51 protein-coding genes and 1 pseudogene (2 of these 52 running past the window's edge) are annotated in these 56,110 nt (G+C 63.6%); 24 read left to right on the top strand and 28 right to left on the bottom strand.

What is annotated here, in order from left to right:
* Positions 1-1,391 carry the 5' portion of an EAL and GGDEF domain-containing protein gene (locus N5C28_RS11010; protein WP_279822221.1) on the bottom strand. The gene continues 385 nt to the left of window position 1, outside the view, so the window shows 1,391 of its 1,776 coding nt (coding positions 1-1,391); the start codon lies at positions 1,389-1,391; its stop codon lies beyond the left edge, outside the window.
* Between the two features lie 97 nt (positions 1,392-1,488).
* Positions 1,489-3,570: a carboxy terminal-processing peptidase gene (locus N5C28_RS11005; protein WP_279822218.1), complete on the bottom strand. Its 2,082-nt coding sequence runs from the start codon at positions 3,568-3,570 to the stop codon at positions 1,489-1,491.
* Positions 3,571-3,698: 128 nt separating this feature from the next.
* Between N5C28_RS11005 and N5C28_RS11000 the strand changes: the two genes are divergently transcribed.
* From N5C28_RS11000 to N5C28_RS10985, 4 genes are all read left to right on the top strand, one after another.
* Positions 3,699-4,661 (top strand): zinc-binding dehydrogenase, encoded by a 963-nt coding sequence (locus N5C28_RS11000; protein ID WP_279822216.1) that lies wholly within the window; start codon positions 3,699-3,701, stop codon positions 4,659-4,661.
* A gap of 207 nt (positions 4,662-4,868) precedes the next feature.
* A complete protein-coding gene (gene ahpC, locus N5C28_RS10995; protein WP_279822214.1) occupies positions 4,869-5,432 on the top strand; it encodes an alkyl hydroperoxide reductase subunit C in 564 nt (187 codons plus the stop codon).
* 131 nt (positions 5,433-5,563) lie between these two features.
* A complete protein-coding gene (gene ahpF / locus N5C28_RS10990) occupies positions 5,564-7,117 on the top strand; it encodes an alkyl hydroperoxide reductase subunit F (RefSeq protein ID WP_279822213.1) in 1,554 nt (517 codons plus the stop codon).
* A gap of 248 nt (positions 7,118-7,365) precedes the next feature.
* A complete protein-coding gene (locus N5C28_RS10985; RefSeq protein ID WP_279822212.1) occupies positions 7,366-8,160 on the top strand; it encodes an SDR family oxidoreductase in 795 nt (264 codons plus the stop codon).
* Between the two features lie 168 nt (positions 8,161-8,328).
* Here N5C28_RS10985 and N5C28_RS10980 read toward each other — a convergent pair whose 3' ends face one another.
* The 3 genes from N5C28_RS10980 to N5C28_RS10970 form a co-directional block, all read right to left on the bottom strand.
* Positions 8,329-8,907 carry a TetR/AcrR family transcriptional regulator gene (locus tag N5C28_RS10980; RefSeq protein WP_279822211.1) on the bottom strand — a complete coding sequence of 193 codons (579 nt, stop codon included), beginning with the start codon at positions 8,905-8,907 and terminating at the stop codon, positions 8,329-8,331.
* Between the two features lie 111 nt (positions 8,908-9,018).
* Positions 9,019-10,155, bottom strand: coding sequence for a thiolase family protein (locus N5C28_RS10975; protein WP_279822210.1), 1,137 nt, complete (start codon positions 10,153-10,155; stop codon positions 9,019-9,021).
* Between the two features lie 39 nt (positions 10,156-10,194).
* The gene (locus tag N5C28_RS10970) at positions 10,195-10,734 is read right to left on the bottom strand and encodes a PaaI family thioesterase (RefSeq protein WP_279822209.1); all 540 of its coding nucleotides are present in this window, start codon (positions 10,732-10,734) and stop codon (positions 10,195-10,197) included.
* Between the two features lie 123 nt (positions 10,735-10,857).
* On the opposite strand from N5C28_RS10970, the gene N5C28_RS10965 reads away from it, so the two are divergent.
* From N5C28_RS10965 to N5C28_RS10930, 8 genes are all read left to right on the top strand, one after another.
* On the top strand, positions 10,858-12,078 hold the full coding sequence (locus N5C28_RS10965; protein ID WP_279822208.1) for an MFS transporter: 1,221 nt from the start codon (positions 10,858-10,860) through the stop codon (positions 12,076-12,078).
* A 16-nt stretch (positions 12,079-12,094) separates the two neighbouring features.
* Positions 12,095-13,495, top strand: a complete 1,401-nt coding sequence (lpdA, locus tag N5C28_RS10960; protein WP_279822206.1) for a dihydrolipoyl dehydrogenase — start codon at positions 12,095-12,097, stop codon at positions 13,493-13,495.
* A gap of 181 nt (positions 13,496-13,676) precedes the next feature.
* Entirely contained in the window at positions 13,677-14,636 is a 960-nt protein-coding gene (locus N5C28_RS10955) for a hypothetical protein (RefSeq protein ID WP_279822205.1), read from the top strand.
* A gap of 18 nt (positions 14,637-14,654) precedes the next feature.
* Positions 14,655-15,599 carry a hypothetical protein gene (locus N5C28_RS10950; protein WP_279822204.1) on the top strand — a complete coding sequence of 315 codons (945 nt, stop codon included), beginning with the start codon at positions 14,655-14,657 and terminating at the stop codon, positions 15,597-15,599.
* On the top strand, positions 15,586-16,494 hold the full coding sequence (locus tag N5C28_RS10945; protein ID WP_279822203.1) for a hypothetical protein: 909 nt from the start codon (positions 15,586-15,588) through the stop codon (positions 16,492-16,494). Before N5C28_RS10950 ends, N5C28_RS10945 begins: the two co-directional genes overlap by 14 nt.
* A 40-nt stretch (positions 16,495-16,534) precedes the next feature.
* Entirely contained in the window at positions 16,535-17,452 is a 918-nt protein-coding gene (locus N5C28_RS10940) for a hypothetical protein (protein WP_279822202.1), read from the top strand.
* Complete coding sequence (locus tag N5C28_RS10935; protein WP_279822201.1) at positions 17,449-18,351, top strand: hypothetical protein; 903 nt, start codon at positions 17,449-17,451, stop codon at positions 18,349-18,351. The genes N5C28_RS10940 and N5C28_RS10935 overlap by 4 nt, the downstream gene beginning before the upstream one ends.
* A gap of 104 nt (positions 18,352-18,455) precedes the next feature.
* The gene (locus N5C28_RS10930; protein ID WP_279822199.1) at positions 18,456-18,866 is read left to right on the top strand and encodes a DUF6795 domain-containing protein; all 411 of its coding nucleotides are present in this window, start codon (positions 18,456-18,458) and stop codon (positions 18,864-18,866) included.
* A 27-nt stretch (positions 18,867-18,893) separates the two neighbouring features.
* On the opposite strand, the gene tauD is transcribed toward N5C28_RS10930, so the two are convergent.
* The 16 genes and pseudogenes from tauD to N5C28_RS10855 all read right to left on the bottom strand — a co-directional run bounded on the left by tauD (position 18,894) and on the right by N5C28_RS10855 (position 34,920).
* Positions 18,894-19,727 carry a taurine dioxygenase gene (gene tauD, locus N5C28_RS10925; protein WP_279822198.1) on the bottom strand — a complete coding sequence of 278 codons (834 nt, stop codon included), beginning with the start codon at positions 19,725-19,727 and terminating at the stop codon, positions 18,894-18,896.
* Positions 19,728-19,742: 15 nt separating this feature from the next.
* A complete protein-coding gene (gene tauC, locus N5C28_RS10920; protein WP_279822197.1) occupies positions 19,743-20,576 on the bottom strand; it encodes a taurine ABC transporter permease TauC in 834 nt (277 codons plus the stop codon).
* On the bottom strand, positions 20,573-21,355 hold the full coding sequence (gene tauB / locus N5C28_RS10915) for a taurine ABC transporter ATP-binding subunit (protein WP_279822195.1): 783 nt from the start codon (positions 21,353-21,355) through the stop codon (positions 20,573-20,575). Before tauB ends, tauC begins: the two co-directional genes overlap by 4 nt.
* A gap of 54 nt (positions 21,356-21,409) precedes the next feature.
* Positions 21,410-22,384 (bottom strand): taurine ABC transporter substrate-binding protein, encoded by a 975-nt coding sequence (tauA, locus tag N5C28_RS10910; RefSeq protein WP_279822194.1) that lies wholly within the window; start codon positions 22,382-22,384, stop codon positions 21,410-21,412.
* Between the two features lie 67 nt (positions 22,385-22,451).
* Entirely contained in the window at positions 22,452-23,432 is a 981-nt protein-coding gene (tauA, locus tag N5C28_RS10905; RefSeq protein ID WP_279822193.1) for a taurine ABC transporter substrate-binding protein, read from the bottom strand.
* A 136-nt stretch (positions 23,433-23,568) separates the two neighbouring features.
* Positions 23,569-24,051 (bottom strand): hypothetical protein, encoded by a 483-nt coding sequence (locus N5C28_RS10900; protein ID WP_279822192.1) that lies wholly within the window; start codon positions 24,049-24,051, stop codon positions 23,569-23,571.
* A gap of 185 nt (positions 24,052-24,236) precedes the next feature.
* Positions 24,237-25,193, bottom strand: coding sequence for a hypothetical protein (locus N5C28_RS10895; protein WP_279822191.1), 957 nt, complete (start codon positions 25,191-25,193; stop codon positions 24,237-24,239).
* Between the two features lie 3 nt (positions 25,194-25,196).
* Positions 25,197-25,472 carry a hypothetical protein gene (locus N5C28_RS10890; protein WP_279822190.1) on the bottom strand — a complete coding sequence of 92 codons (276 nt, stop codon included), beginning with the start codon at positions 25,470-25,472 and terminating at the stop codon, positions 25,197-25,199.
* A 65-nt stretch (positions 25,473-25,537) separates the two neighbouring features.
* Positions 25,538-26,480: pseudogene (locus N5C28_RS10885) on the bottom strand (hypothetical protein).
* Positions 26,477-26,686, bottom strand: a complete 210-nt coding sequence (locus tag N5C28_RS10880; protein ID WP_279822189.1) for a hypothetical protein — start codon at positions 26,684-26,686, stop codon at positions 26,477-26,479. Before N5C28_RS10880 ends, N5C28_RS10885 begins: the two are co-directional and overlap by 4 nt.
* An 86-nt stretch (positions 26,687-26,772) precedes the next feature.
* Positions 26,773-27,741, bottom strand: coding sequence for a hypothetical protein (locus N5C28_RS10875; RefSeq protein WP_279822188.1), 969 nt, complete (start codon positions 27,739-27,741; stop codon positions 26,773-26,775).
* Positions 27,738-30,992 (bottom strand): toxin VasX, encoded by a 3,255-nt coding sequence (locus tag N5C28_RS23860; RefSeq protein ID WP_347881263.1) that lies wholly within the window; start codon positions 30,990-30,992, stop codon positions 27,738-27,740. The genes N5C28_RS10875 and N5C28_RS23860 overlap by 4 nt, the downstream gene beginning before the upstream one ends.
* Entirely contained in the window at positions 30,989-31,849 is an 861-nt protein-coding gene (locus N5C28_RS10870; protein ID WP_279822187.1) for a DUF4123 domain-containing protein, read from the bottom strand. Before N5C28_RS10870 ends, N5C28_RS23860 begins: the two co-directional genes overlap by 4 nt.
* Positions 31,846-33,882 (bottom strand): type VI secretion system tip protein VgrG, encoded by a 2,037-nt coding sequence (locus N5C28_RS10865; protein WP_279822186.1) that lies wholly within the window; start codon positions 33,880-33,882, stop codon positions 31,846-31,848. Before N5C28_RS10865 ends, N5C28_RS10870 begins: the two co-directional genes overlap by 4 nt.
* Before the next feature lie 257 nt (positions 33,883-34,139).
* A complete protein-coding gene (locus N5C28_RS10860) occupies positions 34,140-34,316 on the bottom strand; it encodes a hypothetical protein (RefSeq protein WP_279822185.1) in 177 nt (58 codons plus the stop codon).
* 13 nt (positions 34,317-34,329) lie between these two features.
* Positions 34,330-34,920 carry a GNAT family protein gene (locus tag N5C28_RS10855; RefSeq protein ID WP_279822184.1) on the bottom strand — a complete coding sequence of 197 codons (591 nt, stop codon included), beginning with the start codon at positions 34,918-34,920 and terminating at the stop codon, positions 34,330-34,332.
* Between the two features lie 155 nt (positions 34,921-35,075).
* Here N5C28_RS10855 and N5C28_RS10850 point away from each other — a divergent pair, with 155 nt between their 5' ends.
* The 3 genes from N5C28_RS10850 to N5C28_RS10840 all read left to right on the top strand — a co-directional run bounded on the left by N5C28_RS10850 (position 35,076) and on the right by N5C28_RS10840 (position 37,892).
* The gene (locus tag N5C28_RS10850) at positions 35,076-35,915 is read left to right on the top strand and encodes an AraC family transcriptional regulator (protein ID WP_279822183.1); all 840 of its coding nucleotides are present in this window, start codon (positions 35,076-35,078) and stop codon (positions 35,913-35,915) included.
* 118 nt (positions 35,916-36,033) lie between these two features.
* Complete coding sequence (locus N5C28_RS10845; protein WP_279822182.1) at positions 36,034-36,627, top strand: LysE family translocator; 594 nt, start codon at positions 36,034-36,036, stop codon at positions 36,625-36,627.
* A gap of 287 nt (positions 36,628-36,914) precedes the next feature.
* Positions 36,915-37,892, top strand: a complete 978-nt coding sequence (locus N5C28_RS10840) for a GntR family transcriptional regulator (RefSeq protein WP_279822181.1) — start codon at positions 36,915-36,917, stop codon at positions 37,890-37,892.
* A 10-nt stretch (positions 37,893-37,902) separates the two neighbouring features.
* Here the strand turns inward: N5C28_RS10840 and N5C28_RS10835 are convergent, their stop codons facing one another.
* Positions 37,903-39,438, bottom strand: coding sequence for an altronate dehydratase family protein (locus tag N5C28_RS10835; protein WP_279822180.1), 1,536 nt, complete (start codon positions 39,436-39,438; stop codon positions 37,903-37,905).
* 213 nt (positions 39,439-39,651) lie between these two features.
* Between N5C28_RS10835 and N5C28_RS10830 the strand changes: the two genes are divergently transcribed.
* From N5C28_RS10830 to N5C28_RS10805, 6 genes are all read left to right on the top strand, one after another.
* Complete coding sequence (locus N5C28_RS10830) at positions 39,652-40,155, top strand: TRAP transporter small permease (RefSeq protein ID WP_279822178.1); 504 nt, start codon at positions 39,652-39,654, stop codon at positions 40,153-40,155.
* Between the two features lie 69 nt (positions 40,156-40,224).
* Entirely contained in the window at positions 40,225-41,502 is a 1,278-nt protein-coding gene (locus N5C28_RS10825) for a TRAP transporter large permease subunit (protein ID WP_279822265.1), read from the top strand.
* Between the two features lie 102 nt (positions 41,503-41,604).
* Positions 41,605-42,624, top strand: coding sequence for a TRAP transporter substrate-binding protein (locus N5C28_RS10820; protein WP_279822177.1), 1,020 nt, complete (start codon positions 41,605-41,607; stop codon positions 42,622-42,624).
* Positions 42,625-42,689: 65 nt separating this feature from the next.
* Entirely contained in the window at positions 42,690-43,604 is a 915-nt protein-coding gene (locus N5C28_RS10815; RefSeq protein WP_279822176.1) for an NAD(P)-dependent oxidoreductase, read from the top strand.
* Positions 43,601-44,449: a fumarylacetoacetate hydrolase family protein gene (locus N5C28_RS10810; RefSeq protein ID WP_279822174.1), complete on the top strand. Its 849-nt coding sequence runs from the start codon at positions 43,601-43,603 to the stop codon at positions 44,447-44,449. Before N5C28_RS10815 ends, N5C28_RS10810 begins: the two co-directional genes overlap by 4 nt.
* Positions 44,450-44,508: 59 nt before the next feature.
* Positions 44,509-45,717 (top strand): alpha-hydroxy acid oxidase, encoded by a 1,209-nt coding sequence (locus N5C28_RS10805; protein WP_279822173.1) that lies wholly within the window; start codon positions 44,509-44,511, stop codon positions 45,715-45,717.
* A 184-nt stretch (positions 45,718-45,901) separates the two neighbouring features.
* Here the strand turns inward: N5C28_RS10805 and N5C28_RS10800 are convergent, their stop codons facing one another.
* The 5 genes from N5C28_RS10800 to N5C28_RS10780 all read right to left on the bottom strand — a co-directional run bounded on the left by N5C28_RS10800 (position 45,902) and on the right by N5C28_RS10780 (position 51,097).
* Positions 45,902-46,948: an Ldh family oxidoreductase gene (locus tag N5C28_RS10800; protein ID WP_279822172.1), complete on the bottom strand. Its 1,047-nt coding sequence runs from the start codon at positions 46,946-46,948 to the stop codon at positions 45,902-45,904.
* Position 46,949: 1 nt separating this feature from the next.
* Positions 46,950-48,470: a tripartite tricarboxylate transporter permease gene (locus tag N5C28_RS10795; RefSeq protein ID WP_279822171.1), complete on the bottom strand. Its 1,521-nt coding sequence runs from the start codon at positions 48,468-48,470 to the stop codon at positions 46,950-46,952.
* A 10-nt stretch (positions 48,471-48,480) separates the two neighbouring features.
* Positions 48,481-48,936 carry a tripartite tricarboxylate transporter TctB family protein gene (locus N5C28_RS10790; protein WP_279822170.1) on the bottom strand — a complete coding sequence of 152 codons (456 nt, stop codon included), beginning with the start codon at positions 48,934-48,936 and terminating at the stop codon, positions 48,481-48,483.
* A gap of 69 nt (positions 48,937-49,005) precedes the next feature.
* Positions 49,006-49,995, bottom strand: a complete 990-nt coding sequence (locus tag N5C28_RS10785) for a tripartite tricarboxylate transporter substrate binding protein (RefSeq protein WP_279822169.1) — start codon at positions 49,993-49,995, stop codon at positions 49,006-49,008.
* Positions 49,996-50,152: 157 nt separating this feature from the next.
* Positions 50,153-51,097 (bottom strand): LysR family transcriptional regulator, encoded by a 945-nt coding sequence (locus N5C28_RS10780; RefSeq protein ID WP_279822168.1) that lies wholly within the window; start codon positions 51,095-51,097, stop codon positions 50,153-50,155.
* A gap of 166 nt (positions 51,098-51,263) precedes the next feature.
* Here N5C28_RS10780 and N5C28_RS10775 point away from each other — a divergent pair, with 166 nt between their 5' ends.
* The gene (locus tag N5C28_RS10775; protein ID WP_279822167.1) at positions 51,264-52,445 is read left to right on the top strand and encodes a fumarylacetoacetate hydrolase family protein; all 1,182 of its coding nucleotides are present in this window, start codon (positions 51,264-51,266) and stop codon (positions 52,443-52,445) included.
* Here N5C28_RS10775 and N5C28_RS10770 read toward each other — a convergent pair.
* A complete protein-coding gene (locus N5C28_RS10770; protein ID WP_279822166.1) occupies positions 52,442-53,383 on the bottom strand; it encodes a LysR family transcriptional regulator in 942 nt (313 codons plus the stop codon). The genes N5C28_RS10775 and N5C28_RS10770 overlap by 4 nt on opposite strands.
* A 130-nt stretch (positions 53,384-53,513) precedes the next feature.
* Here N5C28_RS10770 and araD1 point away from each other — a divergent pair, with 130 nt between their 5' ends.
* Both araD1 and N5C28_RS10760 read left to right on the top strand, forming a co-directional pair.
* Entirely contained in the window at positions 53,514-54,515 is a 1,002-nt protein-coding gene (gene araD1 / locus N5C28_RS10765; RefSeq protein ID WP_279822165.1) for an AraD1 family protein, read from the top strand.
* A gap of 202 nt (positions 54,516-54,717) precedes the next feature.
* Positions 54,718-56,110, top strand: partial view of an aldehyde dehydrogenase (NADP(+)) gene (locus N5C28_RS10760; RefSeq protein ID WP_279822163.1) — the 5' portion only. Its footprint extends 191 nt past the window's final position; 1,393 of the gene's 1,584 nt are visible here — the first part of the coding sequence; it begins with the start codon at positions 54,718-54,720; the stop codon falls past the right edge of the window.

Here is a 56,110-nt window from a genome sequence, read left to right as displayed (position 1 = left end):
TTCAGGCACTGGGCCAGGCACAGCAGTACCTCGTCGCCCTTGGCGTAGCCGTAGAGGTCGTTGAAGGGTTTGAAACTGTCGATGTCCACGTAGCACACCACCGCCTCGCGGGACTGTTGCAGCAGGCGCGCCAGGCACTGCTGGATCGGCACGTTGCCGGGCAGCAGGGTCAGCGGGTTGGCGTAGCGCGCTTGCTGGATCTTCAGCTCGGTGATCAGCTTGAGGACGTCGATGACCCGCCCGAGGCCCTGGTAGCGGCCATCCAGGGTGATGATGAAGTCTTCTTCGATGCGTTGGCGGGCGCGACTGGTCAGCAGGCGGCTGACCTTCTGCAGCGACTGGCCCAGCTCCACGGCAAGAAAGTCATCGCTCATCAGGCGGCTGATGGGCTTGCGGGCGAACAGCTCGGTGGCGAAGGGCTTGAGCAGCGCGTCGGACAGCGAATGACGGTGCACGATCCCCACCGGTTGCTGCTGCTCGTTGAGCACCGCCAGGGAGTTGAGGTTGGCCTGGGCGCGGAAGGCTTCCAGCACTTCGGCGATGGGAGTGTTCAGGCCCACGGCGATCTGTTCGTTGAGCAGCGCGGACAGGTCACTGCCTTCGTCGTTGAGGCTGGCCGGCGCGCTCTCCAGCTTGGGCAGCAGGGCGCGGGCGTCCTTGGGCGGGTTTTCCTGGGGGCGGCACAGCAGGTAGCCCTGCAGCAGGTCGATGCCCATCTCCGACAGCACGGCCAGCTCTTCGGCGCGTTCGATGCCTTCGGCGATCACCTCGGCGCGCGACGCCTTGGCCATCTGCAGGATCGAACCGACGAACTCGCGCTTGACCGCATCCTGGTGGATGCCGTCGATGAAGTGCCGGTCGATCTTCACGTAATCCGGACGCAGCTCCGACCACAGGCGCAGGCTGGAATAGCCGGCTCCCAGGTCATCCAGGGCAATGGAAAAACCCATGGCGCGGTAGTGGTGCAGGGCGGTGTCGAGCAGGGCGAAATCTTCGGTGGGCGCCTGCTCGGTCAGTTCGATCACCACCTGGCTCGGCGGGATGCCATAGGCCTGCAGCAGTTGCAGGGTGCGCCCGGGCTGGTGGTTGGGTTCCAGCAGCGATTCCGGCGAGACGTTGAGGAACAGCTTGCCCTCCAGTTTCAACTCGCTGAAGCGGCGACAGGCGCTCTTGCGGCAGGCGAGTTCCAGCTCGCTGAGGCGTCCGGCATGGCGGGCGACGGCGAACAGGTTGATCGGGGAGTGCAGCGGGCTGTTGGACGGGCCGCGGGTCAGGGCTTCATAGCCGAGAATGCGCCGTTCGGACTGGCACACGATAGGCTGGAAGAGGCTATGCAGGTCGCCGTGAGCGAGGATGTGGCCCAGCGCGCTCAACTGCTCGGTGACGGTCATGAGTGGGTCTCTATATCCAGAAAAAGCAAAGGGCTGATATCGCTATCAGCCCCTGCATTTCACGACAGATTGGTGACCGTTTGATGACTGTCCGGCGTTAGTGTTTCGCCACCTTGGCATTGAGGCCCAGGTAATCGAGGAGAATGCGCCCGGTTTCCGCCAGGAAGGCATCGTCCTCGGGCTTGGTTTTCTCCGGCTCGACCGGCGCGGCGTCTTCGTCTTCTTCCTTCAGCTCGGTCAGCAGGGTTTCGCCCTTGGCCTTGCGGCGGCTGTTCTCGATCGCCAGTTGCTGGGCTTCGATATCGGCCTGCTGGGCGCGGCGCTTGGCTTCGTTGAGGCTGACGGTCTTCTCGTTCAGCAGCTTCTGGGCCAGGGCCAGGCGTTCACGGGCGAAGGTGAAGTCCGGGTTGTTGGCGGTGCGGGTGTCGTAGCGCGACTGCAGGTCGGCGAGGAACGGCTTGATCGGGTCGAGCTCGGGCTTGATTGCCGGGCGGATGCTGTCCCACGGCAGGGCCTCGGGCAGGGCGCTTTCGCCGATGTCCTTGGTGTCCATCACGTCGGGGTACTTGATATCCGGGATCACGCCCTGGTGCTGGGTGCTCTGGCCGGAAACCCGGTAGAACTTGGCCAGGGTCAGCTTCAGTTCGCCATGGTTGAGCGGCTGGATGGTCTGCACCGTGCCCTTGCCGAAGGTCTGGCCACCGATGATCAGTGCACGGTGGTAGTCCTGCATGGCGCCAGCGAAGATTTCCGAGGCCGAGGCAGACAGGCGGTTCACCAGAACGGCCATCGGGCCCTTGTAGAACACGCCGGTGTTCTCGTCCGCCAGCACGTCCACGCGGCCGTCGCTGTTGCGCACCAGCACGGTGGGGCCCTGGTCGATGAACAGGCCGGTCAGTTCGGTGGCTTCCTGCAAAGAGCCGCCGCCGTTGTTGCGCAGGTCGATGACCACGCCGTCGACTTTTTCCTTCTCCAGCTCACCCAGCAGGCGTTTCACGTCGCGGGTGGTGCTCTTGTAGTTCGGGTCGCCGGCACGGAAGGCCTTGAAGTCCAGGTAGAACGCCGGGATCTCGATCACGCCGAGCTTGTAGTCGCGGCCTTCGTGCTCGAGTTGCAGGACGCTTTTCTTGGCGGCCTGTTCTTCCAGCTTCACCGCTTCACGGGTAATGACCACGACCTTGCTGGTCTGGTCGTTCGGCGCGTTGCTGGCCGGGATCACTTCCAGGCGAACCTTGGAACCTTTCGGACCGCGGATCAGCTTGACCACTTCATCCAGGCGCCAGCCGATCACGTCGACCATCTCGTCGTCGCCCTGGGCCACGCCGGTGATCTTGTCGGCCGGTGCGATCTGCTTGGTCTTCTCGGCAGGGCCGGCCGGTACCAGGCGCACGACCTTGACGTGCTCGTTGTCGCTCTGCAACACGGCGCCGATGCCTTCCAGCGACAGGCTCATGTTGATGTCGAAGTTTTCCGCGTTGTCCGGGGACAGGTAGGTGGTGTGCGGGTCGTAGGACATGGCGAAGGCGTTGATGTACGCCTGGAAGATGTCCTCGCCGCGGGTCTGCTCCAGTCGCGCCAGCTGGTTCTTGTAGCGCTTGGTCAGCAGCTCCTGGATCGCCTTGGATTCCTTGCCGGCGATCTTCAGGCGCAGCACTTCATCCTTCAGGCGCTTGCGCCACAGGTCGTCCAGTTCGGCGACGTCCTTGGCCCAGGGCGCGTTCTCGCGGTCGATCAGCAGTTCTTCGTCGACGGTGAAGTCGATGGCGTCGACGCCTTTCTCGAGCTTCGCGAGGGCGAACTGCAGACGGCCCTGCAGGCGCTCCAGGTGACGCTTGTAAATGATGAAGCCCGGCTCCAGGTTGCCGTTCTTCAGGAAGTCATCGAACTTGTCGTGCCACTGGTCGAACTCGGCGATGTCGCCGGCGGTGAAATAGCTGCGCGCCGGGTCGAGCATCTTCAGGTAGCCCTGGTAGATCTTTTCCGAGCGTTCGTCATTGAGTGGCGGCTTGTTGTAGTGGTGACGCTTCAACAGCTCCACGACGTTGAGGCTGGCGATGACCTGCTCACGATCCGGCTGCAGGTATTCCCAGTGATCGTCACCCGTGGTCTTGGCGGCCAGGGGCAGGGCACCCAGACCGAGGGCAAGGGCGAGGGTGGCGCTGAGTAAAGAACGCTTCATGCTGATTCGACGCGGGGACTGTTGATAACGCATATTAGGCCGTCTTTAAGGGCGCCAGGTTCCATCGGCGCAATGCAAAAGCCCGGCGCTTACCGCCGGGCTCGGTTCAAATGCACTATGGAGGCAGCGTGAAGGCATTGCAAGGCGTGGAAGGCCGTGTGGAGTGGGTAGAACAGCCCGCATTGGCCTGTGATGTGGGGGAGGTTCGCATTCGTGTGGCGGCGGCGGGCCTCAATCGGGCTGACCTGTTGCAGCGTGCGGGCCTGTATCCGCCTCCGCCCGGCGCGAGCGAGATGCTCGGCCTGGAATGTGCGGGCGTTATCACTGAGGTCGGTCCGGGTAGCGACTGGCAGGTGGGCGATCGGGTCTGTGCCCTGCTGGCCGGTGGCGGCATGGCGCAGGAAGTGGTGGTCGATGCCCGTCACGTTCTGCCGGTGCCGGAAGGGCTGTCCCTGGCGCAAGCAGCGGCACTGCCGGAGGTCTACGCGACTGCCTGGCTCAACCTGTTCCAGCTGGCCAGTCTCAAGCCCGGTGAAAAGGTGCTGCTGCATGCGGGCGCCAGCGGCGTCGGTTCTGCCGCGATCCAGCTGTGCAAGGCCTTCGGCAGCCCGGTCTGGGTGAGTGTCGGCTCGGCCGAACGCCTGGCCTATTGCGAGGCCCTGGGGGCCCAGGGCGGCGTGTTGCGTGGCGATGACCTGTCGGCGCTGCGCGACTTCGGGCCATTCGATGTGATTCTCGACCCGGTGGGCGGCAACTATGCAGCGCTCAACCTCGACCTGCTGGCCCGCGACGGGCGCTGGGTGAATATAGGACTCATGGGGGGGCGCAAGGCGGAACTGGACCTGGCCCTGGTGCTGGGCAAGCGCATCCAGTTGACCGGCTCGACCCTGCGCAACCGCGACGATGCGTTCAAGGCCGACCTGATGCGCGACCTGCTGGCCACGGTGTGGCCGCTGTTCGTCGAAGGGCGTTTAAAACCGCAACTGGAGCGTGGATTCCCGGTCAAAGATGCAGAAGCCGCATTTGCCGCCCTGGCCGATAACACGGTCAACGGCAAACTGGTGCTTGTCATCGACGATAGCCTGGTCTAATCACTAGGGCTGGATCGCGTGAAAGGGAGGCGAAAAGCGGCGCTGTCGCGTTCTTTTCGATCTTCTTATCTTATTGTTTCCAAATGAATTTCTTATCCATTGATTGAGCTGCTCAATCAGCTTCATGGGTTCAATCAATAGGATTTTTAGCTCGTATGGGAATAAGATTCGTCTTGTAAATTTCCTAACCCTCGAAGGAGTTCACTGATGTCTTTGATTAACACTCAAGTTCAGCCGTTCAAGGTCAACGCTTTTCACAATGGCAAATTCATCGAAGTCACCGAGCAGAGCCTGAAAGGCAAGTGGTCGGTACTCATCTTCATGCCGGCAGCTTTCACCTTCAACTGCCCGACCGAGATCGAAGACGCTGCCAACAGCTACGCCGAGTTCCAGAAGGCTGGCACTGAAGTGTACATCGTCACCACCGACACCCACTTCTCGCACAAGGTATGGCACGAGACTTCCCCTGCCGTTGGCAAGGCTCAGTTCCCGCTGATCGGCGACCCGACTCACCAGCTGACCAACGCGTTCGGCGTGCACATCGCTGAAGAAGGCCTGGCACTGCGCGGCACCTTCGTGATCAACCCGGAAGGCGTGATCAAGACCGTCGAAATCCACTCCAACGAGATCGCTCGTGACGTGGGCGAGACCCTGCGCAAGCTGAAAGCTGCCCAGTACACCGCTTCCCACCCGGGCGAAGTCTGCCCGGCCAAGTGGAAAGAAGGTGAGAAGACCCTGGCTCCTTCCCTGGACCTGGTCGGCAAGATCTAAAACACGACCCGGAAGCCTCGGCTTCCCGATGGTCAGCTCCGGGGGATGCAACCCATCCCCTGGGGCCCGGCGCCCGGGCGTAACCCGTCCGGGCGTTTTATTGCCCGAATTTTGTCATTGAGGACACGCATATGTTGGACGCCACGCTCAAAACCCAGTTGAAGGCTTACCTGGAAAAAGTCAGCCAGCCGTTCGAAATAGTCGCGTCCCTCGATGACAGCGACAAATCCCAGGAACTGCGCGGCCTGCTCGACGACATCGTCAGCCTGACCGACAAGATCACCCTGAAGACCGACGGCACCGATGCCCGCGTCCCGTCGTTCAGCCTGAACCGCCCGAACGGCAACATCAGCCTGCGCTTCGCCGGTCTGCCGATGGGCCACGAATTCACCTCGCTGGTGCTGGCCCTGCTGCAAGTCGGTGGCCACCCGTCGAAGCTGGCGGCCGAGGTCATCGAGCAGATCAGCAGCCTCGAAGGCGAATTCAACTTCGAGACCTACTACTCGCTGTCCTGCCAGAACTGCCCGGACGTGGTGCAGGCGCTGAATCTGATGGCCGTGCTCAACCCGAACATCCGCCACGTTGCCATCGACGGCGCGCTGTTCCAGGACGAAGTCGAGTCCCGCCAGATCATGTCGGTACCGAGCATCTACCTGAACGGCGAGCTGTTCGGCCAGGGCCGCATGGACGCCGAGCAGATCCTGGCGAAGATCGACACCGGTGCCTCGGCCCGCGATGCCTCCAAGCTGAACGCCAAGGACGCCTTCGACGTGCTGGTCATCGGGGGTGGCCCGGCCGGTGCCGCGGCAGCCATCTACGCCGCCCGCAAAGGCATTCGTACCGGTGTCGCGGCCGAGCGTTTCGGCGGCCAGGTGCTGGACACCATGGCCATCGAGAACTTCATCTCGGTGCAGGAAACCGAAGGCCCGAAACTGGCCCGTGCCCTGGAAGAGCACGTCAAGCAGTACGACGTCGACATCATGAACCTGCAGCGCGCCAGCGCCCTGATCCCGGCGACCGGCGAAGGCGGCCTGCACGAAGTGAAGTTCGAGAGCGGTGCGAGCCTGAAAGCCAAGACCGTGATCCTGTCCACCGGCGCCCGCTGGAGAGAGATGAACGTGCCCGGCGAGAAGGAATACCGCAACAAGGGCGTGGCCTACTGCCCGCACTGCGACGGCCCGCTGTTCAAGGGCAAGCGCGTGGCAGTGATCGGCGGCGGCAACTCCGGCGTGGAAGCGGCCATCGACCTGGCGGGCATCGTCGCCCATGTCACCCTGCTGGAATTCGACAGCAAGCTGCGCGCCGATGCCGTGCTGCAGAAGAAGCTGTACAGCCTGCCCAACGTCAAGGTGATCACCAGCGCCCTGACCAGTGAAGTGAAAGGCGATGGCCAGAAGGTCACCGGCCTGGTCTACAAGGACCGCAACTCCGACGAGTTCGTCCCGGTTGAGCTGGAAGGCATCTTCGTGCAGATCGGCCTGCTGCCGAACTCCGAGTGGCTGAAAGGCTCGGTGGAGCTGTCGGACCGCGGCGAGATCATCGTCGACGCCCGTGGCGAAACCTCGCTGCCGGGGATCTTCGCGGCGGGTGACGTGACCACGGTGCCGTACAAGCAGATCGTGATCGCCATGGGGGAAGGGTCGAAAGCGTCGCTGAGCGCATTCGATCACCTGATCCGCAGCTGATCCAGGGGGCTGTCACCAAGCCCTGCAGCAGCGTCAAACCAAGCGGACAACCCTCCAGGGTTGTCCGCTTTTTTTATGCCTGTCGTTCGTGGGCAGGCAGCGTGATCGCTGGCGTTTCGGTGGTGGAAAGGGTGTTGATAGTTTTTATTATGATCGACATATGATTTTTATATTATGTATGTAATTCTATTGGCCGCACTATACCTCCACACACGGTCCATCACGCTGAACCCCCGAGGAAACACGCAATGAGCACACAGAACGAAAAAGGTACTGCCCTGATTACTGGCGCATCGTCGGGCATCGGCGCGACCTATGCCGAGCGCCTGGCCCGCCGCGGCCATGATCTGCTGCTGGTGGCCCGCGACCTGCCGCGCCTGGAAGCACTCGCCGCGCGCCTGAGCCAGGAGTTCGGGGTGAAGGTCGAGGTCCTGAAAGCCGACTTGACCGACGCGGCGGACCTGCAGGCAGTCAGCCAGCGGCTGCGCGGCGACAAATCCATCAGCCTGCTGGTCAACAACGCGGGCATGGCCATGAACGGCAAACTGGCGGAGGCCGACCTGGCGACGGTGGACCGCATGATCCTGCTCAACGTCGTGTCCCTGACCCACCTGTCCGCCGCGGCTGCCGCCAATTTCAGCGGGGCAGGGCGGGGCGCGATCATCAACATCGCCTCGGTGGTGGCCCTGGCACCGGAAATGTTCAACGCCGTCTACAGCGCCACCAAGGCTTACGTACTGAGCCTGAGCCAGACCTTGCATGGCGAGGTGAAGGCGCAGGGTGTCCAGGTGCAGGCCGTGCTGCCGGGCATCACCCGCACGGAAATCTGGGAACGCAGTGGCATGGACGAGTCGGCCCTGCCGGCGAGCATGATCATGGAAGTGGGGGAAATGGTGGACGCGGCCCTGGCCGGCTTCGACCAGCGCGAGCTGGTCACCATCCCCTCGTTGCCGGATGCCGCCGACTGGCAGGCCCTGGTCGGCGCCCGCGGCAAGCTGGGGCCGAATCTGTCCCACAGCAGTGCGGCGGCCCGCTACAAGTAAGCGTCACGCCCATGAAAAAGCCCCGGATGGAAACAGCCGGGGCTTTTTGGTTTAGTGTTTGCCAGGAAAGGGGGCAGCCTAGATCGAGCAGGGAAAGGCTCGCGGCTGAAGCCCCTCCCACAGAGCGGTCCTGTCCGTGGGAGGGGCTTTAGCCGCGACAGTCATCGATCACTGTTTTGCCACCTCGTCGGTGTTCTGCTCGATCAACAGGCGCCGGGTGGTTTTCAGCAGGCGGTCGGACAGCTCCGAATCGCTGACGCTGCGCGACAGCAGCAGGGCGCCGACCATGGCGCTGAGGATCAGCACGCTCTGGTCCGCTGCCCCCTCATCGCCCCCCAGGCCGGCCTCGATGGAGGCCAGGCGGTTGCGCACCATCTCGTCGGTGGTCGGGCTGGGCTCGCCACGCTGGCCGAGCTCGGCGGACATGGTGGGCAGTGGGCAGCCTTCGCCCGGGTTCGCTCGGTGGGCAGACGACAGGTACTGGCGGATCAGGGTGGCGAGCGGCTTTTCGCCTTCGGCGATCGCCCTGGTCGAGGCGCCGAGTTTCTCGACGCTGTGACGCAGGGCGGTTTCCACCAGCTCGTCCTTGGACTTGAAGTGGGCGTAGAAGCCGCCATGGGTCAGGCCCAGGGTCTTCATCAGCGGCTGCAGGCCGGTGGCGCCGACGCCGTCGCGGCGGAACAGCCGCGCGGCTTCTTCGATGATGCGTTGGTGGGTCTGGGCTTTGTGGTCTTCTGAGTAGCGCATGGTGTTTTCGCCCGTTCGATTTCAGATGTCGGATAGCATCTTACGCCCTTCGTCCCGCTCTTTCAGCGCCGGATGCAGGCGTGCGGCCGGCGCACGACAGGAAGCGCACTGTCAGTGGTCCACCGCCTCCAGCAGGGTGGCGACACCCTGGCCGCCGGCGATGCATTGTGTGGCGATGGCGTAGCGGCCACCGGTGCGGTGCAGCAGGCTGGCGGCCTTGCCGGTGATGCGCGCGCCGGTAGCGCCTAGCGGGTGCCCCATGGCCAGGGCGCCGCCGTCGAGGTTGACCTTGGCCATGTCCAGCCCCAGCTCGCGCACGCAGGCCAGGGACTGGCTGGCGAACGCCTCGTTGAGTTCCACCAGGTCGATGTCGGCGATGCCCAGGCCGGCGCGTTCCAGCACCTTGCGGGTCGCCACCACCGGGCCCATGCCCATGATGTCCGGTGCGCAACCGCCCACGGCCACGGCCTTGATGCGGGCGAAAATGGTCAGGCCGTGTCGCCGGGCGAATGCCTCGGTGCACACCAGTACCGCGGCGCTGCCGTCGGTGAGCGGGGAGGCTGTACCGGCGGTGACCGAGCCGCCGAAGGCTGGCTTGAGCTGGGCCAGCGCCTCCAGGTTGGTGGCGGGGCGGATGCAGCCGTCGCTTTCGACCAGGCCGTCGGGCGTGTTGACCGGCACGATTTCATCGGCAAACAGCTCCTGCGCCTGGGCACGGCTGGCCTTGGCATGGGACTCCACGGCCATGGCGTCCTGGTCGGCACGGCTGATGTCGAAGCGTTTGGCCACTTCTTCGGCCGTCTGGCCCATGCTCGCGTACACCTCGGGGAAGTCGCGCAGCAGCGTCGGGTTGGGGGACAGGTTGAAGCCGCCCATGGGCACGCGGGTCATCGACTCGACCCCGGCGCAGATGAAGGCGTCGCCAGCGCCGAGCATGATCTGCCCGGCCGCGAAGTGCACGGCGGTCATGGACGAACCGCAGAAACGGTTGACCGTCGCCCCACCCAGGGTCTCCGGGAAGCCGGCGCGGAAACTGGCGATGCGGGCGATGTTCATGCCTTGCTCGGCTTCCGGGTAGGCGCAGCCCATGATCACGTCTTCGATGCTGGCGGGGTCGAGGTCGAGGTTGTCCACCAACCCCTTGAGGACCTGGGCAGCCAGATCATCCGGGCGCAGATTGATCAGGGCGCCTTTCTTCGCGAAGTGAAAAGGCGAACGGGCGAAACCGGCGATAACGATGGCGTGCATGGTGGTCATCCTGTGTGGGTTAGGGCACGAGGCGGGTGATCAACTGGGTGTCCCGAGGATCAGGCAGGTGGTCGAGCCGACGGCGTACAGGCGGTCGTCCACGTCGTAGATCCGGCCTTCGGCCAGGGCGGTGGAACGGCCGAGGTGGACGATGCGGCCTTCGGCGCGAACCGGCCCGACCTTGCTGGTCAGGGCGCGCACGTAGCTGATGCGCAGGTCGGTGGTGGTGTAGCCCTGGCCGCGCTTGAGCTGGGTGTGAATGGCGCAGCCCATGCAGGAGTCGAGCAGCGTCGCGGCGTAGCCCCCGTGGATGCTGCCCAGCGGGTTGTAGTGACGCGCATCCGGCGTGCCCTGGAACACGAAGCGGCCGGACTCCCACTCCAGCGGAATGAAATCGACCAGGTGGCCGAACGGCGGGCAGGGCAGGTCGCCATTGCCGATGCCGTCGAAGAATTCCTGGGGTTGCAGTTCACTGACCTGGGCCAGGGTCAGGGTGCCGGGTTGGGCCAGCCTGGCTCGCATGGCCTGTTCCGCTGCCAGCCAGGCAGCCAGTTTCTCGTCGCGGGTCGGGGTGTTCATGGCATCGATCTCCTTGATGGACAGCATTGTTTAAATGATTGGCAACATTTAATGAATTGAATTATGGTCGAAATATAAATGGCTGGCGAGCCCCTTCGTCGGCTCGCTCTGCAGGATCTGATCATGCCAACCTACCCATCGCCGTCACGGGCGCTGTTACTGATGCTGGTGGCCCTGACCGCCCTCGGCGAAATCTCCACCCAGCTGATCATTCCCAGTTTAGGTGCCATCGAGCTGTTCATGGCGGCGCGTTCGGGCAGTGGTGTGCTGGCGCTGTCGGCATTCGTGGCCGCGTTCGGCCTGGGGCAGTTGCTGCTCGGGCCGTTGTCCGATCGCGTTGGCCGGCGTCCGGTGTTGATCGCCGGCCTGCTGGTCTACCTGCTGGCGACCTTGTGGATGCTGCTGGCCAGCAGCATGGAGGTATTCATCGCGGCCCGGGTGCTGCAGGGCCTCGGTGCCTGCGCGGCGCTGGTCGTGGCGCGCGCCATCGTGCGTGATGTGTGGCAGGCCCAGGCCGCCCCCGCCCTGGCATTGACGGTGGTCGGCATGCTCTGCGCCATCGTCGTTTCGCCGATCATCGGCGGCCTGCTGACGGCGCGCCTGGGCTGGCACGCGCCCGTCGTCCTGGCCCTTCAGGTTGGCGGCGGGGCACTGTTGGCGGTGCTGGTGCTGTACCGCGAAAGCAACCGTCACCTCGACCCGCAGGCGGGCCAGTTGCGCAGCCTGGCTGGTAACTATGCCGATTTACTCAGGGCGCGCTCCTTCAAGATGTTTGCCCTGGTGCTGGCGTGCACCTACGGCGCCATGTTCGCCGTGATCGCCGGTTCCTCGGCGGTGTACATCGGCCTGCTGCACCTGAGCGCCGCCGAATACGGCCTGACCTTCGGCGGTATCGTGTCCGGGTTGATCGCCGGGGCCATCTTCACCCAGCGCAGCGTCATGCGCCTGGGCCCGCAGAGGATCGCCGGCATTGGCGTGGCCCTGGTGGCCACTGGAGCACTGAGCACGTTGCTGGTGTATCAACTGGCTGGGCTGTCGGTGCTGGGGCTGTCGCTGCCCCAGGTGCTGGTGACCCTGGGCGGCGGCATGTTGCTGCCGGCCTCGGTGGCCGGCGCGGTCATGCCCAATGCCCAGCGGGCCGGGCTGGCGGCCGGGTTCATGGGCTTTGCGCAGATGGCCGGGGCGACCTGCAGCGGCGTGCTGCTGGGTGTGCTGCAAGATGGCAGCGCGTGGCCTATGGTGATTCTGCACGGCGCATTCGCCTGTGCGGCTTTCGCTGCCTTTCACCTGCTGCGCCCTCGGCCGTCCATTACGGCGGGCCTGGCGGCACAGAAACTTCCCTAGAACATCGGAGTGCTTCATGAGCAGCTATGACGTCGTGATAATCGGTGGTGGACCAGGCGGCTACAACGCGGCCATTCGTGCCGGCCAACTGGGTCTGAAAGTGGCCTGCGTGGAGGGCCGCGACACCCTGGGCGGTACCTGCCTGAATGTCGGCTGCATGCCGTCCAAGGCCCTGCTGCATGCTTCCGAGCTCTACGAGGCGGCGGTGGGCGGCGAACTCGCCACCCTGGGCATTGAGGTCACGCCGACGCTCAACCTGCCGCAGATGATGAAGCAGAAGGACGACAGCGTGGGCGCCCTGACCAAGGGCATCGAGTTTCTCTTTCGCAAGAACAAGGTCGAGTGGATCAAGGGTTGGGGCCGCCTCGACGGGGTGGGCAAGGTCAGCGTGACCCAGGCCGACGGCAGCCAGCGCGAGCTGAGCGCCAAGGACATCGTCATCGCCACCGGTTCCGAACCGACGCCGCTGCCAGGCGTGACGATCGATAACACGCGCATCCTCGATTCCACCGGCGCCTTGTCGCTGCCGGAAGTGCCCAAGCACCTGGTGGTCATCGGCGCTGGGGTCATCGGCCTGGAGCTGGGCTCGGTATGGCGCCGCCTCGGCAGTCAGGTCACGGTGGTGGAATACCTGGACCGCATCTGCCCGGGCCTGGATGACGAGACCGCCAGGACCCTGCAACGCACCCTGACCAAACAGGGCATGAGCTTCAAGCTGGCGACCAAGGTCACCGGCGCCAAGGCCAGCGCCAAAGGCGTCACCCTGTCCCTGGAGCCCGCCGCCGGTGGCGCCAGCGAGGAGCTGAAGGCCGACTACGTGTTGGTTGCCATTGGACGCCGTCCCTACACCGAAGGCCTGGGCCTGGAGACCGTCGGCATTACCCCGGACAAGCGCGGCATGCTGGACAACCAGCAGCACCGCAGCGGTGTGCCGGGCATCTGGGTCATTGGTGACGTCACCTCCGGCCCGATGCTGGCACACAAGGCCGAAGACGAGGCGATCGCCTGCATCGAACGCATCGCCGGGCATGCGGCGGAGGTCAATTACGGGGTGATTCCCGGCGTCATCTACACCAAGCCGGAAGTCGCCACCGTCGGCCAGAGCGAGGAGCAGTTGAAGGCGCAGGGGCGGGCCTACAAGGTTGGCAAGTTCCCCTTCACGGCCAACAGCCGGGCCAAGATCAACCACGAGGCGGAAGGCTTCGTCAAAGTCCTGGCCGACGAGCGCACCGACCAGATTCTCGGCGTGCACATCATCGGCCCCAGTGCTGGTGAGCTGATCGGCGAATACTGCGTGGCCATGGAGTTCTCTGCTTCGGCCGAGGACATCGCGCTGATCTGCCACCCGCACCCGACCCGTTCGGAAGCCCTGCGCCAGGCCGCCATGAACGTCCACGGCTGGGCCATGCAAGCCTGAGTGACGGCGCGAGGCCGCGGCGCCGCCGCACGGCTTTGCGACACCGGTGGCAAAACAGGCACGGCCGGAGTGACCCATTGCTCATTCCGGCCGATGCCCGGGCTATGGCCGTAGGCCAGCAGGGTAGGATTCCTGGCTCGGGCAGCACATGCCCGTTGTCACGGACGCAGAGCTTACCCTTATGGACATGTCTTACATCTACCACTTCGCCTACGTGCAGGACCGCAACACCCTCCGCTCCATCGCCCAGGTCACTTTCGCCGCGAAACTGGGCGCGAAAAACAGCAGCACCCTCAAGTGCGTGCGCTCGGTCGAAACCGGCGAATGGCAATGGCAGCCGCCTTACCATTCCGAGCGGTTGATGACGCGGATGTGTCACACCTTGGATCCGGAGCTCCTGCTGTTCCTGATCACTCCCGATGGGATCTGCTCAATCGGCTCGCTCGCCGGGCAGTTCGATGAAGTGATCGACGACTCCAGGGACGGCCCGGCCGGCCGCGGCGAGCTGCGTGATATTCAGATGATCGGTGGCGTGCCCTATGTGGTCGGTATGAGTCGCCAGGTCTATCGCCGTGATGGTCCCGGCAGCTGGAGTCGCCAGGACGACGGCGTGGTCACGCCCCGTGGCGCCAAAGTGATGTGCGGCTTCAACGCGATCCATGGCCTGAGCGAGGCCAACCTCTATGCAGTCGGTTTCAACGGTGAAATCTGGCAGCGCCTCGGCGGGCAGTGGCACCAGCAGGTGCAACCCAAATGGTGCGTTCTGCATCACGTGCGGATGGTGCGTGAGGACCTGATCTACGCCTGCGGCCAGCTCGGCACGCTGCTGCGTTCGACCGGCTCGACCTGGGAGGAAATCCCCCACGGCGTGACCGACAAGGATTTCTGGAGCATGGCCTGGTTCAACGACGCGCTGTACCTGGCCTGTGATGATGGCGTCTTCCGCCTCGGTGCCGATGACCGCCTGGTGAAGGTCGACATGGGCCAGGACTTCGAACCGACCTGCCGTCACCTGCATGCCAATGACGGCGTCCTGCTGTCCGTCGGGCCGAAGCACCTGATGCGCACCGAAGACGGTGAAACCTGGTACCCGGAAGACCCCGAGGCCGACGAAAAGCGAGCGCTGGCGGCTCAGTCGTAGCACGCGAACATTCGATTCATGGAGAGCGACACAGTGTCCACGGAAAGGACGACCTCCCCCCTCGAGGGGCTGGTCATTCGAACGGCAGCCGTCCGCGATGGCGGCGTCGGTTACCTCTACTGCGGCGATCCCGTGCTGGAAAAGCAGGGTCGACCGCACGCCATCTCGTTTCGCGTACAGTCCGGCGAATTCGCCCGGGGCGACGCGAATTTTGATGTCAGCACCTGCTGCATCATCTCGACGCCTTGCCCTGGCCTGATGTCGGTGGCGGGTGCCGGCTACTACTCGGTGCTGACCGTTCAGGGCAATGACACCGGCGATATGTTCGCTGACAGCAACCCGAGGCCGGAGACGCCGCGAACGGGGGGCATCCGCCAGGTCGCCGAGATCGACGGCATGGCCTATGCGGTTGGCTTGCGAGGCTGCGTCTACCGCTATGAGGCGCGCAAGACCTGGCGACGTATCGACGAGGGCCTGCCGTCGTCCTTCGACGGGCAGGCCATTCACGGTTTTTCTGCCGACGACCTGTACGCCGTCGGCCGCAGCGGTGCGATCTGGCACCGCGACGCCACAGGCTGGCACCACTCCCAATCACCGACCAACGCCACCCTGACCTCCGTGATCTGCGCCGGGGATGGCCGGGTGTATGCCGCCGGGCATCACGGTGTGCTGTTGCAGGGTGGCACTGATGGCTGGGCGCTCATCGAGCACACCGCCACCGATGACACGGTCTGGGACCTGGCGTGGTTCCAGGGCGCGCTCTACGCGTCGACGCTGAACACGGTCTACCGCCTGCAGGACGGCAGGCTCGTGGCGGTCGATTTCGGCGCGGACCGTCCGGCGTCCTGTTACCAGCTCAGCACCTGCGGCGAGGCGATGTGGTCGAGCGGTGAGTTCGATGTGATGCGTTTCGATGGCCAACGCTGGACGCGGATCGCGGGAGTTCAGCATGCCGGCGCCTGACGCATTCCCCTGGCGGTTCATCGATGCCGTGGCGGTACGCCAGGACCGGGCCTTCTTCGCCGCGTGCCATGAGGCCGGGGAGGCCTCGGACGCTGCCGTCAGCGGTGTGCTCAGCTGGGATGGCGACTGGACCCGCAAGGCCTTCGACCTGCAGGCGGTTTCCCTGTGCCTGCTGACGGAATCCGAACGTGCGCTGTTGCTGCTGGGCCGCGATGGCCAGGTGGCGTGTTGGGGGAGTGACGGCTTCAGCAGCGAACGGATCGAGTCGGGCGAGATGCCGCTGATCCTGCGCGAGGTCCGTTCGATTGCCGGGCAGGCCTATGCCGTCGGCATGGGGCGTCGGGTATTCCGCCGCGATAGCGCTGCCAGCTGGCGAGCTATCGACCACGACCTGCGGGCGGACCTGGCGCTCGATACGGAGTCGGGCCTGAACAGCATCGACGGTTTCGCGCCTGACGACCTGTACGCCGTGGGTTGGCAAGGTGAAGTCTGGCACCACGACGGCGCGACCTGGCAGCGCAGGAACAGCCCGGTCGCCCTGGCCCTGAACAAGGTGATCTGCGCGCCCGATGGCTTGGTCTACATCGTCGGGCAGGCGGGCCTGATCCTGCAGGGCCGGGCAGACCACTGGCGGGTGATCGACAACGACCTGACCCGCCGCACCTTCACCAGCGCCTGCTGGTTCAACGGTCACCTGTACGTGCTGAGTTCCCACGGCCTGTTCCGCCTGGAAGGCGAGCGATTGCGAGCCATGCAGACTGTGCCCCATCTCGATACGCAGCAGGGTCGGCTGTCGGCGCTCTCGGCCTCGGAGGAGGCGATGTGGCTGATCAGCGACCGGATGGCTGTCGTCACCGTCGATGGCCTGACCTGGCACGAAGTGACCTACCCATGACCCCTTTTTCCCCTTACCTGATGATTCTTCAAGGATGAGCATGACAACGACGTTATCCCCCCTCGACACGGTTGTGACCGGCGTCGTGCGTTACCGCGACCTGGCCTACGTATCGATCCTGAACGATGAAAACCTACCCGCCACCGAGTACACCTACCTCTACGGCTGGGATCTCACCATGGAGGGCGGGCCCTGGGGAGCCTGGACACTGCAGTGGCCAACCGCGTCGATGACCGTGAGTCTCTACCCGGTCGAGCAGGCCTGCGTGGTGAGTCCCCATGGCGATGCGTTCTTCGTCGGCAGCCACCAGGAGAACGAAGAACGCATCTGCACGCCGGACAGCGATCCCCTCGACCGTGGTCATATTCGCCATGTACGCACCATCGGCGACCGGACCTTCGCGGTCGGCATGGGCCGGCAGGTGTACCGCCGCGAAGGCCTCGGCCAGTGGATCTGCCTGGACCAGGCGATTCGCCCGGCCATCGGCGAAACCAAAGGCTTCGAGTCGATTGACGGCTTCAGCCCCTCGGACCTCTACGCCGTTGGCTGGGACGGCGAGATCTGGCACTACGACGGTGCCGCCTGGAGCCAGAAGAACAGCCCCACGGACCGGGTCCTGACCGGCGTGCTGTGCACCGAGGAGGGCGTCGTCTACGCCTGGGGGCGTCGTGGCCTGCTGCTGCGCGGGCGCGGCGATGACTGGGAGCACGTCACCGGTGAGGACTTCATCTGGTCGATCAGCGACCTGTGCGCTTTCGAGGGTGAGCTCTATGTGGCCACCGCCAGCGATCTGTACCGGCTCGAAGACCGCACGCTCACGGCGCTGACGGAGGCCGACTTCGGCGGTGAGAAGCCCGGCGCTTTCGGCGCGCTCAGTGCCCGTGACGGCATGCTGTGGTCGATGGCCGGCAAGCACATCTTCGCCTTGGAAGATGGCACCTGGAGGCGCATCGAATGAGCTTCGTGTTCAAGGACATCGGCTACCGCTACCGCAGCGGCGCCGTTCGCCTGAACGACCTGTGCTACGTGCTGTGCATCGACCCCGGTCTGCAGGAGGCCGGCCTGCCGCACACCAGTTTCTATGCCTACGACTGCGGGCTGTGGGGCATGTACGACATCGGCCGGTTCGATGCCCATTCGCTGTGTGTGGTGCAGCAGCCGAAGCAGCAGGCGATTGGCCTGGGGGCGTGCGGCACGGTTCGGGTCATGGGCAACAACGATGACTATGACGAGTACATCAGCGTCTCCGGGGTGAGCCTGAGCACCCTGCGCAGCATCAACTGCATCGGCGGTTATGCCTATGTGTGCGGCATGGACCGCCAGGTGTTCAAGCGCCTGGCACCCGGCGAGTGGGTCGCCCTGCACGGTGATATGCCCGAGCAACCGGCCGACGACCTGGTGTTCGGTTTCGAGGCCATTCACGGGTTCAGCGAAAGCGACCTGTACGCGGTGGGCTGGCACGGTGAAATCTGGCACCGCGACGGCAAACGCTGGCACCGCTGCGCCAGCCCGGTCTCTTCCATCCTCAGCGATGTGCATTGCGCGGGGGATGGCTGGGCCTACGCCTGTGGCCGGAACGGCGTCCTGCTGAAGGGGCGGGCAGGGCAGTGGACGACGATCGAGCATGACAGGGACGGCACCGACTTCTGGAGCCTCAACTGGTTCCAGGGGCAGCTCTATGTCGCCTCCATCACGGCCCTGTACGTGCTGGACGGCGAGGCCCTGCGGCTGGTCGACACCGGAGACGTCACGCCGCGCAGTTGCCACCGGCTCAGCTCGGCCGACGGCCTGCTGTGGTCCGTCGGTGTTGACGATATTCTCAGCTTCGACGGTGTGAGCTGGAGCCGCGTCGAGTGAATGCGGCAGCGGCGCGCCAGATACCCGGGGACTTTGCCATGACACGACGCAGTCGGCTGTGCCTCGCGCTGCTTCTCGGGCTTCTCGCACACGGGCAATCCGCCATGGCATTTTCCAACACGCTGCACCTGTTCTCGGCCGTCGAGGGCACCGTCTACCTGAACGGCCAACCGGTCTCGGGCGTCGAGGTGGAGCAGGCCTACCACTGGCACTGGAAGAACGAGCAGCGCACGGTCTCGACCCGCACCGACGCGAATGGCACCTTCAGCCTGCCGGCGATTACCGGCCAGTCCCTCACCTCGCGCTTCCTGCCCCACGAGCCGGTGATCGGCCAGCGCATCACCCTTCGCTACCAGGGGCGCGAGCACAAGGCCTGGGTGTTCACCCGACACAACTACGACGCGCTTGGCGAAGTGGCCGGTCGCGAGCTGGTGTTCAGCTGCGAACTGAGCGACGAGCCGGTTGCCCATCCTGAGACCGAAACCTTCGGCATCTGCAGGCTGCTGCCTCGCTGATGTTCAACTGGCGCAGGCGCGCGTCGTTCAGACCGGGACATCACCGAGAATGGTCGCCCGGTGCATCACCCGGCGTTGCGGGCGGTAATCGTCCACGGCGTAGTGCTGGGTAATGCGGTTGTCCCAGAAGGCGACGTCGTTCTCCTGCCAGCGCCAGCGCACGGTGAACTCCGGGCGGGTGCTGTGGGCGAACAGGAAGCGCAGCAGCGCATCGCTTTCCCCGTCCTGCAGTTCATTGATGCGCGTGGTGAAGCCGTCGTTGACGAACAGCCCCTTGCGCCCGGTCACCGGGTGCGTACGCACCACCGGGTGGGAGAGCGGCGGGTGCTTGCGCTGGGCCTCGTGGTAGCGCGTCAGGGCGTCCGGCGTGTTGCCGTAGCGCTCCAGCGGGAACGAGTGGGTGAAGTCATGGGTGGCGGTCAGGCCGTCGAGCAATACCTGCAGCGGCCTGGACAGCGCCTCGAAGGCCGCGCTGCTGCTGGCCCACAGGGTATCGCCGCCGAGGGGCGGCAACTGCTTGGCCGCCAGCACGGCACCCAGCGCCGGGGTCGGCAGGAAGGTCACGTCGGTGTGCCAGATGGCGTTGTCGCGCACGTCGGTGACGGCGGTGTCGAGTACCAGAACTTCCGGTTGTTCGGGGATGTTCGGGTAGATCGGGTGGATGTGCAGATCGCCGAAGCGCGCGGCAAAGCGCGCCTGCTGTTGTGGCTCGATCGGTTGGTTGCGGAAGAACAGCACCTGGTGCTGGAGCAGGGCCTGTTCGATCTGCTGGTGCTGGTCGTCACTCAGGGGCTCGCGCAGGTCGATGCCTTCGATCTGCGCACCCAGTGCCGGGCTCAATGGCGTGATGCGAATACTCATGGCGGGATACCCGACTCAATGGGCCTGGCCGTGCCAAGGCACCAGCTTGCGTTGCAGGGCGCGCAGGCCCATTTCCAGGGAAAAGGCGATCAGGGCGATGACCAGGATGCCGAGGATCACCACGTCGGTGACCAGGAACTGAGCGGCCGATTGCACCATGAAGCCCAGGCCGCTGGTGGCGGCGATCAGCTCGGCGGCGACCAGGGTCGACCAGCCGACGCCAAGGCCGATGCGGATGCCGATGAGGATTTCCGGCAGGGCGCTGGGCAGGATCACGTAGCGGATCAGTTGGGCCTGGGTGGCACCCAGGGACTGGGCGGCGTGGATTCTGGTCGGATCGACGTTGCGCACCCCAGTGGCGGTGGCGATGGCGATCGGGGCGAAGATCGCCAGGAAGATCAGCAGCACCTTGGACAGCTCACCGATGCCGCACCAGATGACGATCAGCGGCAGGTAGGCCAGCGGTGGAATAGGGCGGTAGAACTCGATCAGCGGGTCGAAGAGGCCGCGCGCCAGGCGGTAGCGGCCAATGGCGATGCCCAGCGGGATGGCCGTCAGTACCGCGGCGATCAGGCCCAGGCCGATGCGCTGCAGGCTGGCCGCCAGGTGCTGCCACAGGCTGGCATCCATGTAGCCTTGGGTCAGTACCAGCCAGCCGCGCTTGGCCACGGCCTGTGGGCTGGGCAGGAACAGTGGCTCTATCAGGCCAGCGCTGGTCACCGCCCACCAGACCAGCAGCAGGCTGAGCACGCTGAGGCTGCTGATCGCCCCCAGGCTCAGTTCGCGCCGTGCCTTGGGGACGGGGGCGGTTGCCCGTTTTTCCGGCAGGGTAATCTCCAGGCTGCTCATGCAATTCTCCTGTGCCGCTCGGCGAACACCTGGCTCAGCACGTGTTCGCGGGTGTCGATGAAGTCGGGGTCCGATTTGATGGCGCGGGCGCTTTCGCCGGCCGCATACCGCTGGCCGAAATCCAGGCGCAGGCGTTCGCTGATGCGCCCCGGGTTGGGCGACAGCAGGATCAGGTCGGTGGCGAGGAACACCGCCTCTTCGATGTCGTGGGTGATCAGGAACATCGGCTTGGCGGTGCGCTGCCAGACCTGCAGCAGCAATTCCTGCATCTGCTCGCGGGTGAAGGCGTCCAGGGCGCCGAAGGGTTCGTCCATCAGCAGTACCCGGGGTTCTGCCGCCAGGGCGCGGGCCAGGCCGACGCGCTGGCGCTGACCGCCGGACAGCTCCCAGATGCGCCGCTGGTCGAAGCCGGCCAGGTCCACCAGGCTCAGCAACTCGCGGGCCTTGGCTTCACGCACATCGCGCGGGACGCCCGCCAGTTGCAGGCCGAAGGCGACGTTCTCCAGCACGGTCTGCCAGGGCAGCAGCGCGTCGTCCTGAAAAACCACGCCGCGCTCGGCACCGGGGCCAATGACTGGGTGCTGGTCGAGGCTGATGCGCCCGACGCTGGGCGCGACGAAGCCCGCAATCAGGTTGAGCAGGGTGGTTTTGCCGCTGCCCGATGGTCCCAGCGCCACCAGCAGTTGCTGAGGACCGAGGCTCAGGGAGATATCCGCCAGTACCGGCTCGGCCGCGCCGGGGTACTGTGCGCTGATGCGCTCCAGTTCAAGTAAGGCCATGGGTGTGCTTCTCGTCTGGGGCGCCCGTTCGCCAACGAATGGGCGCCGGGCGGATTAAGGGAGGTAGGCGTCGCTGACGTAGGGCGAGTAGTCGCTCAGCACGCCGTCGGCCTTGCCTTGTTCCTTGAGGAAGACCGCCGTGGCGGCGATGTCCTGGGCGGTCTTGCCACGCAGCAACTGCGCTTGCTGGCTGGCGTCCGGGAAGGCTGAACCGGCCAGCAGTTCTGGAACGTCCTGCGGGGCAGCGCCGGTCAGCCTGGCGATCTTCTGCACCGGCTCGGAATCGGCGTTCCAGCTGTCCTTGTGCGCGGCGTAGTCGGCGAAGGCGTCGAGGCTGACCTGGGCGAATTTGCTCAGCAGCTCGGGGTGTTTATCGGCGAAGTCCTTGCGCGCGACCCAGACCTCGAAGGTCGGTGCGCCCCAGGTGCCGACCTGCTCGGCATCGGTCAGCACCTTGCCTTCCTTCTTGATCTCGCCCAGGGCAGGGGACCAGACGAAGGCGCCGTCGATGTTGCCGCGCTTCCAGGCGGCGGCGATCTCGGTCGGGTTGAGGTTGACGATCTTCACCGTGCTCGGGTCGAGCTGCCAGTGCTTCAACGCGCCCAGCAGGCTGTAGTGCGAGGTGGACACGAACGGCGTGGCGATGGTCTTGCCCACCAGGTCCTGGGGGCCGTTGATGCCACTGCCGTTGCGCACCACCAGGGCTTCGGCGGCGTTGATCTGGGCGGCGACGAAGAAGGTCACGATCGGCAGGCCACGGGTGGTGGCGGTAGCCAGCGGGCTGCTGCCGAGGTTGCCGATCTGCACGTCGCCCGAGGCGATGGCGGTGACCACTTCGGCGCCACTGTTGAAACGGCGCCAGTCGATCTTCTGGCCCAGGGCCTTGTCGTAGGTGCCATCGGCCTGAGGGATCTTGGTGGGGTCGATACCGGTCTGGTAGCCGATGATCAGGTCATCGGCCTGGGCTGCTGCACTGAGGCCAGCCACGACCACGGCCGCCAGCAGCCGGCGAAGGAAAGGGTGCGTCATGTTGCGAACTCCGAAGGGGCTTGCGGCCGCGGTCGCCTGGGCGTCGGTCACAGCCGCCTGAAAGGGATCAGTTGCTCAGGTACTGCTTGCTGACATAGGGCGCGTAGTCCGGCAGCACCGCGTCGACCTTGCCCTGCTCCTTGAGGAAAGTGGCGGTGTCGGTGATCGCCTGGGTGGTCGGCGCATCGAGCGCGGTCACCTGATCAGCCGCCAGCGGGAAGACGTTGCCCTGCAACAGCAGCGGGATGTCCTGGGCCTTGGCGCCAGAGAGCTTCACCACCTTGTCGATGTTGGCGCTGTTGGCCAGCCAGGCTTTCGGGTCCTTGCGGTAGTCGGCGTAGGCATCCAGGGTGACCTTGGCGAAGGCCCGAACCACCTCGGGGTGCTTCTCGGCGAAGTCCTTGCGCACGATCCAGGCATCGAAGGTCGGTGCGCCGAGGTCGCTCAACTCGCCGGAGGTGATCAGCACCTTGCCGCTCTCCTTGGCCACGCCCAGGGCCGGGTCCCACACGTACGTCGCGTCGATGTCGCCACGCTGCCAGGCAGCAATGATCGCCGGCGGCGCGAGGTTGATGATCTGCACCTTGGATGGGTCAATCTGCCAGTGCTTCAGCGCCGCCAGCAGGCTGTAGTGACCGGTGGACACGAACGGCACCGCAATCTTCTTGCCGACCAGATCGGACGGGCCCTGGATACCACTGCCCTCGCGTGCCACCAGCGCTTCGGCGGCACCGATCTGGGTGGCGATCAGGAAGGTCTGGATCGGCAACTGGCGGGTGGCCGCCGCAGCCAGCGGGCTGGAGCCCACATAACCGATCTGCACATCGCCCGACGCCACAGCGGTGATGACCTCCGCACCCCCATCGAACTTGCGCCAGTTGATCTTGGCGTTACTGGCTTTCTCATACGCACCATTGGCCTGCGCCACCTTGGCCGGATCGACGGTAGTCTGGTACGCCACCGTGAAATCGACGGCCTGGGCACCCAGGGCAAAACCACTCAAGGCGATGGCCGCCAACAGACGTTGCGGCAGGAACTTGCTGAGCATGACGTGACACTCCTGGACAGCCGGCCGGCTGCAAACGCAGGAGGGCCGGATCACGGACGAAAAATCGGGGGTTCAATCAGAAGTCCGGTGATCCGGTGGAAGCAAGTTAATCGATCTAAAAAACAGCTAACAAATACTATTTGGGAATATGTATATGAGGGTTGGAGAGGGTGAATGTGCTGTGGGGGAGAGGCTTCAAGGTGGGGTATTGGCGGGGTAGGGAAGGGGTGATAGAGCCGTTGTGCCAGGTGGCCTGGCACCCCTGTGGACGCGCTCGGGCCAGTGGATTGAAACCGAAGTGAATCTTGAGTTGGCCGATCACCATGCTGATCCAGAAGACGGTCAGGCTGAAGCACGTGAAGTACAGCCACACGGCCAGGGAGCTGCTGATGGTCGAACGGCTCAGGCCCAGGGTGTAGAGAAAACTGTAGCGATGCATCCGGCAGAAACGGTCGAACGGGCTGTATGACTCCTGCTCGAAATCCGGCAGCGTTGAGAAGTATCGATCGAAGCGGCGAATACCGTGGAAGCGGAGGTAGATACCGTTGAAGCCTCCCGCTACGAACAGGGATACCCAACTGAACACCAGAGTTCGCTCCAATAGCGAGGCGTCACTCATCGTTGATCAGATTGTGCATTTGCAATGCCTCTTGCAGCTCTTCACCGCTAGCCAAAGGCTGCAGTGTGCCCCACCAAGCTAATGTCGCGAATATCAAAAAGGCGAAGCGCTGCCGATGGTGGGGACTTTCTTTATGTCTGGGTTGCCTTGCAGGCGTTGGGCGAAGGGGTGAACAGTGGCTTGCTTCATACCAGCCTTTGCTCCCGTTCCAGATCAACCAGCCGACTATTCGGACCGTTCGGGCGCGGGCGCTCTTTTACCAGTGCCGGCCATTGGTTACGGGCACGACGCTTGGCGATAGTGTATGTGAAGTTTTGCAGGGTATTGAGCGGTGCTAAAAGCAAGCTACATAGCAACATCATGACGCGGGAGAAAGTAAGAAAATTACGGCCATTGTTCTCTCGGTACTCCTCTATCAACCGTCCCCAATGTAGGCGGGACCATTGCCCTTTGCTTTTACGTCCCTCCAGCAGGCTCTGAATAAACGCATCCGATTCACTGTGATTACCCTGTTCGTCAAACCAGGGGCCTTTGTCCATATAAGTACGCAGGTACTCCCAGAAGCCCAGCTGCATGTCCAGACTTTTGCTAATGGGACTGCCCAGGTTGATCACCACCTGCTCCTGAGGATGGCCATAGCGATGTAGCAGCGCTTCAAGGGCCGCGTGGCGCATGCCGGCGGTATAGGGGCCAATGGTGGCAAAGCTGTAGGCGGCCGCAGCGATCCCATCCCAAGGCGTGTGGTACAGCTCGCCGTCCTGCTCGAAGTAAAGCTCGCGGGTGCGGCGATTGAGCAGAATGGGCAGTGGTATGGGGCGCAGAACTTCCCAGAGAAAGGGAAGGATAAAAGCGGCTAGAGCAATCAATAAACAGTAAAGCACCCATTCCATATCACGATCTGCATAAGCCATAAGCCCCATTGCAAGGCTAAAAAATCCTAGCCCTCCCCCCAAGGCACCGGTCAACATTCCGCGATCCGCGCTATCGCCGTGCTCGATTACCAGGTAATGCTGGGTTTGTTCCTCGACTTCGGGGATGCACAGCAGCTCCGCGCCCGTTGATTGGTCGGCACGGAGCAAGCAGCTCTCCGGGCTGCCTTGCAAGCGCTGGGCAAAGGGGTGCGGTGCGGTTGTTTCGGTCATGGCTCAACTCAACTTGATATCGATGGGTGGCAGGTAGAGGTTCTCAATAGGCTGATAAGTCAGTCTGCCCTCCACGCGTGTCAGCGTGCTGAGTCCGTCGTCATGGTAAGCGCGGCGCAGGCGCACGCTGCCATCCGGCTCCGGGACTGAGCGGGTGCCGTTATCCAAGTCGAAGGTGATGGTGTCTTCGTCGCTCCAGACCAGTGGAATGCAGCGGCTGGCTAAAGCGAACAGCACGGTCTTTTGCGTCCATTCCTTGTGTCCCTCGAAGCTGATCATGACTTCATGGTAAGGAAGTCGCGGTCCTCACGCTGGCTATTACATGGTGCAGGCTTCGGCTTGATTCATACGGCAGCCCGCTCGCTGGTCAGTTCAGCCTCGCGTTTGGCAATGGCGCGTTCCAGCTCAGGCGAGCGCTTGGCCCATTGCTCCGGCGGCAAGGGTTGCGACCATTCAATGATTTCGGGGGCGCTCAGGTCGGGAGGGGGGGGCCAGTTTTTGAACCTGGAGGTAAACGGCCAAAGGCGCGCCCAGGCAGACAATGAAGAACAGATCGTAAAGGACTCCGGGGACATCCCCCCCTCTTAGCTTGCTTCCAACCTGCTTCAGAGTCATCCACAGCACTAAGAGAAAACCCTGGCGCTTCGTTTCATCGTAAGTGCAGTCAGGAACTGCATCTGGCCCTGCCTCCATATAACTGCGGATGCATTCCCACATGACCATCGCAGTCCTTCCGCCACCACAGCTCAGTGCCAGGGAATATTCCTTGTTCTCGCTGGAATTGCCGTCCCAGTGCGGATTGGGAAAGCCAATGATCAGCAGGCCTTGAGTCGAACGGCCATGCTGACCGACTGATGAAACCGCCGTACCGACAGCCTTCACCGATTCCCAAGGTACGAACCAATAAACGCCATCCTTTTGTGGAACGCAGACTTCGCGGCGTTGGCGATTGAAACGAATGGGAGGGGGGACTGGTTTTGTGAGGCCGTAAAGCAAAATCATGATCGGAATGCCGAGTATTATTCCAAAGCCAATCAGCAACTCTTGCGCGGCTAGGCCCCACCCAATCCAGATAATAAAGATCGCTGTAATAAACCCTAACCACAGCACCATCACAGCCGATCCCAACGCCCACGACCCGATATCGATAAAGACGTCGTTCTTGCGCCAAATAACATTCAGCACATCAGACGGTTTTTCGCCTGTGGGGATGGCCGGTGGGGCGAGGTAATCGTCCTGCCAGAGGGGGCCGGATCGGTTCGTGTCGGCTTCGGGTAAATCACTCATCGCGTGCTGTTGTCCTTGGGGGGCAGCTGCTCTGGCGTCAGGGTGACCAACTCACAAGCCTCTAGACGGGGTGTGGGGTCATCGGCGTAGAGCGGTGTTACCAGGCCGTCCGAGGCAATGGCGAAACGTATGCCTCGTGGGCCGCCGATGATGGCATCGTCGCCTTGCGAGCCGCTGAGCAGGGGCAGTGGGCTGTGGTAACCCACCTGTATCTCCAGTCGCGATACGGGGCGGACAAAGCGCCCGGTCAGCAACAGACCCTGGCCTTGGTCGGCGGGTATCCAGTCCGCACTCAGGCAGCCCTGCCCGCACCTTCCGCCAGCTCAGCCTCTCGCTTGGCGATGGCGCGCTCCAGTTCCGGGGAACGCTTGGCCCATTGCTCGGGTGGCAAGGGTTTTGACCATTCCATCGCTTCGGGAGCGGTGAGGTCGGGGATATTGGCGAGTTTTCGGATCATCAGTACCGCGATCCAGGGCAAACCGAAAATGGTCAGACCGAGAAAGGTCATGCAGGCAGCACCGAACCGGCCTTGCTTCAGCTCGCGGAACAACTGCTTGAACGCCTCGATCCATGCCCCCAGGTAGCCACCGCTCTGAACCTTCTCATAGGCGCCTTCACGGGTGGTATCAGGCACCGCCTCCGGGCCGATTTCCATAAAACTGCGAATGCATTCCCACTGTGCCATGGAGCTAGTGCCACCGCCGGTATTGAGCATCATCACCCAGCCCGGTTTGTTCTCCGCATAGGCCTCATGCTCCTGCCCCTCGAGGGGCAACCAGAGGATAAGTGCACCCTGCTTGCTGGCGCCGCCTGTGTTCAGGCTGAGGGCGCTGGGCGAGACGGCATGCACACGCTCCCAGGGCACGAACCAGTAGTTGCCGTCAGGCTCGGTTACGCAGACCTCGCGTCGCTGGCGGTTGAAGCGCAGGGGCGGTGTCAGTGGTTTGCGCCATTGCTTGATAAACAGATACCAGAGTGTGCCCATCAGAGCTGAGAAAAACGCAATGAATGCGAGAGTTACCCAAATTTGACCTTTTGAAGCGAACCAGATGCCAATTGAAACGAATAGGAGAGTTCCTAAATGAAGAGTCATAAACCCCCCCCCCATGGCGAAACTACCGATATCCAGATAGACCGGGTTCTTGCGCCAGATGATATTCATCAGGTCTTGGGGGGGCTGCCCGGTTGGAATTGGCAAAGGAGCCAGATGCTCCTGCTGGCGCAGAACGCCGCGTTCGATATCGCCGGCCTGTGCGTTCATTGCTGATCCTCGGGAGTTAATACTGTCCGTTCGACCTCAACGGCGGGGAGGCGGTCGCTGATAAGCGGGCCATCGCTGCTGCCATGTTCGGTGATGGTGGTGCCTCGGATGATATAGCGCATGCCCTGGGCGCCACCGACTAACAGTTGGCGGGGGGTGAGGGTGCCGGTCAGCATGGCCAGGGGGCTGTGGTAGACCACCTGCAACTGCCAGTAGCCGCCCTCTGGCTGGGTCGGCAGCTTGCCGCTCAGGCGCAAGCCCATGCCCTGGTGGATAGGCAGCCACTGACTTTGCACAGTGGTCAGCCATTGGCGGGTGCAGTCGGTAGGCGTGCCAGCGGCGTTGATGGCGGCCAGGCGCAGGTGCAACTGGGTGCGGCTTGGCTCGGCGCCGGGCAGGTAGAGTTGCAGACTGTCGGTCTTGCTGCCGATGACGATGCTGTGGTCGCTGCCACCCGAGTGGCGGCTGGTCAGCAGCCCTGTGGCCTGCAGCCGGGGCTTGAACAGCAGATCGATCAGGGTTTGCAGCTCGGCGCTGGCCTGTTCGGGGCTGTCGTCCCAACGGCGCGCATTGCCCCAGCAGCATTGTTCGAGGAACTGCTGCAGCTCGCTGTCCTTGAAGTAGTTCCAGACCAGATACAGCCCCTCGACGATCAGAATCAGCCAGTTCACCGGCACGATGCGCAGGCTGAACCATTTGATCGCCTCGCCAATGGTCCAGCGATTGCTCAGGGCCATATAGGTGGCGTAGCCACCTAGACCGGTCTGGGTGGCCATCAAGCCGAGCACGGCGCCATCGTGACCCAGGCGCGCCCAGTGATCGCCACTCCAGTAAGCATCCTCTTTCTGCATTTCGGCTGCGAGCTTGGCGATGTCAGCGAAGGCTGCAACGGCAGCCAATGCACCTGTAGTGAACGCAAACAGAGTAACAATAGGAGCCTGCAAGGCTTGATTGAACAATGTCACGCTAACCGCTTTCTGGCCGGTAGCCTCCCAACTTGCTCCAATCACAGCTGATAGCGCGGCTCCGACTTTTAAACTTTCCGCTGTATGCTCCCAATCGCGAACAGTATCCATCTCCCGCCCCTGGTCGCGCTGATCAAGCTGCGCCAGGTTGTTCATATGCAGCAACAGGGCGGTCAGCGGTAGCACACCGCCCAAGGTGTTGAGGCTGCGGACGGCGGCAACGTTCGGCGCCAGGCCTCTTTGAAGTTGTCGCCCTGCCTCCTGGCTCCAGTCCCACAGGCGCTGGCCCACGGCGCCACTGAGGCTGAAGCCGAGCTGGCCGCCTTTGATCACCACGCCGGAACTCCAGCGCACGACCAGCAGCAGGCCTTGCAGTGGCAGGGGGAAGCGTGCGATCAGGTTCGGCGTACTGGCCGTGCTGTTCAGGTGCTCCAGCTCCAGGGTGCCGAACGCAGCAGCCAGGCGGGAAATGGCCCTGTTCCAGTCATGGCCATCGGCGCCGCCCAGTTCACTGAGCCAGGCAAGCTTGCCCTGGCTGACCAGGGCACCCAGCAACTGCCCGACGGCTGCCTGGTTCTGGCTGGTCAGCGCCGCCGTGATCTCGTCCGAGCGTTCGGACAAGTCCAGCAATTCAGGGCTGAAGCCATTGCTCAGCAGGCTGAAGGGGCGTTCCGGCGAGGGTGAGCGCAGCAGGTTGACGGCCACCTGTATGCCCGGCCCGCTGCTGCACAGCTCGCTCAGGCTCGCCAGGCTGAGGTGGCTCAGCCAGTCGCAGTGCTCGGAGTCGTCATAATCGGCGTACCACAGGCTATTGCCATGCACGGCCAGGAAGGTTTCGCTGTCTTGCAACAGGCTGTCGCGCCGTTCAGCCAGCCAGCGATGGTGTGGCGCGGCTTCGTCGTCCATCCAGCGTTGCATGGCATCTAGGCGTACCCGCTCGGCCACCTGCGCGCCGCTTCTACTGTCGCTTATGTTGCGCGCCTTGTCGGCGGTGTAGCCCATCACTACCGCACGGATTTCGTTGTGCAGGTGTGGCGGTATGAAGCTGCGCGGCGGCAGCAGCACCTGTTGCTCGTCGTAATGCACCAGGCGCAGCATTGCATCAGCTTGAGCGTGGCTGTACTGCCGACCGCGCTCGCGGTTGATGCGGGTTTCCTCATCGAGCAGCGGCTTCAGGTCGTTGTGCGCCTTGAGCAACTGGTCGCCTTCTTCGGGCGTCAGTTGTAACTCTTCACCGGGCCTGTAGCGATAGTTGATGAGGCTGCTCAGCTCTGCGCCATCTTCGTTGATCAGGCTGTTGATGAAGCCGGCAATCATGCCCTTGTGGGCGTTCTGCTGGTTCCATTGCTCATGGCGGATATTGATCAGCCCCTGCTCATTGTTGAGATCGCGCAGGGCTCCCAGGTCATCATCCAGGCATGCCAGCACGGCGTGCAAAGCGCCTGCCTGGCTGCAAGCCAGGTTGAGCCAAGCCTCACAGCCAAATGTGTCCCAGGCAACGGTACTCCATTCACCGGGTTTTTGATCGGCGGCATCGGGATGCCTCTCGGCTGCCGCACTGCATTTGTCCTGCTGGGCTTTGAGCCGCAACCAGGCGTCGGCTGCCGCCGCATTTTGTTCCGCCGTGTCGAAGGTGCCGATAGTGGCGTAGACCTGATCGAGTGTTTGCTTCTGCTGTTCGCTATTTTCGACATGCTCGACGGCCAGCGCTTTGTCGTAACTTTCCGGCAGCAACTCGGCGATCAGTTGCGAGGCCTCGCTTAGCGGTGGGCAGTGTTCCGCCGTCAGTTCACGGGCAACGCCCGGCAGGTCGAGGTGCCGCATATGCCGGCGGCGAGCGCCCGGGCTTTTCAACTCCTCACAATGCTCTGCTGGCAAGGGCCGCTCGGCATGCATCATCCAGGCGCCCCGTGCCTTGTTCAGCTTGAGGCCCGTCAGCGTGCCCTGAGCAAGTATGCTGTGACCATCCTTGAGCGCTTGCTCCTGTAAGCGGCCATCCTCGGCTACGGCGAAGCGTTGCAGGGGGCCTTCGGCCTGCCACAGGTACAGGTAGCCGGGCCGCAACCGGCGCAACGCCATCGGGTGGCTGAACGTCTGGCGAATCGGCTGCACCGAGGGGTGCTCGGCCTTTTCCTCACTCAAGGCATAACGCGCCGGCACTACGAACACTTCCGCCTGCCTGGCCGGGCAGGCGCTTACCGCGTTGTCCAGGTCTTCGGCGGGGAAATTCTGTTGTGCAGCCTTGTTGGCCGCGGCCAGGTTGAGCGCTTGGCTCTGATTCGTCATGCGGTGACTTCCTTGTCGGTCAGCAGTTGCCGTTGCAGTTCCAGAGCCAGCCGCTCCAGGCGCTGTTGGGGATTCAACTGCGGAGTATCGAGTATCTGTCGATAGGGCTGATGCGCTGGCGCTTGTGGAAAGTCCACACCCAGCACGGCGCACAGGTTGGCCCACTGTACGACTTGATCAGCGCTGCCGTAGCCGTGGGCGTTGGCACTTAGTCGGCAGTTCTGTGCCCAGGCCTGGCGGGCGGCACTAGCCTGGCCCGTATGGCAGTTGGGGAAGTAGAGATCGATATGGGTCAACACCTGTTCATCAAAGGTTTCCAGATGGGCTTTGTTCAGGCGTTCGACTGTATCGTCACTCAGGTGCAGCCAGGGCACATCGTCATAGCGGGCAGCAGGTGACGACATCTGGCGTTGCAGCTCGATTGGTTCGTCACCAACATTGCGAGGCGCAAGGCGAATTCGCTGAATTGGCCCCATCAGGTGGTCGCGCTCTTCGCTGGGAAGTTCGACCAGCCAATGGCGCATCACTCTCGGGTCGTAGTAACGCAGTAATACCGTCACGCCTTGTATGCTAGCGTGCACTAGGCTGCGCAAGTGCTCGACCAGTTCCTGCGTACTGGTGTCGCTTTGCAACCAAACTCCCGCCTTTGCCTGCCAATGCTCGGTGAAGTGAGCCTCCAGCCTGCTGTCTGGCGAAAGCTCGATCAGGGTCGGGCTAGTATCGGCCAATGAGTCGTAAAGAGTGCCCTGATAGAGCCTGTGAAGAGCTGGAGCAGCTTCCATTTGATAGAGCTGAGCCAACAGGTTGTCGATCTGCGCACCGTCGAGCAGCAGGTATTGCCGGGGTTGTTCGCTCATGCCTTCCGCTCCATCTGCTGGCAAATGGCACAGAAAGGTTGGGCCTGGCTGGCGGCACGTTGCAGAGCCTGTTTCTGGGCCTGGATCAGCAGATTACCGGCCTTGTCAGCGTCCGCCGGCTTGATCTGGCCCGGCAGTATCGGTTTGGCGCCCGACCCACTCCCAGGCCCACCCCCCGAGTTCATCTTGATCGTCGCGCCGCTGAGGGTGACGCCGCTGGGGTCGAGTTTGAGGAAGCTGCCGCCGCCGTTGGCGGTGAGTTCCATGCCGGCGTCGATCACGACTTTGCTGCCGGCCTTGTAGTGGATTTCGTTGCCGGCTTCGATGAACAGGCCGGTGCCGATCTTGGTGTGTTGGGTGGCGGCGACGGTGAGGTGGTCGTTGGCGCGAATTTCCACCTTGCGGTCGAGGTCGGTGGTGCGGTGTTCTTCGGCGCGCATTTCGGTGTGGGTGTTGGCTTCCACGGTGTCGTGGCGCTCGTGGCCGACGCGAATCTTCTGGTCGTTCTCGACGTTTTCGTCCCAGTCGCGCTGGGCGTGGATGTAGATCTGCTCGGCGCCCTTGCGGTCTTCGATGCGGAATTCGTTGTAACCGCCACCCCCCGGGCTGCTCAGGGTCTTGAACAGGCTGCGGGTCTTGTTCGCCGGCAGCTCGTACGGCACCACGTGTTCGGCGTGGTACAGGCAGCCGGTGATCAATGGCTGGTCGGGGTCGCCTTCGAGGAAGGTGACCAGCACCTCCATACCAACCCGCGGGATGGCGACGCCGCCGTAGGCATCGCCGGCCCAGTTGGAGGCCACGCGCAGCCAGCAGCTGGATTTGTCATCGCCCTGGGCCTCACGGTCCCAATGAAATTGCACTTTCACGCGGCCGTACTGATCGCAGTGGATTTCTTCGCCGGCCGGGCCGGTGACCACGGCGGTCTGGCTACCCAGTACCTTGGGCTTGGCGTGTTCCAGTTGCGGGCGGAAGGGGATGTCCCACGGGGTGGCGGTGAAGCGGTTGCGGTAGCCCTGCTGGAAGCCGTCGCCGGCCTTGGCGTTGCTGGTGACCGACTCTTCCAGCACTTGCGGCTGCTTGCCTTCGTGGATGACCTCGGTGAGCAGCCAGAGGTCGTTCCATTCGGCGCGTGGGTGCTGTGCCAGGGCCAGGAAATGACCGCATGCCAGGTAGGCATCGCTGCGGCCTTCGGCCAGTTCGTAATCCGTGCGCAGGCGTTCCAGGCTGCGCTTGGCCAGGTGCTTGCCGCGGGTGCGGTCGGTGAAGCGGCCGGGGTAGTCGTAGACTTCGAGCTCAGGCGTGAACTCGCTTTCGAAGCCGCCTTCCATCAGCAACTTGGGTTGCTCGAAGCCGTAGTCGCGCCAGGTGGCCTTGGTGCTGCGGGTCTCCAGGCGCACGCCAAAGGCGCGTACCACTTCATGGGAGGCCGCGAGCCCGCTGTCCTGCTGATAGTTGAGCGGGTCGAGCTTGGGGAACACGCTGGCGTCGTCGCCGAATACCAGGACGTGGCCGTCTTCGCTGTGCTGGAAGTGGAAGCTGATGCCTTCCTCTTCGCACAGGCGCTGGATGAAGTGCAGGTCGCTCTCGTCGTACTGCACGCAGTAGTCGCGCTCGGGGTAGATGTAGCCGAGCTGGAAGCGGTGGGCATCGGCCTGGATGCCATGGTCTTCAAGCACCTGGCTGATGATGTCCGGGACCGTCAGGTGCTGGAAGATGCGCTGGTTGGTGCGGTGCGCCAGGTAGGCCAGCTGCGGGCGCAGGCTGATGCGGTAGCGGGTCAGGCGCTTGCCCGAGTCGCCCTGTTCGATGCTGTAGATCACGCCGTGCACGCCTTTGCCTGAGGGGCCGAAGGAGAGGTAGGCGGTCTGGTTGATCAGGGCGTCGAGATCGAGGTCGGCGCTGGGGCTGACCAGGTCGATATCGAAGCAATAGGGCTTGTTGAGCATTTCCCGGCCGGTGAACGCGAGCACCTGGAGTCCGGTGTCGACAGCGGGAATGGCGAGAGCGATATGCGCCTGATTGGCATCCAGCATGGCGGTTTCCTTCCTTGATCCGAGCCGGGGACAAGGTTGCCCAGCCTGGCCGGAGGATTCAATGCTAGCGGGGCGCCAGTATGATCTGTGTCACGCTAATAGGCCGTTGCACCCGTGGGAAGGCGGGTGGCAGAGCCATGCAGAGGGCTCGAACGTGGCGCTTTGGACGGGCGGAGCGGTTGAATGTTAGCGGGTGTTTCAGCGGCAGCGAAGAGGGTGGATTCTGCTGCCGGAGTCACTGCTGTCAGTACCTGCCGCTAGCGCTTGAGCAGCGAAGAATCCAGCCGGCCGTAGCAGCGCACGATGCGGTCGCGCTCGACCTCGGGGAAGGCCTTCTGCGTGACGTCCACAAGCAGCACCGGCTTGACCCGCCCGGAGCGGAGCAGGCGCTGCATGTGGGCGAGCAGTTCATCGTCGGTTGGTGATTTATCCATGCTGGCCGGCGCCTCAGCGCGCCATCTTCTCTTGCAGCCGCGCTTTCACCTCGGGCCACTCCGGGTCGATGATGCTGAAGCGCACCGAGTTGCGCTTGCGCCCGTCGGGCATGATGCGCTCGTGCCGCACGATGCCTTCCTGCTTGGCGCCGATGCGCAGGATCGCCGCACGGGATTTTGCATTCAACTCGTCCGTGGTGAACTGCACCCGCACCATGTCCAGGGTGTCGAAGGCGTGGGTCAGCAGCAGGTACTTGGCTTCGGTATTGAACCCGGTGCGCTGGGCTGAGGCGCTCAGCCAGGTGTGGCCGATTTCCACCTTGCGGTTGGCCATGTCGAGCTTCCAGAAACGGGTGCTGCCGATGACCTGGCCGGTGTCGCGGCGAACGATGACGAACGGCATCATGGTGCCGGCTTCACGGCCGCGCAGGGCGGTCGCGATATAGGCGTCGACGGTCCGGGCATCGGGGATGATGGTGAAGGTCATGTTCCACAGTTCGCCATCCGCCGCGGCCTGCAGCAGCGCGGCGGCATGTGAGGCTTGCAGGGGCTGGAGTTCGACCAGGGACCCCGTCAGGGTGAGTGGCACTGCCGTTACGCTCATGGACCGCTTCCGCAAACGAATGATGAGTCGGACTATACAGGGCAGGGGTGTTGCCGAGCAGTGCCCCTTGAGGCGTTGCACAAATCTTCCAGACAGCCGCGTGCGGCGGCGTAATAAGATGGCTGCTGCCGGGCAGCGCGGGTGAGTAGGCACAAGTGGGCGGTCACAGCTGGATCAACTTGAACAAAGACCTTGAAACGGGGATCGAGACCATTCGTGCCCATTTCGAGGGGCACGCCTACGACCCGCACTGGCACGACAGCTACCTGATCGGCTTCACCGAGCAGGGCGTGCAGCAGTTCCATTGCCGCAAGGTCCTGCACAGCAGTACGCCCGGCCAGGCGTTCCTGCTGGAGCCAGGCGAGTTGCATGACGGCCATGCGCCGACCGAGGGTGGCTTCACCTATTCCATGCTGTACCTGCAACCGCAGTGGATCGAGCGTGAACTGCGCGCCCTGCACGAGGACGCCCCGAACGACTGCCTGCCCAGTTTCGCCAGCACCCTGAGTGCCGAGCCCGCCCTGATCCAGCTGATCGCCGATGCCTGTCAGAGCCTGCAGACGGCGGAGTTGCGCATCGTCCGCCAGACCACGCTGGACGCCTTGCTGGGCAAGCTGTCGGCGCACCTGCGCTGGCGGCCGACGCTGGTGCACGACCCGCGGTTGCCTGCCGTGGCGTTGAGGGCGCGGGATTACCTGCATGCGCACCTGGAGCAGAACGTAGGCCTGGATGATTTGGCCCTGGCCACCGGGGTCGATCGCTTTCGCCTGTCGCGAGCCTTCAAGTCGGCATTCGGCCTGGCGCCCCATGCCTACCTGATCCAGTTGCGCCTGAGCAAGGCGCGCAGCCTGCTGGCCCACGGGCACGCGCCGGCGGAGGTGGCCATGGCCCTGGGGTTCGCCGACCAGAGCCACCTGGGGCGCTGGTTCCGCCGTTCGTATGGGCTGACGCCCGCTAACTACCGACGACGCTGCTCGAATCTTCCAGACAGCTGACAGGCAGGTGGCGATAGTCGGTTCCTGTCGAATCGAGCGAGCCTGCTGCCATGCCGTCCGTTGTTCCTGCCTTTATTCCGTCATTTCCTGCGTCGTGCCGCGTTCTGGGGTGGCCAGCATGAGCCAGTGGCTGCCGTTCGTGCTGTTCGCTTTCGTCGCCTCGATCACGCCGGGGCCGACCAACATCCTGGTGCTCAGCAACAGCGCCCGCTATGGCCTTGCCAAGGCGTGGCCGATCATTCTCGGGGCCTGCCTGGGAGCGGCCGGCCTGGTGCTGGTGGTGGGCGTTGGCCTGGGCGAACTGCTGTTTCATTACCCGCGGGTGCAGCAGGCCATGGCCTGGTGTGGCTGTGCCTGGCTGACGTACCTGTCCTGGCAGCTGTTTCGCAGCGCGGGCGAGGGCATCGAGGCGCACAGTGCGGCCAGGCCCCTTGGATTCCTTGGCGCCGCCGGGCTGCAGGTGGTCAACCCGAAAACCTGGATGATGGCGCTGGCCGTGGTGAGCGTGTTTGTCGGGGAGGAGGCCAGCCCGGTCCGTTATGGGTTGTTCGCCCTGGTGTTCCTGCTGGTGGCGATTCCCTGCCTGGGCGTGTGGGCCTGCCTGGGCGTCGGGGCGGCTCGCTACGTGCGCTCCGCAGCGGCGATGAAACGCCTCAACCAGGGGTTGGCCGTCCTGCTGCTCGTTGCCACCTGGACCAGTCTGCTTGGCTAGCGTGATGGGAACGGTATTCACGCACCGCTTCGCGGTTTGAACATGTGGATACGCGCTCCCCTGAGCGCGGTGGTTTGCAGGATTCATTCGTGTCGTATGATCATCCGGTGTTGCCGATGGATGGCAATAAGGTACATTGCACGCAAAGTGATCTGTGTGGCCTCGGTGCACCCTATGAGGGGGGCAGTAGGGTTGCATGGCCTTTGCGATTAATGGGCTGGTGCTGCAACCTTGCTACAGTTGTGCAGGTGGCCAGCGCTGGCCAACGACAGTGAAAACAATAACGAATGAAAAAGCATCTCAACGACCAACTCTTTGAAATCATTGCGGCGAGCATCAAGAAGGGGCGCCTGAAAAAGGGTACGTTGCTGTTGGAGGGGCCTTTGGCGGAGCTGTTTGGCGTGAGCCGCTCTCCGGTGCGTCAGGCGCTCGTCAACCTTAACGAAAAAGGCCTGATATGCACCTTCGACGGCCGCGGCTATCTGGTCGGAGCGCAGCCGGGTGAGGTGCTCAGGCGCAAGCTGGAAAGCAGTGATTTCACGCTGAAAGAGGGCAGTGCAGAAGCACCTCGGAAAACCGAAAGCTGGAAGGCGGTTTACGACAGGATCGAGCGTGATTTGCTGCATCACTCGCTGTACGGCACCTATCGGATCAACGAGCTGGAGCTGTCGCGGCACTATTCGATCAGCCGTACGGTGTCCAGCCAGGTGCTGACGCGCCTGTCGCTGATGGGGTTGGTGGAGCGTGACGAGCGTTCGCGCTGGCAATTGACGCAGTGGGATGAAGAACGCCTCGGCGAACTCTACGAAGTCCGTCGGCGCCTTGAGCCCTACGTACTGGTGCGGGCGGCAGCCTTCATCCAGCCTGAGCAGCTCAGCGGTTACATCGAACGCCTGCACCGGGCGATGGACCTCTATCCGGACATGGACAGCAGCCAGTTCGATGACCTGGAGAGTGACCTGCACATCGAAACCCTGGGGCGCTGCCCGAACCGGCAGATGCTGCAGATCCTGCGGCGTACCCACTCCTTGCTGCTGTCGGGCAAGCACATCCTGCTCGACAAGAGTTACTTCCCGGATGAAGAACCGTTCTTCCGCGAGCACCTGAGCATTTTCGAACACCTGCAGGCGGGCAATGCGGACCTGGCGGCGCAATGCATGGAAGAGCACCTGGTCATCGCCGAGCGCAAGGTCAAGCAGCGTCTGGCGCATTTCAGGGAGCACAACCGCGTGACGGCTGTGCCCTACCTGGAACGGTTTTCCTGATGGCGCGCGGTCAGGTGACCGCGCCGACCTGCCACGGGACGAACTCGTTGTCCCCGTAGTTGTACTGCTCGCTCTTGGACGGCGTCCCCGAGGCGATTTCGACCAGGATGTCGAAGATCTTCTCGCCGGCTTCGGCGACGCTCAGCTCGCCGTCGACGATGCCACCGCAGTTGATGTCCATGTCTTCTTCCAGGCGGCGGTACATGTCGGTGTTGGTCGCCAGCTTGATGCAGGGGGCCGGCTTGAAGCCGGACACCGAGCCGCGCCCGGTAGTGAAGCAGATCATGTTGGCGCCTGAGGCGACTTGGCCGGTGACCGATACCGGGTCATAACCCGGGCTGTCCATGAACACGAAGCCGTGTTCGGTGATCGGCTCGCCCCATTCGTACACGCCGTTCAGGGAACTGCTACCGCCTTTGGCCGCTGCGCCGAGGGACTTCTCCAGGATCGTGGTCAGGCCGCCGGCCTTGTTGCCGGGTGAGGGGTTGTTGTTCAACTCCGCGCCGTTGATGCGGGTGTAGTTTTCCCACCACGTCAGGCGATCGAGCAGCTTTTGCGCCACCTCATGGCTGGTGGCGCGCGCGATCAGCAGATGCTCCGCACCGTAGATTTCTGGCGTTTCGCTGAGAATCGCCGTGCCGCCGTGGCGGACCAGCAGGTCGGCGGCATGGCCGAGTGCCGGGTTGGCGGAGATACCCGAATAACCGTCCGAGCCGCCGCACTGCATGCCGACCATGATGTGTTCCACGCTCTCCGAGGTGCGCTCCAGGCGACCGATCGCGGCCAGCATGTCGGTGACCTGCTCGATGGCCTTGGCGATGCTGGCGCGGGTGCCACCGGCGTTCTGAATGTTGAAGACGCGGAAGTTCGGCCCTTCGCTGAGGTTGTAGCGCTTCATCAGCGAGGAGATCTGGTTGGTCTCGCAGCCCAGGCCGATGATCAGCGCGCCGGCGATATTCGGGTTGCAGGCATAGCCCCAGATACTGCGCTCGAGAAACTTGAACCCTTCCGAGTCGGTGTTGATGGCGCAGCCGCTGCCATGGGTCAGCGCCACGACACCGTCGATGTTGTATTGCTCGAGCAATGGCGAGCCGTTGAAGTGCGCGGCGACGGCACGGGACACCGTGGCCGAGCAGTTCACCGTGGACAGGATGCCGATGTAGTTGCGCGTGCCCACGCGGCCGTCCGGCCGACGGTAACCCATGAAGCGTCGACGCTGTTCGGGGGGCAGTACGGCGCTGCGCGCGATGGTGGGTGGCAGCTCGCTGCTGGCATGGCTGTCCGGCATGGCCACGTTGTGCGTGTGGACGTGAGCGCCGACGGCGATGTCCTGGGTGGCGACACCGATGACTTGTCCGTACTTGAGCACCGGCTCGCCTTTTGCGATGGCCCTGCGCGCGATCTTGTGACCGCTCGGGATGTCGTCGACAGCGTCTAGACCGAGGCTTTCGACGCGCACGCCCTGCGCCAGTGCCTTGCGGGCGACGGCCACGGAATCGGCGTCGCTGAGGATGACCACGGACTGGTTTTGCGTAATGAGTTGCATGGGATTTTTCTCATTGTTGTTTTATCGAGTGGCATCGATACTGACAAAAATGAACATTGCACGCAATGTTTTTGGGTGATATGGTCGTTTCACATAGCCGTCGAACGGCATACAAAAACAACAATTCGAGGTTTTTACAGATGGCCCTATCTGCCCATCATTCCTGCCTTTCCCGCACCGACTCGAATCGTCCTGTTCGACAGGATGGCCGCCATGCATAAAGTCATCGAGGGCTACTTCACGCTGCTCAAGGTGCTGGGAATCATCTGCCTGATCACCATGGTGGTCCTGGTGTTCGGCAACGTCGTCCTGCGCTACGCATTCAACGAAAGCATTCTGGTCTCCGAAGAAATTTCCCGGTGGGCGTTTGTCTGGCTGACCTTTATCGGGGCCGTGGTGCTGCTGCGCGAGCGCGGTCACATGGGCGTTGACCTGGCGCTGCGCGCCTTGCCGAGCTGGGGCGAGCGGGGCTGCCTGATCGCTTCGCAACTGCTGATGCTGGTCTGCTCGGGCCTGTTCTTCTGGGGTAGCTGGCAGCAGGTCCAGATCAACTGGACCATGCCGTCACCGGTCTCCGGCTGGTCGATGGGGCTGTTCTATGGCTCCGGGGTGTTCTTCGGGGTGTCGGCGTGCGCCATCCACCTGTACGAAATCGCACGGCTGGCCGGTGGTGGTGAAATCCATCGCCCGGACGTTTCTGCCGAAGTCCACCAGTAATTCGCCTGCCCATACCCCGCCCGCGCTTGGCGGCGCGCGCCTCATAATAAAAACCGGAGTGATGTGATGATCATCATCGCGATATTCGTAATCTCCCTGCTGGGCGCCATGGCGATTGGCGTCCCCATTTCCTATTCACTGATCATCTGTGCCCTGGCCATGATGTACCACCTCGATCTGTTCGATGCGCAGATCGTGGCCCAGGGCCTGGTCAACGGGGCCGACAGCTTCCCGTTGATGGCCGTGCCGTTCTTCATGCTGGCCGGTGAGCTGATGAACGCGGGCGGCTTGTCCAAGCGCATCGTCAACATGGCGGTTGCCTTGGTAGGCCACATCAAGGGCGGCCTGGGCTATGTAACGATCCTGGCGGCCTGCGTGCTGGCCAGCCTGTCGGGCTCGGCCGCTGCCGACGCTGCGGCGCTGGCCGCCTTGCTGGTGCCGATGATGGTCAAGGTCGGGCATGACAAGGCGACCTCGGCAGGGCTGGTGGCGGCGTCGGGCATCATCGCGCCGGTCCTGCCGCCATCGATTGGCCTGATCCTGTTCGGGGTGGCGGCCAACGTCTCCATCACCAAGCTGTTCCTGGCCGGCATCGCTCCGGGCTTGATGATGGGCATGTCGCTGTGCGTTGCCTGGTACCTGGTGTCTAACCGGGAAACCCTTATCACCCGTCCGCGCGCGCCGCTGAAGGAAATCCTCAAGGCGTTCTACGAGGGCGTCTGGGCGTTGCTGCTGCCAATCATCATTCTGGTCGGCCTGCGTGCCGGAATCTTCACCCCGACCGAGGCGGGTGTTGTCGCGGCGGTGTATGCATTGTTCGTGTCGCTGGTGATCTACCGGGAATTGACCTGGAAAAGCATGTACCAGGTGCTGGTGTCTTCGGTCATGACCACGGCGATGGTGATGTTCCTCGTGGCTTCCGCGATGGTGGCGGCCTGGATGATCACCGTGGCCGATCTGCCGAGCTCGGTTATCGAGGTTCTCGAGCCGCTGATGGACAGCCCACGCCTGCTGATGCTGCTGATTGTGGCGATCATCGTGCTGATCGGCATGGCGATGGACATGTCGCCGATCATCCTGATCCTGGCGCCGGTAATGATGCCGGTGGCGGTCGAGGCGGGCATTGATCCGATCTACTTCGGCGTGATCTTCGTCATGACCTGCGCCATCGGCCTGATCACGCCACCGGTTGGCCTGGTGCTGAACGTCGTGGCCGGTGTGTCGAAGATCGACTTCCTGGCCACTGCGCGCGGCGTCCTGCCGTTCCTGCTGGCGGAACTGCTGGTGATCGGGCTGCTGCTGGCCTTCCCGCAGCTGCTGCTGGTTCCGGCGCAGTGGCTCTTCTAACCGAAAAACCTTGCACCAGTTGACGGTGTTCAACTGGCGTGAACGGGTGCATGCCCATTTCCGTGCCGACCAAGGCAGTAATAACAACAAGAGGACCTAGCCATGAAATTCATCCCTAAAGCACTGACTGCTCTGCTGTGTACGTCTGCGATGCTGGTTTCCGCGGCGGTGTACGCAGAGGACATCAACCGGCACACCATCAAGGTCGCGTTCGTACAGGCCAAGGATCACCCGCATGGCCTGGGTGCGCAGAAGTTCGCCGAGATCGTCAAAGAGAAAAGCGGCGGCAAGATGAAAGTGATGGTGTTCGCCAGCGGCACCTTGGGCGGCGACGCCCAGGTGATTTCTTCCGTGCAGGGCGGCACCGTGGACATGACCCTGGTCACCCCTGGCCTGCTGACCGGTATCGAGAAGGGGTTTGGCCTGTATGGCTTGCCCTTCCTGTTCCAGAACGCGGCAGAGGTCGATGCCGTACTCGACGGTCCGGCCGGTCAGAACCTGCTGGGCAAGCTGGAACCGCACGGCATCATTGGCCTGGGCTACTGGGACCATGGCTTCCGCCACGTGACCAACAGCAAGCACCCGGTCAACACCCTGGAAGACATCAAGGGCCTGAAGCTGCGTCTGCAGCAAATTCCCACCGCCATCGAGACCTTCAAGGCCCTGGGTGCCAACGTGGTGCCGCTGTCGTTCACCGAACTCTACACCGCCATGGAAACCCGTACGGTGGATGGCCAGGAGAACCCGTTGGCTGCCATCGAGACCTCGAAGTTCTACGAAGTGCAGAAGTACCTGTCGCTGACCGGTCACTTCTATGACCCGCTGGTGGCGATCTTCAGCAAGCGCACCTGGAACAAGTTCAACGAAACCGAGCGTCAACTGGTTCGTGAAGCGTCCCTGGAAGCGCAGGCCTACGAGCGCAAGGTTTCCCGCGAAATGGACGTCAGCTCGCGCGAGGCACTGGCCAAGCACGGCATGGAAATCAACGATGTAGCGCCGGCGGAGATCGAGCGCATGCGCGCGCAGACCCAGCCGTCCAGCGACAAGCTGATTGCCGAGTACGGTGCTGATCTGATGGCGGAAATGAACGCGGAGATCGCCAAGGTCCGCAGCGCCCAGTAACCCTTCATCCATGAGACCGGCGCATCGGTGCCGGTCTTCGCATCCGCAAGCAAGGTGGATTCGTAATGACAGCTATCAATGTGGGGTTCATCGGCCTTGGGCTGATGGGCCACGCCATGGCCACCAATATCCAGCAGAAGGGATTTGCGCTGGGCGTCATGGCACACCGTAATCGCCAACCGGTCGAGGACCTGGTTGCCAAGGGCGCACGCGAGTTTGGCAATGCCGCCGAACTGACCCGCGCCGCCGACGTGGTGCTGCTCTGCCTGCCGGGTACTGCCGAGGTCGGTAAGACACTCGCTGGCGACGCTGGTGTGTTGGCGGGTTTGCGTCCGGGGCAAATCGTCGTCGATTGCAGTACCGGTGATCCGAACCGTACGGCGGAGCTCGCCGCGCAGGTGGTCGAACGGGGTGGCCATTACCTCGATGCGCCGGTCAATCGCACCCCGAAGGATGCGGTCCTGGGACGTCTCAACGTGCTGGCCGGGGGAGACGCCGAGGTGCTTGAAAGGGTTCGCCCGGTGCTGGCGTGCTTTTCCGAAACCATTCATCACCTGGGGCCGCTGGGCTCGGGGCATAAGGCCAAGGTGATCCATAACTTCATTTCCCAAGGCAACGCCACGATCCTGGCCGAGGCGTTCTGCACGGCGGCGAAGAACCAGATCGACCTGGCCGCCTTCGCGCAAATCTGCAGCATGAGCGGCGGCTACAGCCGCACCTTCGAACGGATCATTCCCTATGTGTTGAGTGGCGATGATTCAGGCCAGCAGTTTGCGCTGGCCAATTGCGAAAAGGACATGCGCTATTACACCGAACTGACCAAGTCGACGCCGGCTACGGCCATGGTCGCGGATGCCGTGTACCAGACGTTCATGCTGGCCAAGGCGCTCGGGCATGGTGACAAGTACGTGCCGCGCCTGTTCGATGTGCTGGGCGAGATCAATGGTGTGCAGGTGCGCGCCCATGAGGAGAAGGCATGAAACTGGTGCGTTATGGCCCGCCTGGTCGGGAAAAACCGGCAGTCGTGGCGGCCGATGGCAGCCTGCGCGACCTGTCTGCGCAAGTCCTGGATATCAGCCCGCGCACGCTCGACCCGCAGGTGCTCGATGAGCTGAGGGCGCTGGACCCCGACAGCTTGCCCCTGGTCAAGGCGGGCGAGCGTATCGGTGCTCCCATCGCCAGCATCGGCAAGCTGGTGTGCGTCGGCCTGAACTATGCCGACCACGCCAAGGAATCGAACCTGCCGGTGCCCAGCGAGCCGGTGCTGTTCATGAAGGCAACCAGCGCGATCTGCGGGCCGAACGACCCGGTGATCATTCCGCGCGGCGCGCAGAAGACCGACTGGGAAGTGGAGCTGGGGATCGTCATCGGTCGCAAGGCCCAGTACGTCGAGCGCGAGAACGCCCTGGCGCATGTCGCCGGTTACTGCATCGTCAACGATGTGTCCGAGCGAGCCTTCCAGCATGAACGGGGCGGCTCCTGGGACAAGGGCAAGGGTTGTGACACCTTTGCGCCGATCGGTCCCTGGCTGGTCACCGCCGACGAGATGGGCGACCTGGGCAACCTCGACCTGCGCCTGAGTGTGAACGGTGAGGTACGCCAGCAGGGGAATACCCGTACGATGATTTTTTCCGTCGATGAAATCGTCAGCTACATCAGCCAGTTCATGACCCTCAATCCCGGTGACGTGATCTGCACCGGCACGCCACCGGGCGTGGGGGCCGGCATGAAGCCGCCGCAGTTCCTCAAGGCAGGAGACCGGATGACCCTGAGCATCAGCGGTCTGGGCGAGCAGCGCCAGGACGTAGTGGCCTGGCAGGGCTGATCCAACGAGGGTGCCCAGGACCTTGGGCGCCCTTGGCATGACCATCATGGGGTTCGAACATGCAACGACGCTTGTATCCGGGGCGGGATTTTCGCCGGGCGCAGAATATTGCCGAGCTGCGCGAAATGGCCCGTAGGCGCCTGCCCAATTTTTCCTTCGAATACGTTGAAGGCGGTGCCGACGACGAATTCACCCTGCAGCGTAATCGCTCGATTTTCGACAGTGTGACGCTGCAACCGCGAACGCTGCGTGACGTGGGCGTGCGGGACCTGAACCGCACATTCTTCGGCAAGACCGCCCGCCTGCCGTTCATGATCGGCCCCACCGGTTTCAACGGACTGTTGACCCGGGACGGCGACCTGCACCTGGCCCGGGCGGCCGCCGAGGCTGGTATTCCGTTTGTATTGAGCAACGCCTCCACCACCTCGATCGAGGACATTGCCGCTGTCGAGGGCGTGCGGGCATGGATGCAGATCTACCTGTACCGCACCCGCGACCACGTGGCCAAACTGGTTGATCGCGTCAAGCGCCTGAATCTTGAAGCCATCATGGTGACCACCGACAGCGCGATCTTCGGTAACCGCGAATGGGACAAGCGCAACTACGTGAAACCGTTGCACCTTGACCTGCGCAATCGCCTGGACGTGTTGCGTCATCCCGGTTGGGTCTGGGACGTGCTGGTGCCCGACGGCGTGCCGCGGTTCAAGAACCTGGGCGACCTGTTGCCGCCAGGCAAGGACTCGGTCAAGGGTGCCGCCAGTGCGCTGGCGGCCGAACTCGACCCGACCCTGAGCTGGGACGATATCGCCTGGTTGCGCGACATCTGGCAGGGCAAGCTGATCGTCAAGGGCATGATCCACCCGGACGATGCCCGGCTGGCCATGCAATACGGCGTGGATGGCGTGGTGCTGTCCAACCACGGTGGGCGACAGCTCGACGGCGCCGTGTCGGCCCTGGAGACGCTGCCGGAGGTGGTGCGTATCGCCCAGGGGCGGATGGAGGTGTTTCTCGATGGCGGTTTCCGCCGGGGCAGCGACATCACCAAGGCATTGCTGCTGGGCGCCAGCGGCGTGCTGATCGGCCGTGCCGGCCTGTACGGCCTGGCGGCGGGCAAGGGGCCGGGCGCTGCACATTCGATCGAGATACTGCGCAGCGAACTGGATCGCACCCTCGGCCTGTTAGGGTGTGCCAGCCTGGAAGAGCTGACGCCTGACCTGATTCATGCGCCGCACTGGCGGGCGATGGCCGAGGCCATACGGCCGTCGTGAGGGATAACGGAAGGGGCGGTTCAACCGCCCTTTTTTTTGCCCGGAGAACGCCCGACGCCAGCGTGTCTGGCCGGGCGGTGTGCCCTGGTACACGGCGGCCTCGTACGCGAGAGCGTAGCGGGGGAGCAATCAGGTCGGCACAGCGCCGGAAGAGGCGTTCCCACGCATGCGTGGGAACGTTCGTTCAGAAGGGGTAGGCGCAGTTCGCATCGGCCGCTGCGCCACGCAATGCGGCCAGGACGTCATCCGGTAACTGCAACCCTTGCTCGAAGGCTTTGCGGCGTCGCGTGATACCCGCGTGCCCCGGCATGCGTACCGGATTCTGCGGCTCTCGCGGGCGGCTGCTCAGGCAGGCGTCGACGAAGTGATCCATTTCGTCCTTGAACGCCTCATCACCGCCGAAGAAGGCCGGGTCGAAGGTCAGTACCGTGACCGCCGCGCCCCATTGCTTGACGCCGTCCTTGCGGCCGAAGCCGCCCAGGCCGGCGGTCAACGCTTCCACCATGGTGCCCAGGGCGAAGCCCTTGTGGCCGAACTCCAGGCTGCCCAGCGGCAGGATGGCGCCCGGTGGAGTGGTGAAGTAGGCGGCGGTATCGCGGGTCGGCTGGCCGTCCTGGCCGATCAGCGCAGCATGCTCCAGCTGGCCGCCGGCCTGGTGCGTCTTGTTGACCAGGCCGTTGGTGATGGTCGACATGCTGACATCGATCAGGATCGGCTTGTCGCCGGTGGGAATGCCGATGCCCAGGGGGTTGGGGGTGTAAACCGGATCGAGGCCGCCGTGGGGCGCGACCGAGGCCACGGCCGGGTCCGATGTCAGCACGAGCGGCATCAGGCCTTGCTCGGTGTAGCGCTGCAGGTAGGCCGCCAGGCAGGCGATGTGGTGCGAACGGCGAATGGTCGCTACGCCAATGCCGAAGGTACGTGCGGCCTTGGCGGTGAAATTCAGCGCCTGTTCGACACAATACGGACCGAGCAGGTAACCGGCGTCGTACAGCACCGCCGCGGGGCTCTGCTTGACGATCTGCAGCTGGGTCGTACTGCCCTTGGCCTGGCCGTTGCGCAGGTCCTTGAGGTAACCCTGGGCCAGTTTGACGCCATGGGTGTGGTGGCCGAGCAGGTCACCTTCCACCAGCACCCGGCTGACCACGGCGGCGACCTCGGGGCTGACGTTGGCATCGAGGAACAGCTGTTCGACGAAGCGCTCGAGCGCGTGGGGAGCGATACGACTCATTCTAGGATTCCTTCGGGATCAGGAGAGCGTTGCCGCGCGAGCGCCAGAGCCTGGCAATCAGCGGGAACAGGGCGATCAGCAGCACCAGGACCGCCAGGCAGATACTGATCGGGCGTTCGACGAAGGCCAACAGGTTGCCGTCGGCCTTGATCATCGAGGTCATGAAGTTGCTTTCCAGGATATTGCCCAGCACCAGGCCGAGGATGGCCGGCGCGATGGGGAAATCCGCCGTGGCGATCATGTAGGCGACGATGCCGCAGGCCAGCATGATCCAGATATCGGTCAGGCTGTTGTTGATGGCGAAGGCGCCAACGATGCAGAAGCACAGAATGATCGGCATCAGCACCCGTGTCGGGGTGACGGCGAAGATATGCGCGCTGCGGATCGCCAGGTAGCCGATGGGCAGGAGGATCAGGTTGGCGACGAAGAACGCAGTGAACAACCCATAGGCCATGGCGCTGTTGTCCATGAAAATGGTCGGGCCGGGGTTCATGCCTTTCATGTACAGCACGCCGATGACGATGGCCGTGATCGAGTCGCCGGGAATGCCGAACACCAGGGCTGGAACCCAGGCGCCCGCGACCGCGGAGTTGTTGGCCGAGCCGGCGTCGACCAGGCCTTCGACATGACCGTTGCCATAGGCTTCAGGGGTTTTCGAACGTTTTTTGCTCACGGCATAGGCGATCCAGGCCGCGATGTCAGCACCGGCCCCAGGCAGGGCACCGATAAAGGCGCCCAAGGTGCTGCCACGCATTACGTTCTTCCAATAGCGCTTGAGGTGCATCGGCACTTTGCCGAACACGTTGCCATGCTGCGGGGCCATGGTCGGCGCGGTGCTGCTGTCCGCCGACTTGATCTTGCCGTAGAGCTTCATGACTTCGTACATGGCGAAGAACCCGATCATCACCGGGATGAAGTTGATCCCGGCCATCAGGTCTGGCACGTCGAAGGTGAAGCGCGGGGCGCCCGTGACCAGATCGAGGCCGACGGTGGCCAGCAGCAGGCCGACCATCAGGGACAGGAAGCCCTTGACCGCCGAACCCTGAGAAATGAATACCGCGCTGCCCAGGCCCAGTATGGCCAACCAGAAGTATTCGAACGAGCTGAAGTTGAGGGCGAACTCTGCCAGCGACGGGGCGATCATTACCAGCACCAGCGTGCCGGCCAGGCCCCCGATCACCGAGCAGGTGACGTTCAGGCCCAGGGCCTCCCTGGCACGCCCTTGACGGCCCAGGGCGGCGGAATCGGCAACGTAGGCGGCGGAAGCAGGGGTGCCCGGAATATTCAGGTACGTGCCGGGAATATCACCGGCGAAAATGGCCATGGCAGCTGTGGTGATGATTGCCGCAATGGCCGCGGTGGGTTCCATCGCGAAGGTGATCGGTACCAGCAGGGCAACTGCCATGGTGGCCGACAGGCCGGGAATGGCGCCGACGAAGACGCCGAATACGGCGGCAATCAGAATCACCAGAATGGTCTTGAAGTTGAAGACCAGCAGCATGCCTTCAATTAATTCGTTCATGTGTGGCTCCTCAGAAACCCAGCGGTCCGGTTGGAAGGGGAACCTTGAGCAGGTGTCCGAAGGACAGGCTGATCACGGCCGTGGCAGCCACGCTGATCGCGCCAGCCGGCAGGACGCGCACGCCTTGCTGGACCAGCAGTGCCAGCATGATCAGCAGCATCATCAGGGCCGAGCCGAGGGTTTCGTTGAACAGGATGTAGGCTGCGACCATCACGCACGGCAGTGCCGCGCCCAGGGTGGAACGCAGAAAACGCGGTGGCAGCTGGAACGTATGGGTGCTCTGGCGCAGTTGCTTGACGGCGCTGAGGCTGAGGATGATGCCGCCAAGGATCATGCCGATGGCGATCAGTGACGGAAACAGGTCGGCGCCATACTGCATGCCCGGAACGGAGGGGAAATCACGGGCGAGCACCAGCACGGCAATCCCCGTAACGATGAAGATCAGGCCGAACAAAAGGTCTTTCATAGGGGTGTTCTCTTACGACGGGGCAACGACGAACGACGCCCCGTAGGGGCGTCGTGGCGGCTGGCTGAATTACTTCTTCATACCGATCTTTTCGATGATCTCGCCCATGTACGTGTTGTTCGCTTCGAGGAAGGTGGAGAAGTCGGCCGCGTTGTGCCACTCCATGCCGAAGCCGAGCTTCTGCATGTAGTTCTTGTACATCTCCGAGTTGTAGGCCTTTTCCAGCGCAGCCTCGAGCTTGTCGACGATTTCCGGCGGCAGGTTCTTCGGGCCGGCGATGCCGCGCCATTCACCCAGCGAGTAGTCGCTGCCCATGCTTTCCTTCAGTGTCGGGATATCCGGGAAGGCCGGGTTGCGCTCGGGAGACAGGATGGCCAGGCCTTTGGCGCGGCCGGCTTCGATCATCGAGCGGGCTTCGGGAACCGAGGTCGGGACCAGCTGGATGCTGCCCGCCGCCAGTTCGACCATGGCCGGTGCTGCGCCCTGGCTCGGCACGAAGGTGATCTTGTCCGGGGCGATGCCCTGTTCCAGCAGCAGGCCGGCGAAGGCCACGTGCCAGATACCGCCCAGGCCGGTGCCCGAGGCCTTGATGGTGCCCTTGGGTTCGTTGCGGATGGCCTCGAGCAGCTCGCTGACGTTGTTGTACGGGGAATCCGCCGCGACCTGTACGCCCGGGTAGTCGTAGTTGGTCATGCCGATTGGCGTGTAGTCCTTGTAGGTCAGCTTGGTCAGCCCCTGCCAGTGCATCATGTTCAGCTCGCCGGTGATGAAGCCCAGTGTATAGCCGTCCGGGCGGGCCGCTGCCATCACGCTATGCCCGACCACACCGTTGCCCCCGGCACGGTTGACGACGTTGATGGTGACACCGAGTTCGGCTTCCAGTGCTGCAGCGATCCCCCGTGCAGCCGCGTCGCTACCGCCGCCGGCGGCCCAGGGCACGATGAGTTGGATAGGTTTGTCCGGGTAGGCCGCCATGGCCATGGGCGAGACGAGCAGCGCGGAGAGCAGGAGGGATTTCAAGGTACGGCGCGAGGCGCGCACAGCCTGATACGAAAGCATGACAGTCACCTGTTGAAATTATTGTCAGTGATCACGGAGGCACAGCGTGCTGCGCAGTCGCGATAGCCCGTATCAGAGAGCCGGGCATGGGTTGCAAACTATTGTCTGACAAGTATGACTGTCTAATGAGGCTTAGTAATCAATCCATAACGTGCAGTTATCCACGTGCCCCCAGCACGTGCTGCAGGGCCTCGCAGAACTGTTCGGCGTTGGGTGACAACGGTTCGTTTCGGCGGCGGATCAGGCCATAACCGAGCGATGGGGTCTGCAGCGGCGGCTGCAGCAGGACCAATTGGCCCAGGGCGACCTGCTGCAGGACGATGGATTCGGGCAGCAGGGCCAGCGCCTGGTTGTGGTGAAGCAGGTGCAGGGTCGATTGCACCGAGGCGGTTTCCACCCGGTTGATTGGAAAGTGGATGCCGGCGTCGCTGAACGCCTGTTCGCTCATGCGGCGCAGCGGAGTGTTCGCCGGGTAGACGATCCAGGGCCAGTTCTCCAGGTCGCTGGCGCTCGGGGCCGCCTCGCGGGCCAGGGGGTGGTGGGTGTCCGCGCACAGCAGGAAGGGCTCGCAGGCCAGCTCCTGGTAACTGAAACTTTCCGCCTGATGCGGCTCGATGAAGCGCCCGATGATCAGGTCCAGCTGCTTGTGCTGGAGCATGTACAGCAAATGGTCGCTGGTGTGTTCGAGCAGTTCGACGGTCAGGAGCGGGCGTTGCTGCTTCAGGTGCAGCAGCGTGGCCGGCACCACCTGCGCAGCCGCGGCAACGATCGCGCCGATGCGCAGGTGGCCGTAGCCGCCCTCACGCAGCGCCTGCAACTCCTGGGAGAAATGCCGGCAGTCATTGAGCGTGCGCCGCGCGAAGGCGATCACCACCTGGCCCAGCTCGGTGGCGACCAGCTCCCGGGGTTGGCGGTCGAACAGCGGAAAATCCAGCAATTGCTCGATCTCGCGCAGCATCTTGCTCACGGCCGGTTGGCTCAGTCCCATCTGCTGCGCGGTGGCATGCATGTTGGCCGTGTCGGCCAGGGTCTCGATCAGCTGCAGGTGGCGCAGCCGCAGCCAGTTGTGCAGGGCGGGGAGCTTGTTCAGGGTCACGGTCATGGAGCTACCAGGAAGTTCGGGGGCGATAACCAGCGTGTATCGGGCCTTGACGATTCGTCATTGGTCGCAGGTGCAAGTGCTTGGCTATGGTCGCACAGCATCGGCCGCAGCCTCCATTGATCTATGGAGCCCGGCCGCCTCTCCACGACAATAAAAGAGCATCGCCATGGCCCGCCCCATCGTTCTGACCCCCGATAACACGCTGCCCGAAGATGGCCTGAGCGGCACATTGATCGGCCGTATCTGGCTTCCCGGCCCCGTACCCGGCCCCGCGCCCGTTCTGCTGCACGAGGACGGCGTGTTCGACCTCAGCGCCCTGGCCCCCACCCTGGCCGGCTTGTGTGAACTGGAAAATCTGCCGGCGCGGGTGCACGACCACCGTGCCCTGCGGGTCTGCAGCGTGGCCGAGTTGCTTGCCAACAGTGGCAGCGAGCGCGATCCGGCGCGGCCGAGCCTCCTGGCGCCCGCCGACCTGCAGGTGATCAAGGCGGCCGGGGTGACCTTTGCCTCGAGCATGGTCGAGCGGGTGATCGAAGAGCGTGCCGGCGGCGATCCGCAGCGCGCCGAGGAAATCCGCGCCCAGGTGCGCGACGTGATCGGCGATAACCTGCGCAACATCGTGCCGGGGTCGGAGAACGCCGAACGGATCAAGGCCCTGTTGCAGGAAAAGGGCCTCTGGTCGCAGTACCTCGAGGTAGGTATCGGTCCGGATGCCGAGGTGTTCACCAAGGCGCCGGTGCTGGCGGCGGTGGGCAGTGGCATGGACATCGGCATTCATCCCAAGTCGGCCTGGAACAACCCGGAGCCCGAAGTGGTGCTGGTGGTCAGCAGCCGTGGCCAGGTGGTGGGTGCCACCCTGGGCAACGACGTCAACCTGCGTGATTTCGAAGGTCGCAGCGCGCTGCTGCTGAGCAAGGCCAAGGACAACAATGGTTCCTGCGCCATCGGCCCATTCATCCGTCTGTTCGACGCCAGCTTCGACATCGACGACGTGCGCAATGCCGAGGTGGACCTGCGCGTGGAAGGGGAGGACGGCTTCGTGCTCAACGGCCGCAGCAGCATGAACCAGATCAGCCGCGACCCGCTGGATATCGTCAGCCAGACCCTCAACGCCAACCACCAGTACCCGGACGGTTTTCTGCTGTACCTGGGCACGCTGTTCGCGCCCACGGAAGACCGTGATCAGCCGGGCAACGGCTTCACCCATAAGCTGGGCGACCGGGTCAGCATCAGCAGCCGTCAGCTCGGTGCGTTGCACAACCGCGTAGAGCACAGCAGCGCGCTGGCTCCCTGGAGCTTTGGTCTGCTGGCATTCATCGACAACCTGGCCCAGCGCCAACGGGCCTAGGTCTCGCTCAGCGCCTGTTGCTCCGTGCGCAGTCGCTCCAGCATCAGGGCCGCCAACGGTGACAGGTTGGTGCCCTGGCGATGGACGATGGCGCAAGGTTCATTGCGCGACTGCAATTCCAGCGGCAGTCGGTGCAGCAAGCCGAACCCCTCGTTGGAGCGGGCGATGGAGTAGGGCATGACCGCCACCAGCTGCGGGTCTTCCTGCAGCAGGCTGAGCATGGTGAAGGTCGAGGAGGTTTCCAGCGGGTAACGTGGAAACGCCAGGCCTGCTTCGCCGAACTCGCGCTCCAGTACCGTGCGCATCGGCGTGCCGGTGGGGTAGACCACCCAGCTGTAGGCACTCAGGTCAGCCAGGCTCAACGCCGGGTTGCCCTGGTGTGGATGCTGCGGGCTGGCCACGAGCGCCAGGCGTTCCGGGTGCAGGCTCAGGCATTCGTACGTGTCCGGGTGCTGGCTGCCGCTGGTGCGAGCGATGGCCAGGTCCAGGCGGCCTTCGTCGAGCAGCTTGAGCAGGCGTGGGCTGATGTCCTCGACGATCTGCACCGAAATGTCCGGTTGCATCTGCCGCAGGCCGGTCAGTGCGCGCAGCACCAGCGGGACGGAGCCGGCGATGGTGCCCACCGCCAGGTGCCCGCCATGCCCCTGCAGGATGCCCTGCATCTCCTCGCGCAGGTGTGCCAGGTCGTTATGGATGAGCCGCGCGTAGCGGATCACGCAGCGTCCCAGGTCATTGGCGTGCAGGCCTTGTGCCGTGCGGGTGAACAGCGGCGTGCCGAAGGTCGTTTCGATTTCGTGCAGCGCCTTGGTTGCCCCCGGCTGGCTGATGGCGATGCGCTCGGCAGCACGGTGCACCGTGCCCAGCTCATCGAGGGCAATCAGCAACCGCAACTGGCGAATGCGCAGGCGAGAAACGATGTAGGTCAGTGGTGGCAGCATGGGGATGAGGAAAAGTTATCACCTAATCAGAAGCTTTCATTAGGCAGCACTCCGACCAGTTTTTAAAGTGCCTGCCAAGCAACGCCGCAAGGGCGGCGAGCAAGAACAACAAGACAACAGGAGCAGTGCCATGCGGCTGATTCAATTTGAAGACGGACAAGGCCAGCGCCAGGTCGGCGTCGTGACGGGTGAGCGCATCAGCGTGATCAAGGGAGTCGCCAGCACCCGTGAACTGGCGTTGCAGGCCATTCGCAACGGCCATGGCCTGATTGCCGAGATCGAAAGCCTGGGCGTCGAGGCCGGCCCGGTCTACGCCGAGCTCCTGGAACAGCGTCGCGTGCTGGCGCCGCTGGACCACGCCGACCCGGCCCACTGCCTGGTGTCCGGCACCGGCCTGACCCACCTGGGCAGCGCGTCGACCCGCGACAAGATGCACCAGCAGGCCGAAGCGCAGCAGGCCGACGGTAAGCTCACCGACACCATGCAGATGTTCCAGTGGGGCCTGGCCGGGGGTCGTCCGGCGGCGGGCAGCGAAGGTGCACAGCCGGAGTGGTTCTACAAGGGCGACGGCAGCATCGTGGTGCGCCCCGGCGAGGACTTCCCGGTGCCGGACTTCGCCGAGGATTTCGGCGAAGAGCCTGAATTGACCGGGCTCTATGTGATCGGCGACGACGGCCAGCCCTATCGCATCGGCTTCGCCTTGGGCAACGAGTTCTCCGACCACGTGGTGGAGCGTAAGAACTACCTGTACCTGGCCCATTCGAAACTGCGCTTCTGTTCTTTCGGCCCGGAGCTGCTGATCGGCGAGCTGCCGCGCCACCTGTCCGGCACCAGCCGCATCCGTCGCGGCGGCCAGGTGCTGTGGGAGAAGGAGTTCCTGTCGGGGGAGGACAACATGTGCCACACCCTGGAGAACCTGGAGTACCACCACTTCAAATACCGCCAGTTCCTGCGCCCGGGCGATGTTCACGTGCATTTCTTCGGTACGGCGACCCTGTCGTTCGCCGACGGCATCAAGGCGCAACCGGGGGATACCTTCGAGGTCAGCCTGGAGGCCTTGGGCCAGCCGCTGCGCAACGGTATCCGCGTGCAGGCGCCTGCCATTGGGGTAGGGGGCGTACGCCCGCTGTAAGCCTCCACGGGTCCGGTAACGCCGTTGTCGGATGATTTTTTCGCGGTGGATTGGCTTTACGCCCTCACACCGAATGCACAGGTCAGTTATCATATGTCTGACAACTGTGGTATTGGTTGCCACCCCGAACCTGAAACCGGGGCCAATTCATTGTTCCGGTGACGATTACCCGTCACCGTCACTCACCTGACAGGAGAACGCCATGCTGAGTCTTACTGGCCACAACTACATCGGCGGTGAGCGCCGTGCCGCGGGCAGCATCCAGCACAAGAGCGTCGACGCCAGCACTGGCGAAGCACTGCCTTATGCCTTCATTCAAGCCACGCCGGAAGAAGTGGACGCCGCTGCTGTCGCTGCTGCCGGTGCGTACCCGATCTACCGCAACCTGTCGGCCGTGCGCCGTGCCGAATTCCTTGAAGCCATCGCTGACGAAATCGACGCCCTGGGCGATGACTTCGTGGCCCTGGTGACCCGCGAGACCGCGCTGCCAGCCGGCCGCATCCAGGGTGAGCGTGGCCGTACCAGTGGCCAGATGCGCCTGTTCGCCAAAGTCCTGCGCCGTGGCGACTTCTACGGTGCGCGCATCGACCGCGCCCTGCCGGATCGCCAGCCGCTGCCGCGTCCTGACCTGCGTCAGTATCAGATTGGTCTCGGCCCGGTTGCCGTCTTCGGCGCCAGCAACTTCCCGCTGGCCTTCTCCACCGGTGGTGGTGATACCGCCTCCGCCCTGGCCGCCGGCTGCCCGGTGGTGTTCAAGGCGCACAGCGGCCACATGGCCACTGCCGAAGCCGTGGCTGACGCGATCATCCGCGCCGCCGACAAGACCGGCATGCCCAAAGGCGTGTTCAACATGATCTTCGGCTCCGGTGTCGGTGAGGCGCTGGTCAAACACCCGGCCATCAAGGCCGTCGGCTTCACCGGTTCGCTGAAAGGCGGCCGTGCCCTGTGCGACCTGGCCGCTGCCCGTCCGCAGCCGATCCCGGTGTTCGCCGAGATGTCCAGTGTCAACCCGGTGGTCATCCTGCCGGGCGCCCTGCAGGCCCGTGGCGCCACCATCGCCAAGGAACTGGCGGGCTCCGTGGTTTTGGGTTGCGGCCAGTTCTGCACCAACCCTGGCCTGGTCATCGGTATCCGTGGCGCCGAGTTCAGCGATTTCGTCGCCCAACTGGCGGACGCCATCGGTGCCCAGCCGGCCCAGACCATGCTCAACGCCGGCACCCTGCGCAGCTACGCGGGCGGCCTGTCCCAGCTGAACGCCCACGCCAAGGTCAGCCACCTGGCCGGTAATGAGCAGGCGGGCAACCAGGCGCAGCCGCAGCTGTTCAAGGCGGACGTCAGCATGCTGCTCGAAGGCGACCACCTGCTGCAGGAAGAAGTCTTCGGCCCGACCACCATCGTTGTCGAAGCGGCTGATCGCGAAGAACTGGTCCGCGCCCTGCAGAGCATGCACGGCCAGCTGACCGCCACCCTGCTCGCCGAGCGCGACGACCTGAGCGCATTCCGCGACCTGCTGCCGCTGCTGGAAGAGAAGGCTGGCCGCGTGCTGCTCAACGGTTACCCGACCGGTGTTGAAGTCTGCGATTCCATGGTCCACG

This window comes from Pseudomonas sp. GD03944 (genome assembly GCF_029839275.1).
GTDB lineage: Bacteria > Pseudomonadota > Gammaproteobacteria > Pseudomonadales > Pseudomonadaceae > Aquipseudomonas.
This window is presented reverse-complemented; position numbering and strand designations above follow the sequence as displayed.

What these genes read in the sequence shown, in the direction of transcription:
- N5C28_RS11005 (WP_279822218.1), bottom strand. Translation starts at nt 3,570, where the DNA reads ATGAAGCGTTCTTTACTCAGCGCCACCCTCGCCCTTGCCCTCGGTCTG.
- ahpC (WP_279822214.1), top strand. Translation starts at nt 4,869, where the DNA reads ATGTCTTTGATTAACACTCAAGTTCAGCCGTTCAAGGTCAACGCTTTT.
- ahpF (WP_279822213.1), top strand. Translation starts at nt 5,564, where the DNA reads ATGTTGGACGCCACGCTCAAAACCCAGTTGAAGGCTTACCTGGAAAAA.
- N5C28_RS10985 (WP_279822212.1), top strand. Translation starts at nt 7,366, where the DNA reads ATGAGCACACAGAACGAAAAAGGTACTGCCCTGATTACTGGCGCATCG.
- N5C28_RS10980 (WP_279822211.1), bottom strand. Translation starts at nt 8,907, where the DNA reads ATGCGCTACTCAGAAGACCACAAAGCCCAGACCCACCAACGCATCATC.
- N5C28_RS10975 (WP_279822210.1), bottom strand. Translation starts at nt 10,155, where the DNA reads ATGCACGCCATCGTTATCGCCGGTTTCGCCCGTTCGCCTTTTCACTTC.
- N5C28_RS10970 (WP_279822209.1), bottom strand. Translation starts at nt 10,734, where the DNA reads ATGAACACCCCGACCCGCGACGAGAAACTGGCTGCCTGGCTGGCAGCG.
- N5C28_RS10965 (WP_279822208.1), top strand. Translation starts at nt 10,858, where the DNA reads ATGCCAACCTACCCATCGCCGTCACGGGCGCTGTTACTGATGCTGGTG.
- lpdA (WP_279822206.1), top strand. Translation starts at nt 12,095, where the DNA reads ATGAGCAGCTATGACGTCGTGATAATCGGTGGTGGACCAGGCGGCTAC.
- N5C28_RS10955 (WP_279822205.1), top strand. Translation starts at nt 13,677, where the DNA reads ATGGACATGTCTTACATCTACCACTTCGCCTACGTGCAGGACCGCAAC.
- N5C28_RS10950 (WP_279822204.1), top strand. Translation starts at nt 14,655, where the DNA reads ATGGAGAGCGACACAGTGTCCACGGAAAGGACGACCTCCCCCCTCGAG.
- N5C28_RS10945 (WP_279822203.1), top strand. Translation starts at nt 15,586, where the DNA reads ATGCCGGCGCCTGACGCATTCCCCTGGCGGTTCATCGATGCCGTGGCG.
- N5C28_RS10940 (WP_279822202.1), top strand. Translation starts at nt 16,535, where the DNA reads ATGACAACGACGTTATCCCCCCTCGACACGGTTGTGACCGGCGTCGTG.
- N5C28_RS10935 (WP_279822201.1), top strand. Translation starts at nt 17,449, where the DNA reads ATGAGCTTCGTGTTCAAGGACATCGGCTACCGCTACCGCAGCGGCGCC.
- N5C28_RS10930 (WP_279822199.1), top strand. Translation starts at nt 18,456, where the DNA reads ATGGCATTTTCCAACACGCTGCACCTGTTCTCGGCCGTCGAGGGCACC.
- tauD (WP_279822198.1), bottom strand. Translation starts at nt 19,727, where the DNA reads ATGAGTATTCGCATCACGCCATTGAGCCCGGCACTGGGTGCGCAGATC.
- tauC (WP_279822197.1), bottom strand. Translation starts at nt 20,576, where the DNA reads ATGAGCAGCCTGGAGATTACCCTGCCGGAAAAACGGGCAACCGCCCCC.
- tauB (WP_279822195.1), bottom strand. Translation starts at nt 21,355, where the DNA reads ATGGCCTTACTTGAACTGGAGCGCATCAGCGCACAGTACCCCGGCGCG.
- tauA (WP_279822194.1), bottom strand. Translation starts at nt 22,384, where the DNA reads ATGACGCACCCTTTCCTTCGCCGGCTGCTGGCGGCCGTGGTCGTGGCT.
- tauA (WP_279822193.1), bottom strand. Translation starts at nt 23,432, where the DNA reads ATGCTCAGCAAGTTCCTGCCGCAACGTCTGTTGGCGGCCATCGCCTTG.
- N5C28_RS10900 (WP_279822192.1), bottom strand. Translation starts at nt 24,051, where the DNA reads ATGAGTGACGCCTCGCTATTGGAGCGAACTCTGGTGTTCAGTTGGGTA.
- N5C28_RS10895 (WP_279822191.1), bottom strand. Translation starts at nt 25,193, where the DNA reads ATGACCGAAACAACCGCACCGCACCCCTTTGCCCAGCGCTTGCAAGGC.
- N5C28_RS10890 (WP_279822190.1), bottom strand. Translation starts at nt 25,472, where the DNA reads ATGATCAGCTTCGAGGGACACAAGGAATGGACGCAAAAGACCGTGCTG.
- N5C28_RS10875 (WP_279822188.1), bottom strand. Translation starts at nt 27,741, where the DNA reads ATGAACGCACAGGCCGGCGATATCGAACGCGGCGTTCTGCGCCAGCAG.
- N5C28_RS23860 (WP_347881263.1), bottom strand. Translation starts at nt 30,992, where the DNA reads ATGACGAATCAGAGCCAAGCGCTCAACCTGGCCGCGGCCAACAAGGCT.
- N5C28_RS10870 (WP_279822187.1), bottom strand. Translation starts at nt 31,849, where the DNA reads ATGAGCGAACAACCCCGGCAATACCTGCTGCTCGACGGTGCGCAGATC.
- N5C28_RS10865 (WP_279822186.1), bottom strand. Translation starts at nt 33,882, where the DNA reads ATGCTGGATGCCAATCAGGCGCATATCGCTCTCGCCATTCCCGCTGTC.
- N5C28_RS10860 (WP_279822185.1), bottom strand. Translation starts at nt 34,316, where the DNA reads ATGGATAAATCACCAACCGACGATGAACTGCTCGCCCACATGCAGCGC.
- N5C28_RS10855 (WP_279822184.1), bottom strand. Translation starts at nt 34,920, where the DNA reads ATGAGCGTAACGGCAGTGCCACTCACCCTGACGGGGTCCCTGGTCGAA.
- N5C28_RS10845 (WP_279822182.1), top strand. Translation starts at nt 36,034, where the DNA reads ATGAGCCAGTGGCTGCCGTTCGTGCTGTTCGCTTTCGTCGCCTCGATC.
- N5C28_RS10840 (WP_279822181.1), top strand. Translation starts at nt 36,915, where the DNA reads ATGAAAAAGCATCTCAACGACCAACTCTTTGAAATCATTGCGGCGAGC.
- N5C28_RS10835 (WP_279822180.1), bottom strand. Translation starts at nt 39,438, where the DNA reads ATGCAACTCATTACGCAAAACCAGTCCGTGGTCATCCTCAGCGACGCC.
- N5C28_RS10830 (WP_279822178.1), top strand. Translation starts at nt 39,652, where the DNA reads ATGCATAAAGTCATCGAGGGCTACTTCACGCTGCTCAAGGTGCTGGGA.
- N5C28_RS10820 (WP_279822177.1), top strand. Translation starts at nt 41,605, where the DNA reads ATGAAATTCATCCCTAAAGCACTGACTGCTCTGCTGTGTACGTCTGCG.
- N5C28_RS10815 (WP_279822176.1), top strand. Translation starts at nt 42,690, where the DNA reads ATGACAGCTATCAATGTGGGGTTCATCGGCCTTGGGCTGATGGGCCAC.
- N5C28_RS10810 (WP_279822174.1), top strand. Translation starts at nt 43,601, where the DNA reads ATGAAACTGGTGCGTTATGGCCCGCCTGGTCGGGAAAAACCGGCAGTC.
- N5C28_RS10805 (WP_279822173.1), top strand. Translation starts at nt 44,509, where the DNA reads ATGCAACGACGCTTGTATCCGGGGCGGGATTTTCGCCGGGCGCAGAAT.
- N5C28_RS10800 (WP_279822172.1), bottom strand. Translation starts at nt 46,948, where the DNA reads ATGAGTCGTATCGCTCCCCACGCGCTCGAGCGCTTCGTCGAACAGCTG.
- N5C28_RS10795 (WP_279822171.1), bottom strand. Translation starts at nt 48,470, where the DNA reads ATGAACGAATTAATTGAAGGCATGCTGCTGGTCTTCAACTTCAAGACC.
- N5C28_RS10790 (WP_279822170.1), bottom strand. Translation starts at nt 48,936, where the DNA reads ATGAAAGACCTTTTGTTCGGCCTGATCTTCATCGTTACGGGGATTGCC.
- N5C28_RS10785 (WP_279822169.1), bottom strand. Translation starts at nt 49,995, where the DNA reads ATGCTTTCGTATCAGGCTGTGCGCGCCTCGCGCCGTACCTTGAAATCC.
- N5C28_RS10780 (WP_279822168.1), bottom strand. Translation starts at nt 51,097, where the DNA reads ATGACCGTGACCCTGAACAAGCTCCCCGCCCTGCACAACTGGCTGCGG.
- N5C28_RS10775 (WP_279822167.1), top strand. Translation starts at nt 51,264, where the DNA reads ATGGCCCGCCCCATCGTTCTGACCCCCGATAACACGCTGCCCGAAGAT.
- N5C28_RS10770 (WP_279822166.1), bottom strand. Translation starts at nt 53,383, where the DNA reads ATGCTGCCACCACTGACCTACATCGTTTCTCGCCTGCGCATTCGCCAG.
- araD1 (WP_279822165.1), top strand. Translation starts at nt 53,514, where the DNA reads ATGCGGCTGATTCAATTTGAAGACGGACAAGGCCAGCGCCAGGTCGGC.